Here is a 57,671-nt window from a genome sequence, read left to right on the forward strand (position 1 = left end):
CGGTGCGCGCGAACGCGTACAGCGCGTGCACCGCGGGCCGCTGCGCCGGCGCCAGCAGCCGGGTCGCCAGGAAGTAGGTACGCCCGTGCGCGGCAGCGATCGAACGGCAGTGCCGGTAGGCGGCCGCGAGTTCCGCGTCGGGATCGGCCGCCGTCCCGGCGACGACCTGCTCGACGGCGGTCACGGCCTGGCTTTGCCGGTGTCCGCGCGTAGTCGCAACGGGTCCACCGTGCGCAGCGACAGCGCCGCCACCACCGCGGCGAAGGTGGCCGCGGCGACGTGCCAGAAGTTGTACAGGCCGATCGCCCCGCCCGGCTCGAATACCAGCATGAGCCAGGTGCACAGGCCCACCAGCAGCATCAAAGTCGGTGTGGAGAGCGCGAATCCGGCGGCCAGCGCCAGCGGCCAGGAGTAGTACCAGGGCAGCGCGGCGGGGGAGAGGATCACGATCGCCACGAACGCGATGAGGATGCCCAGCACCGCCTCGCGCTCGGTGCGCTTGAACCGCCACCAGGTCCACACCAGGATCACCCCGAGCGCGAGCGCGCAGATGGCGCGGGTCGCGATCAGCACCGACGATCCGGCCCCGTCGACCCGTAGCGGCGTCACCCAGCTCACCATGTACGCCAGGATGGTCGGCAGCGACAACCAGTTGATGATCAACTTCGAACCCGACAGCGCGGTGAGCCAGCCGATGCCGACCCCGGCCGCCGCCGACGCCAGCGCGAACACCGCCGCGAACACCGACAGCCCCAGGCCGCCGATCTTGGCGAAGGTCCAGATCGGGTGCGGCAGCGGCCCCTTGTGCTCGGCCGCCCGGCGTTCTCGTTCGTGAATCATCCAGATCCACACCAGGAACGGCAGCGCCACGCCCGCGGTCGCCTTGATCGCCACGCCGATGGCGACGACCACGATCCCGGCCACGTGATGATGCTCGAGCACCAGCGCGATGCCCGCGGCCATCAGGCCGACCATCAGCATCTCGTTGTGCACGCCGCCGATCAGGTGGATCAGCACCAGCGGGTTCAGCACCGCCAGCCACAGCGCGACGGTCGGCTTGCCGCCCAGGTGCTTGGTCAGATGCGGGACCGCCCACATCATCAGCGCCAGGCCGGGCAGCATGACCAGCCGCATGGCGATCGTGCCCGCCACCACGTTGTCGCCGGTGACCGTCGTGATCGCGCGGCCCAGCAGCAGGAAGATCGGGCCGTAGGGGGCGGTGGTGGTGAGCCACACCGGGCTCACATTGTCCAGCAGCACACCGGGATTGCCCTGCAGCGGGCCGATCCGGTAGGGGTCGAAGCCGTCGCGCAGCAGCGCGCCCTGCGCCAGATACGAGTACACGTCCTGGCTGAACATCGGCACCGCGAACAGCAGCGGGAAGATCCAGATGCCGACGATCGCGCGCAGCTCGTTGAGCGTCACCCCGGAACCGTGCTCGCCGGTGCCGATGGTCGCGCGCCCCAGCCGCACCCAGGCCACGATCATCGCCAGCACACCCACCCAGACCACGATGGTGGCCAGCGTGTACCCGTGCCCGAAGCGCAGCCACGACAGGTGCGCGTGCTCGAGCAGCGGGTCGCGGCGGCGGACCGCGCCCGCGCCCAGGCCGCCGACGGTGATCAGCAGCGCCCCCCAGAACCCGAGCAGCGCGGCATGGCCCTCGGGGCTACGGAGGAAGTCGGCGGAGACACGCATCCACCAGCGGAGGTTGTGCGATACCGGCAGCGGGGCAGGGCGGGGGGACTCGGGGGTCTCCATCGTCTCCACGGTGGCGGTATCCGGCTCGGGGGTCGGCATAGTTCGTCGGTTCCCCCCGAACAGTCGGTGCGGTTGCGATACCGCGGTCAATAGGTCGCGCACAGTTTAGTTGGTTGCCGGGAACACTACTCCGGCGGTCGGCCCGGATCCGGGCACGGCATGCCGGGGATCACCGGTGATGCGCCGGGCGGCGAGCTTGCCGGACAGCAGCGTGGTCGGCACCCCGACACCGGGGGTGGTTCCGCAACCGGCCAGCACCACATTCGTGGCGGTGCGGGGCAGATTGCGCGGCCGGAACGGGCCGGTCTGGCGGAACACGTGCGCCGCCGAGAACGGGGTGCCCGCGAGCATGCCCTGTGCCCGCCAGGTTTCCGGCGTGTCCAGGTGGTCGACGGTGAAGTGCCCGGCGATGCCGCGGTAGCCGCGATTCTCCAGCGTGCACAGCAGTTCGCGCAGGTAGGCGGGCGCGAGCCGGTCCCAGTTCAGCGGCGCCGCAACCAGATTCGGGCACGGCGCGAGCAGCGTCAGCGGTTCGTGGCGGCCGGTGGGTCGGTCGACGAACAGGCCCGGATCGGTCAGCGCCGGGCGGGTCAGCAGCAGCGACGGATCGCTCATCAACCGGCCGCGGCCGGGGCGCGCGGCGATCTCGGCGAACGTGTCCGCCCAGGCCGCGCCGAAATCGATGGTGTGGTGCGCCGGTATCGGCCACCGGGCGGCAACCTCGGCGGGGACGGTGCCGTGCGCGACGAACGCCGACGGCGAGGCGCGCAGGGGTAATCGGCGGTGAATGCCGAACCGGTCCAGCGCACCCAGATCCGCGGTGAGCACCACGGCGTCGCAGTCGAACGCGCGGCCGTCGGCGGTGCGCACCCGCCGCGCCCGCCCGGCGGCGTAGTCGATGCCGGTGGCCTCGGTGTTCAGCTCCAGCCGCCCACCGGCCGCGGTGAAGGCGGCCGCGAGGGCGGCGGTGACGGACCGCATCCCGCCCTCGGGGAAGTACACGCCCAGCGAGGTGTCCATGTGCGGGATCGCGCCGTACACGGCCAGCGCCTGCGCGGGCGCGGTGCCCGCGTAGAGCGCCTGGAAGGTGAACAGCCGGGCCAGCCGGTCGTCGTGCAGGATGCGGCCGACCTTCGCGCCGAGGCGGCCGAACGCGCCGAGCCGGACGAGTTCGATCAGCGCCGCCCGCTTCTCCGGGATCGCGACCATGTCCAGCGGCGAGTCGAAGTTGGTGTCCATGAACTGGTCGTAGGCCGCGTCGTAGACGCGGCCCAGCCACTCCCGCAGCCGCCGGTACCGGCGCGCCTCGGCGGGCCCGCACGCGCGCTCCACCTCGGCGGCCATGGCGTCGGGATCGGAGTGCACCGCGATGGTCGACCCGTCCGCGAACCGGGCGCGATAGGCGGGCGTGAGCCGGTGGATGCGCAGGCCGTGCGCCCCCGCCTCGGCGCCCACCGCGGCCAGCGTGTCGTGAATCACCCCCGGCAGGGTGAGAACCGAAGCGCCGGAGTCGATCTCGTAATCGGGCCCGCGATACACCCCGACCCGCCCGCCCGGATGATCGGCGCGCTCGAGCAGCGTCACCGCCCGCCCCGCGCCGGTCAGATGCAGCGCCGCCGACAACCCGGACAGCCCCGCGCCCACCACCACGATCCGGTCGGTGGGCCCGCCGACGGTTCTCACGCGACGCGGGTGGTCGCCGCGACCGCCATGGCGCGCAACCGTTCTCGTGCCTGCGGCGTCGCCGAGCAGGAGTCCAGCGCCGCCAGGCCGCGCTCGGTGAGCTCGCCGATGCGCCGCTCCACCTCCTCGACCGCGCCGAGGCCGGTGATCGTCTCGCGCAGCCGGGTCACCTGCGCGGCCGACAGGTCCGTGCCCAGCGAGCGGCGCAGCAGCCCCGCGGCCTCCGGGTCGGTGGCGTCGGCGCGGCGCAGCGCCTCGGCGACCAGCACCGTGCGCTTGCCCTCGCGCAGGTCGTCGCCGGAGGGCTTGCCGGTCACCTCGGGATCGCCGAATACGCCGAGCAGATCGTCGCGCAGCTGGAAGGCGATGCCGATATCGGTGCCGAATTCGCGATACGCCGCGATCAGATCCGGGTCGGCGTCGGCCAGCGCCGCGCCCAGGTGCAGCGGGCGCTCGATGGTGTAGGCGGCGGTCTTGTAGCGGTTGATCCGCAGCGCCGCCTCCACCGAGTCGTCGGCCCCGGCCTCGCCGTGGACGTCGAGCAGCTGCCCGCCCATCACCTCGGTGCGCATGGCCGCCCACACCGGGGCGAAGCGGGCGTAGGCCGCCGGTTTCAGGCCCGCGGCGGCCACCATGTCGTCGGCCCAGGCCAGCGCGAGATCGCCGATCAGGATGCCGACGCTGATGCCGAAATGCGCCGGGTCCCCGCCCCATTCGCGCTCGCGGTGGCGGCGCTCGAAATCGGTGTGCACGGTCGGGAAGCCGCGCCGGGTGCGGGAGGAGTCGATGATGTCGTCGTGGATCAGCGCGCACGCCTGCACCAGCTCGAGCGCCGAGCACGCGCGCAGCACCGCGGCCGCGTGCGGGTCCGCGGGATCGCCGCCCGCGCCCAGCCAGCCGGTCCAGGCGAAGGCCGGACGGGTGCGCTTGCCGCCGCGCAGCACGAAGTCGGCCAGCGCGTCGGCGGAGGACACGAACACCGGGCCCAACTCGTCGACGAGTTCCCGGCGACCGGCGAAGAACAGCCGCAGATTCTCTTCGACGGCCGTCACGAGAGATGCCGCATCGGTCGGCGCCGGACGGGTCGGGGTGCTCGGTCCGACGGGCAACGCAACCTCCCAGAAATTCGACGCGGCGAGCAGCCGATCGTCCATGGTGACGGTGATTCGGGGCGCGCGCGGCACCTCCGCAGGGAACGATACTGCGTCCGCCGTGCCGCCCCGACACGCCTACCGGGCAGTAGCAAATCGTCGGAGTCGCGGATAAGGGCCGCGACCGGGCACTTACACTGGACCGGTGAGTTTCGACAACGCACGGGGACGTTCGACCCCAGGCCGACTTTCCCGGACGCCGCAGGTCTCCGGAACTCCCTCCGTCGTGGGTCGGCTCGGGCCGCGGCCCGACGGGACGATTCCGTTCTCGGTGGAATTCAATCCGCCGCGCGACGCCGCCAACGAGGCCCGATTGTGGCGCGCGGCCCGCGAATTCGAGCGCATGCATCCGGCGTTCGTCTCGATGACCTACGGCGCGGGTGGCTCCACCCGCGACCGTACCGCCCGCGTCACCGGTCAGCTGGCGCGCGAGACCACGTTGCTGACCGTCGCCCATCTCACCGCGGTCGGGCACAGCGTGGCCGAACTGCGGTCCATCATGGGCACCTACGCCGACTCGGGCATCCGCAACCTGCTGGTGCTGCGCGGGGATCCGCCCGGCGACCCGCTCGGCGAGTGGCAGCGGCACCCCGAGGGCCTGGAGTACGCCGAGGAACTGGTCCGCCTGGTGCGCGGGCTCGGCGACTTCCACGTCGGGGTGGCGTCGTTCCCGCAGGGGCATCACCGCTCCCCGGACCTCGACCACGACACCGCCCACCTGTGCGCGAAACTGCGTGCGGGCGCGGAGTATTCGATTACCCAGATGTTCTTCGACGTGGACGACTATCTGCGGCTGCGGGACCGGGTCATCGCGTGCGATCCGATCGAGGGCGCCAAGCCGATCATCCCGGAACTCATGCCCATCACCTCGCTGCGCACCGTGCAGCGCGCCGAGGAACTGTCCGGCCGCCCGCTGCCCACCCGGCTGCGCGAGCGCCTGGAACGCGCGGGCGGTGCCGACCCCGACGCCAACCGCGCCGCGGTCCGCGAGGTCGGCATCGAAATCGCCACCGAAATCGCCCAGCGCCTCATCGCCGAAGGCGCCCCCTGCCTCCACTTCATCACCCTGAACTTCGCCAAGGCCACCAGCGAGGTCCTCACCAACCTCGGCTACACGGTCACGGCCGCCCCGGTCGGAGCCTGACTGCCCCGCCCTCCCCGCCACTACGATTCCGGCATGCTTTTGGCCGGAATCACCCGGCGTTTCGCAGCGGTCCGCTCACTCGGGCGCGGTACGGTCGCCCCGACCGTGCCGACCGCGTTCGACCGTGACGATCAGGAGCGCCCCCGATGGCCGTGCTGTGCAGTCTCGTTCGTGGTGATTCCGTTCCGGAGCGTCGTGTGCCGGATTCCTTGCGGCGCGGGCTCGTTCGGCTCGCCGGTGCGTTGAGCGCCGCCGCGGTCTCGGCGGTCGTCGCCGCAGGCCCCGCTTCCGCCGCGCCACCCGATCCGGCCGCCGCCATCGCAAGCACCGACCGGGCCGCGGGCGCGGGCGATCTGGGTGCCGCCTATCAGACCGCCATCGAGGGCTTGCAGCGGCTGGGCATTCAGCCGTTCCTGTATCCGACCGGTGCGGCGTTCTGCCATGAGGCCACCACCCTCGGTATGGTGCCCGCGCTGGCCGGTGCCGTGCCGGGCCCGTGGCCGAAGACCACCGTCGCGGTGCCGGGCCTGGATGTCTCCGCGGTGAAGGCGGGGCAGACCATGTTCGCCTTCGTGCCCTACGGCCTGGGACCCGACGGCCCCGACACCTCCGGCATGCGGGTGGCCTGGCTCAACACCACCACCGGCCGCGGCGGACTCGCCAGCATGGGCCCCCTGTCCGAGGTCGTCAAGGCCATGGTCCCGCCCGAGGTCCCCGCCTCCGCCCGCCCCCTCGCCGAACAGGTCGTCCAGACCTTCTTCGCCACCGCCCTGCCCATGGGCGGCGTCCGCGCCGTCCCGGTGACCACCGGTTCCGGCACCGTTCTCGCCGCCGTCTTCGGCTCCGTCCGCAACGGCGCCCGCACCTGCTACTTCCTCCCGACCGTCGGAATCACCACGGTCGCTTGAGTTTCCGGCGGGCTAGACCGCGCGGGCGGTGAGGGTGCGGCCCTTCCAGGACAGGGCCCCGCTGCGGTGGAGGCGGTGGGAGCGCGCCGAGAGGCGGAGGTAGGCGGCGATGGAGGCCGGATGCGCCAGGGACGCAACGATATCCACGGGAGCGGGGAATCCCCCCGATTCGAGGGATCGGGCCAGCAGGCGGGCGGTGACCGCGGCCGTGTAGCCGACCAAGCCCGCGCGGCGGGTCGCGCCCCGGCCGAGCAGCGCGGCGAGCGGTGGCGCCCAGTAGGCCAGCGCGGCGGCGGCGCCCACGGCCATGCTGCCCAGCGGCGAACCGTAGGCCGACCACAGCCAGCGGCTGTATCCGGCGTCGAGATCCGTTGCGCCCCGGTACATCCGGGTGTTGGCGACGCGGCCCGCGGCGACCAGCACGGTGGTGTGCCCGGCGCGGCGCAGCGCGCGGGCCAGCGCCAGATCCTCGGTGACATCGGCGGCCACCGCGGCATGCCCGCCGACGGCCCGGTACACCTTCGCGTCGAAGGCCAGGAACTGCCCGCACGACACCGCGGTCGAGGGGCGCAGGGTGTGATTGGCCGCCGACACCGGCAGCGTCGACGCCCACGACCAGCACAGCAGCGGCTGCACCAAGGCCTCGGCCACCGACTCGGCACGCTGGTACGGCCACGGCGACACCAAACCCGCTCCCACGCGGCGTAATTCGCCGACCGCCGCCGCGATCGCCCACGGGCCGAGCCGCACGTCCGCGTCCAGGAAGACCAGCACGCCCGGCGGTGTCTCCGCGGAATCCGCTGTCACCCCGGCGATTTCGGCCAGCCGGGCACAGGCGGCGTTCTTTCCGGTCCAGCCCGGCTCGGGATCGGTGTCGGTCGCGATCACGGTGAACCGCTCGTCGCGCTCGACCGCGGCCACCGCGGCGGCGTAGGTGCCGTCCCGGGAGCCGTCGTCGAGAATCAGCACCCGCAGGCGCGAAACGCCGCGCTGGGCCCGCAGATCCGCGATCAGCCCCGGCAGCCGCGCGGCCTCGTCGCGCGCGGGCACGCACACCGTCACCGGCTCGATGACCGAGGCGCGCACCGGCCCGAGCTGGCGCACCGTCACCCGATTCACCAGGGCCAGCGCCGCACCGGCCCCGGCCACCGCGGCGCCCGCACCGACCAGAAGCGCAGTGCCGCAACCGATCCGACGGTCACGCGACCACCGTGCGAGGGCCGGTATACCGGCCCGCGACAGCGGTCGTGCGGGTCGTGCGTTGCGCGGCTGCAGGGTGTCCTCCGGGTCGCTCGAGAGTTCGGTTTCGCCGGCGCTTGGATCGGCGGGCGCTCGCGTGCGCGCCCATGGCTCGCAGGATAGTCCCGCCCGGGTGGCTCGCACAGTCACTCGCCCCGCCGGGATCGCGACACACGTCGGCGCGCCGTCGTCCCGCCGCGGGATCGCGCCCGGTCAGGCCCCGCGCCGCGGGCCGACCGGGTACTTCGGGGCGGGGTTGCGGGTCATGTAGGCCAGGACCGCGACGACGGCGGCGACCGCGAGGGTGATGCCGCCGACGATCCCGGCCCAGCCCGCGAACGAGCGCGTGTTGGGGTCGGCGTAGCTCACCTCGGCGCGCAGCGTGCTGACGTCACCGGGCGGCAGCTTCCACGACACGATGGAATCGCCCTCGCGGGTGCCGTTGGTGGTGGCGACCCGGGCCGGGAAGGCGACGGTGAACTGCACATCCGAGCCCTGCGCCGGGACGGTCTTCAGATCCGCCCGCCCGGACAGCGTGACCAGGTCGCCGGAGCGGGTGAACTGCAGGTTGAACATGCCCTGTGTCTGATCCGACAGCGCGCCCAGCTGCTGCACCTCGCCGAAGGTCAGATCGTCGAAATAGACCTGGCTGCCCACGTACCCGTCCTGCGTGTACGGCTCCACCCGCACCTTGGCGGCCAGCGTGTCGGGCACCTTCAGCTGCGGCCCCTTGTCCTTGTCGTTGGCGGGCACCACGGCGGCCACGATCCGCCCCGACACCCGATCGTTCGACGACACGCCCATCGACACCTGCACCCGCAGGCAGCCGGCCAGCAGCGGCATCACAAACGCCGCCAAGAACAGGACGGACCAGGCACGATAACGGCGCCGCCGCGGCTGGGACGCGCTCGCGGCGGCGGGGAGGGGAGTTGTCGGACTCGGCTGCACGGCTCACATCGTGCCATGACACGCCGACCGGAGCGCCTACGACGGGCCGCACCCCAACGGCGCGTCGTACCTCCGACGCGCCGACCATTGTGATCCCGGTGTGACCCTCTCCTGTTCCTGGTGTGCTCGCTCTCCCGTTCCTGGTGTGCCCACTCTCCCGTTCCCGGCGTGCCCACTCTCATGTCCTGGCGTGCTCACTCTCCTGTTCCCGGCGTGCCCACTCTCCTGTTACCGGCGTGCTTTTGGCCGGGAACTCACGGTGGATTCCGGCCGAAAGCACGCCGAAATCGCGGGGAGGAATCACGAAATATGGCCCACACCAAGGGAATCCCCAGTAATCCCAGACCCGCGAACCCGTACCCCGCGGACACCGGCAACCCCAGGAACACCGCATGCGCCAGCGCGGACCCCAGCCAGGTCCACAGAAACACCACCACCGGAACGAGAATCGTGGACGCCCGGCGTGGGCTCCCGCGATCGAGCGCCTCCAACAGCACCGCCATCAGCAGCGCCACACCCAGCCACCCCAGATAGTTGGTCCACGGAATCTGCGGCAGCCCCGGCAGCCCCGGCCACGCCGAGCACCACCGCCACCGCCCATCGGCCACCATCTGCGGATCCAGAAACAGATCCCACCCCACCGCCCCCACCGCCGTCAGCGGAACCCGCAGCCGCGCACGAACACTCAACCGCCCCGCCACCACCCACACCGGATACAGCCCCCCGACCCACGCCAGCGGAACCACCACCGGCACCCCCGCCACCTCCACCCCCAGCCCACCGCGCGCATATTCGTAACACCCGAACGGAAAACCCGTTGCAACACCCACAATCTCGGCAACCAGCCCAACCCCCGACACAATCACCAACACCCCCACCGCAAACCGCACCCCCCGGCCAACCACCGCATGCGCGAGACCCGTTGCAGCGGACAGCATCACAACCACCACTGTGACCCGATCCCGCCCCACCCCCACCGTCAGTGGATAAGCAATCTGCGCAAGAACAAACAAGACCGCAACAACACCGGGCACCACCGCCGCCCGGAGGGAGGGTGGGGTGGTCATCGGCGGCCGGGGAGGGGGAGGCGGCGGCGTAGGTTGCGTAGGGCCAGGGTGGCGGCGGTGCGGCCGCTGGCTCCGGACACGCCGCCGCCGGGGTGGGTGGATGCGCCGGTCAGGTAGAGGCCGGGTGCGCCGGGGACGCGGTGGCCGGACAGTTCCGGGAGGGGACGCCAGAAGAACATCTGGTCCAGGGACATGTCGACGTGCATGACATTGCCGCCGCGCAAGCCCAATTCGCGTTCCAGGTCGGCGGGTGTCTGGACGAAGCGGTCGCGGATCGAGTTCGCGAAACCCGGTGCGGCGGTGTCGACCTCGCGGATGATGCGGTCGGCCTCCTGGTCGGCACGTGCGGTCCAGTCGGTGCCGTCGGCCAGGCGGTACGGATGCCACTGCGCCCACAGCGACAGCTGATGTTCGCCGGGCGGCGCGATGGAGGGATCCAGGGCGCTGAAGCTCATGGCCAGGACCACCGGGCGCGGCGGCAGCTCGCCCGCCAGCGCCGCGCCGTGGGCCAGCCGCAGCTGTCGCCGATCGCTGACCAGAAGTTGCAGTCCGCGTGCGGATTCCGCGGGCCCGGCGCCGGGATAGCGCGGCAGCGCGTCGGTCGCCGCGCGCACCACCATGCCGATCCCGGGCCCCACCCGGATGCGCCGCCGCCAGTCGGCGAGCGCGCCCGCGGCGAATCCGCCGCGCTCCAACAGGTCCAGGGTGGTGAGGATGTGGGTGCCCGCGATCACGGTGCGCGCGGCCAGGTTTCGCCCGGACTCGGTGCGCACCCGCCAGCCGTCGCCGTCGCGGCGCAGCTCGGTGACCGCGTCCCCGGCCGACACCACCCCGCCGTCGGACCGCAGCCGCGCCACCAGGGCCGTGGTCAGCGCGCCGCTGCCGCCGACCGCGCGTCCCGGCGGCAGCGTGTGCATGAGCGCCGCGAAACCGACCATCGGCGCGGTGCCCGGCTCCGACATCGGCGGCCCCGACTGCGCGCCGAACCAGGCCAGCGCCGCCTTCAGCGGTTCGTCGTCGAACAGGCTGTCCAGCAACGCATCACCGGATTGCAGGAATTCCCGCGACAGCGCGCTCCCGCCGCCCCGCGCGTCCAGCCCCCAGAACGAGCGCAGCAACCGGCCCGGACCCGGCGGCCCGGCGAACGCCCGCATCACCCGCCCGCTGCGCGGACCCCACACCCGCACGAAACGCCGATAAGCCTCCGCCTCCCGTGCCCCGCAGGCCGCCGCTATCGAGGCGCAGGTGCGGTCCAGATCGCGATGGAACACCAGGGGCGGCCGCTCGGTTCCGGCCGGGGCGGGCGCGAAACCCCAGGGATCGCAATCGATGTAGCGCAGCCCGAACCGATCCAGTTCCAGCTCCTCGACGATCCCGGTGTGCCGGATCATGATGTGCGCCGACGAGCCGCGGTCCACCAGATGCCCGGGGAACCGCGGCACCGTCGACACCGCCCCGCCCAGCACCTCGTCGCGCTCGAGCACCTCCACCGCCTGCCCGGCCCGCGCCAGATAGCAGGCGGCCACCAGCGCGTTGTGGCCGGAGCCGACGATCAGCACCGTCACCGCGACGGCGCTTCCAGCGGCAGCCGCCGCCCCAGGACCGCGAACCGGCGGGTGTCGCCGGAGAACACGAAATGCCGCACCACATCGGTGAATCCCTGGCGCCGATACAGCCGCCAGGCCCGGTTGTTCTCCCGGTCCACCTCCGGCGTGGACAGCAGCGCCGCCCGCTCGGTCCGGTTGCGCAGCAGCCGCATCAGCAGCGTCTCGCCGATGCCGCGACCCTGCGCGGTGGGATGCACGTGCAGCTCGGTGAGCTCGAAGTAGTCCGAAAGCAGGTCGCGCGCCGCGTATTCCGGCCAGCCCGACCGGCGCATGCCGCTGTGCACCTGCTGATGCCACCACTGGTGCGGCGCACCGTGATAGCCGTAGGCGATCGCCACCAGCGGCGCGGTGCGCAGATCGAATTCCCCGCTGTCGTCCGGTAGCACCGCGCCCACCGCCTGCCAGCCGGGGCGCGTGGTGTGCTCGGTCCACATCGGCGCGCGGTGATGCTCGGTGCCGCGCGGATAGTCCATGGCGGCCACGTACACCGACAGCGCGTCGTGCAGCCGGGCGCGCAGGGTGGCGGCCGACAGATCGACGACGACGGGTGCGGGGGAGTGGTGGGGGTGGTGGGGTCTGAGGGCGGTCATAGCTTCGGCGGCGCGGCTCTCGTTCGACGCGGGCGCTCCGCTCGAGGATCGGGACTACGAGCGCGGGCGCGGAAGTTTGTCGGTGGTCGTCTCTATATTCACACTCATTGAAACGTTCGAATACCTGTTCGGTCGGCGTGGTCGGCGATGTACCCGCCGAATCGGGGTGTGCGAAGGGTGTGGAGGTACCGCGATGGCTGGTCGGATGCAACATCCGGGGCGTTCCGGACGGGCGGGCGGTTTGCTGGATCGTGCCGATGCGCTGCTGCTGCAGGCGGGCGCCGAGGCCGACCCGCGCGAACGGTTCCGCACGGCGTACCTGGCGGCGCTGCGGGGTGCGGGAGCGGTGCTCGCACTCTCGGGCGCCGACCGGGCGCCCCGTGCCCGCTCCCGCAACGCCTGGGTGCTGATGCAGCAGGCAGCGCCCGAATTCGTGATGTGGACCGACTACTTCAGTTCCTACTCCGAGACCCGCGCGGCGCTGGAAGCGGGGCTCGACCGCCCGGTCGACGCGCGCCGCGCCGACGAGTTCGCTTCCCGCGTAGGGGCGTTCCTACACGACGTGGAAGATCTCCTGGCCACCGAGGCGCGCCTGCGCCCGATCACCGGGTGGCTCGCCGACGGCACGGCCTGAACATCGGCGGAGGAGGTGGTACCGCACTGATCGAACTCGTATCATTGGTGGCAGGTAGCCGCCAAGGTCGGCTACTTGTCGTCTACCCGGAGGCGACCACCACGACCTAGTGCCGGGGGAGGTACCGTGCCACTCTCCGAGCACGAGCAGCGCATGCTCGAACAGATCGAGAGCGCTCTCTATGCTGAGGACCCCAAATTCGCCTCGTCCGTCCGCGGCGGCCGGCTACGTTCGGCCACCGGAAGACGCAGACTTCAGGCGGCCGCTCTGTTCGTCCTCGGCCTCGTTCTTCTCATCGCGGGCATCGCCCTACCGGTGAAGCCGGGCGGCTTCCCGGTCATCAGCCTGCTGGGTTTCATCGTGATGTTCGCCGCGGGCGTGCTGTTGTTGCTGGGCGGCCGCGGCGCGCTCGGCTCCGGGCATCGCGGTGGTGAGTCGCCGTCGGGTCCGGCCGGGCCCGTGGGCGGCGGCAAGAGCAAGCCGCGCAAGTCCGGCGGCGGTTTCTCCGCCCGCATGGAGGACCGCTTCCGCCGCAGGTTCGAAGAGGGTGGCTGACCGTTCCGGGTCCGGTCGCCCGGATCCGGAATTCCGAGGCGTTCGCGCGCCCACCCCGTGAACAACCGAAAACAGACACGACACGCCGTGCATCGCGCGGCGTGTCAATTTTTGTCGGTGGGTGTTCGGACCCGTCCACCCCCTTCCTCCAGGACTCCCCACACCTCCCCACGCGCGGCCCCCACCACGCCCCACCGCACCCGGTGACCCGATGCGATCAGCGGGTTTGCTGATGGTTGTCGGGTCACCCATGTTGTCGGGGTCGCGTGTCGGGGAACTCGAAGAAATCTCCCCACCTCGGTGATAGCTGGTGTGACCTGGGCAATCGGCTGCGCAGGGATCGAGATCACCGCGGCTTTCGATTGAAAGTGGGGGAAAGTGGGGTAATGTGGAGCGCGCACTGAGGAGGCCGACCAGACGGGGTGATCGAACGGGAGGTGTCGAGACGTGTTTCTCGGTACCTACACACCGCGGCTGGACGACAAAGGGCGACTGACGTTGCCGGCGAAGTTTCGAGACGAACTGGCGGGAGGGTTGATGGTCACGAAAGGGCAGGACCACAGCCTTGCCGTGTATCCCAAGGAGGAGTTCGCCGCGCTCGCGCGGCGCGCCGCCGCGGCGTCCCGAAGCAACCCGCAGGCAAGGGCTTTCGTCCGCGCCCTGGCCGCCTCCACCGATGAGCAACGTCCGGACGCACAGGGCCGGATCACGTTGTCGATCGAGCACCGGCGCTACGCGAGCCTGTCCAAGGACTGCGTGGTCATCGGTTCGGTCGACTTCCTCGAGATTTGGGACAAGCAGGCGTGGGAGTCCTACCTCGCCGAACACGAGGAGGATTACTCGCTGGCCAGAGACGAGTCGCTGGGCGGAATCTTCTAGTCCGAGCGAGGGTGAATGCCCTGTGGCCTCTGCCCGACGCGGACCCTGACGTACTTCCCCAACGCCAGGTGCCGTGCTTCGGTCAGAGACCACGGGGCATTCACCACCGACGAGTGAGTCCGAATCGTCAGCGACCGTGGTCGTTCGACACCGTCAGCAAGGTCCGGGAGGTCGAGGTGAACCATGAGAACCACACCCCCCGCCATGTTCCGGTCCTGCTCCGTCGAGCCGACGAAATCCTCGGTCCCGCACTGACTTCCGGCGGTGTCATGATCGACGCCACCCTCGGCCTCGGCGGCCACTCCGAGTACTTCCTGCGCACCTACCCCGATATCCACCTGGTCGGCCTGGACCGCGATACCGACGCCCTGCGGCTCGCGGGCGAGCGATTACGGCCGTTCGCGGACCGGATCACCCTGGTGCACACCCGCTACGACGGCATCGCCGACGCGCTGCGGCAGGCCGGGCTCGCCCCCACCGCCTCGGTGCGCGCGATCCTCATGGACCTGGGCGTGTCCTCCATGCAGCTTGACGAGGCCGACCGCGGCTTCGCCTACTCCGTCGACGCGCCGCTGGACATGCGCATGGACCCGACGGCCGAGCTCACCGCCGCCGACGTGCTCAACACCTACGACCACGGCGACCTGGCCCGCATCCTGAAAAACTATGGGGACGAACGATTCGCGGGCCGCATCGCCTCCGAGATCGTGAAGCGCCGTGCGCAGCGGCCGTTCACCACCAGTGCCCAGCTGGTGGAGCTGCTCTACGACGCCATTCCGGCCGCGACGCGCCGCACCGGGGGGCATCCCGCCAAGCGCACCTTCCAGGCGCTGCGCATCGAGGTCAACCGAGAGCTGGAATCGCTGGAACTGGCTCTGCCCGCCGCCCTGGACGCGCTCGAGGTGGGCGGCCGCATCGTCGTCATGTCCTATCAGTCGCTGGAGGACAAGCTGGTCAAGCAGGTGCTCGCGCGGCGATCGGCCTCGCGCACCCCGCTCGACCTGCCGGTCGAACTGCCCGGCATGGGACCGGAATTCAGGGTGCTGACCCGCGGCGCGGAGAAGGCCACCGACCGCGAGATCGAGGAGAACCCGCGTGCGGCCCCGGTGCGGATGCGCGCCGCGGAACGGATAACAGCAGGGGAGGCGGGAACATGACCGTGCGGACACGGGTGGACGCACCGAAGCGGACACGACGGTCCGCGGAACCATCGCCGCGGCGCGCGCAGGACGCCGACCGCGTCAAATCCGGTGCGGCCCAGCGGGCCTACGCCAAGCGCCGCAGTCGCGCCCGCACCCGCGACGACCTACCCCCGCTGCCCGGCCGCGCGGCCACGGCCATGTCGGGCCGGATTCCGTTCGTGGCGGGCATCATCGCGCTGCTCGGCTGCGGCCTGGCCCTCACGCTGCTGCTGACCACCCGCGCGGCCGAGGACAGCTACCAACTCGGCGACGCCCGCAAGATCAACCGCCAGCTGCTCGACGAGCGCGCGGCGCTGCAGCGCGAGGTCGCCACCGCCGACTCGGCCCCCGAACTGGCCACCCGCGCCCGCGACCTGGGCATGATCCCCGCCAAGGACCCCGCCCGCCTGATGATCGCCCCCGACGGCACGGTCACCGTCATCGGCAAGGAAACCCCCCAGGACGGCCCCCCCGCCCCACCCCTGAACATCACCCCCGCCCCCGCCGCCGCCCCGCCCCCGAAACTCGTTCAGGCCCAAGGCGAACGAGTAGTCCCGGCCCCCACCACCGCCCCCAAACCCCCACCCAACCCAGCCCTCCAAGCAGCCCCCGGCACCCCCGCCCAAGCGGGCCAACCCCCGGCGTCCCCGGGCACCCCCGCGCAAGCCCAGGCCGCCCCGGCTCAAGGCCCGCCCGCGCAAGCCCAGGGCGTCCCGGCTCAGAGCCCGCCTGCGCAAACACAAGGCGGCCCCGCACAGGCCCCCGCCTCCGGGGCAGCCCAGGGCGCTCCCGCGCAAGGTGCTCCGCCCCCGGCCCCGGGTGCGTCCGGACAACCCCAGCCCGCGCAGGCCCAAGGCGCACCCGCACAGGCCCCTGCCCCCGGGCAGGCCCAGGTCACCCCCGCCCGAGCCCAGGCCGCCCCGGCTCAGAGCCCGCCCACACAGGCGCAAGGTGCCCCCGCGCAGGCTCCTGCCGCTGGGCAAGCCCAGGGCGCTCCCGCGCAAGATGCTCCGCCCCCGCCCGGACAAGTCCAGCCTGCACAGGCGCAAGGCGTACCCGCGCAAGGTATTTCGGCACAGAGTGCCCCCGTACAACCGCAGGATGCTGCTGCGCAGGGGCCGGTCGCTGCCGCGCAGGCACAAGGTGTGCAGGCTCAGGGGATATCGGCGCAGGGTGCCCCCGCACAGCCGCAGGATGCGCCTGTGCAGGCCCCGCAACCCGGTGGTCAGCCCGCTGTCGTTCCGCAAGCCGTCGACGCTCCGGCCCCCGACGGTGCGTCCGCACCCGACGGGGTCGCCCGATGAGCCCGGGGCGGACTCGGACGTCGAGTGGGCGGCGGGCGCCGGCGCGGCCGCGGGCGCGCAAGCCCGTCAGGCCGCCGACGGGGGGCACCGCGACCATGTCGCATCGGCTTCGGTTCGGGATGAGCCGGATCGTGATGCTTACCGCACTGCTCGTGGTGGCCGCTCAATTGCTCTGGCTGCAAACGGTTTCCGCGCCGCGGCTGTCGGCGGAGGCGGCCAGTCAGCGGACGGTGCATCAGACCGATCCCGCGCTGCGGGGGGCGATCACCGATCGGTACGGCAGGTCGCTGGCGTTCACCATTCCCACCAAGAACCTCGGCTTCCAGCCGATCCAGGTGCGTAAGAATCTCGCCGAGGAGCGGGCCAAGAGCGACAAGGCGCCCGATCCGGATCAGCGGCTGCAGGAGATCGCCAAGGCCGTGCACGAGAAGCTCCGCCGGGACGCGCCCGCGGAACAGGATCTGCTGAACCAGCTGCGCAGCGACAACACCTTCGTCTACCTGGCCCGCGACGTCGATCCCCGGGTCGCGTCCGAACTCGTCGCGCAGTTCCCGACCGAGATCAGCATGGAGGATTCGGCCGAGCGGCTGCATCCGGGCGGCGCGCTGGCCGCCAACGTGCTCGGCGTCACCGGCTGGGACGGCCACGGCCAGGTCGGCCTGGAGTCGTCGATGGATTCGGTCCTCGCGGGCACCCCCGGCTCACACACCTACGACCAGGGCTCCGACCGCGCGGTGATCCCGGGCAGCGAACGCGACCGGCAACCGGCCGTCAACGGCTCGCAGGTCGAGCTCACCCTGGACTCCGATCTGCAGTACTACGTGCAGCAGCAGGTGCAGCAGGCCAAGGACATGTCCGGCGCGCAGAGCGTGTCGGCCGTGGTGCTGGACGCGCACACCGCGCAGGTGCTGGCCATGGCCAACGACAACACCTTCAATCCCCAACTGTCGGCGCAGTACTGGGATCCCAACGGGATGGGCAACCCGACGGTCAGCGACGTCTTCGAGCCGGGCTCGGTGAACAAGATCGTAACCGCCTCCGCGGCCATCGAATACGGGCTCACCAACCCGCAGGAGGTGCTGCAGGTGCCGGGCAGCATCCACATGGGCGGCGTCGACGTCAGCGACGCCTGGGTGCACGGCGTCGAACCCTACACCACCACCGGCATATTCGGTCACTCCTCCAACGTGGGCACCCTGATGCTGGCCCAGCGCGTCGGCGAGGACCGCTACGCCGACATGCTCAAGCGCTTCGGCCTCGGCCAGCGCACCGGCGTCGGACTGCCCGGCGAGAGCGCGGGCGTGGTGCCGCCGCGGGACCAGTGGTCGGGCTCCACCTTCGCGAATCTCCCCATCGGCCAGGGTCTTTCGATGACCCTGCTGCAGATGACGGGAATGTACCAGGCGATCGCCAACGACGGTGTGCGGGTACCGCCGCGCATCATCAAGGACACCGTGGCCCCCGACGGCGCCCGCACCACCGAACCGCAACCGGACGGCGTGCGGGTGGTGAGCCCGCAGACCGCGCGCACGCTGCGCGGCATGTTCCAGGCCGTGGTGCAGAAGGATCCGACCAGTTCCGCGCAGACCGGCACCGGCACCCCGGCGGCCATCGAGGGCTATCAGATCGCGGGCAAGACCGGCACCGCGCAGCAGATCGATCAGAAGTGCCGCTGCTACTCCAACGATCGGTACTGGATCACGTTCGCGGGCATCGCGCCCGCCGACAACCCCCGTTACGTCGTCGGCATCATGATGGACGCGCCGGTGCGCAGCTCCGACGGCAGCGGCGGGCAGTCGGCGGCACCCCTGTTCCACAGCATCGCCTCGTGGGCCCTGCAGCGCGACCGGATTCCGCCCTCGCCGCCCGCGAAGCGGCTGGTCCTGCAGGCCGACTGAGATGCGGCGGCCGCGGGGCGGATCGGCGCGGGCGGCGGCAATATCGAGCCGCGTTGCCGGGCCGTGATCGATCGTCGGTAACCTGACTCGTCGATCCGCATCCGTTCCAGCCGGATTGCCCAGCAGGACCGTTCCCAAACCCGAGAGGAGCTTCGTGCCCGTGCCGCCCAGCCCGCAGGTGCTGCGTCCGGCCACGCCGCCGTCGACAGCACTGCGTACGGTCGTCGAGCTGACGGGCGCGCGCCCGAACGGCGGCGACCTCGACGATGTCGTACTCACCGGGATCGAACAGCGTTCCGACGCCGTGCAGCCGGGCGATCTGTTCGCCGGTCTCGCCGGCGCCCGAGCCCACGGCGCCCGGTTCGCCCGCGACGCGATCGCGCGTGGCGCGGTCGCGGTGCTCACCGATCCGGCCGGCGCCGAACTGATCGGCGCGGTGTCCGTTCCGGTACTCGTGCACGACGATCCGCGCGCGGTGCTCGGCGAGGTGTCGGCCGCGGTGTACGGCAACCCCTCCCAGCGACTCCAGGTCATCGGGATCACCGGCACCTCCGGCAAGACCACCACCGCCTACCTCGTCGAGGCGGGTCTGGTGGCGGCCGGGCTGTCGACCGCGCTGGTCGGCACCATCGAGACCCGGATCGGCGGGCAGCGGGTGCCGAGCGCGCTCACCACGCCGGAGGCCCCGCAGCTGCACGCGATGTTCGCGCTCATGGTCGAGCGGGGCGTCGAGGCGGTCGTGATGGAGGTGTCCAGCCACGCGCTGGCGCTGGGCCGGGTCGACGGGGTGCGGTTCGCGGTCGGCGCGTTCACCAATCTGTCCCAGGACCACCTCGATTTCCATGCCGATTTCGAGGACTACTTCGCCGCCAAGCGTCGGCTGTTCGAGCCGGAATCGCCGGTGGCGGCGCGGCGCAGCATCGTCTGCGTCGACGACGCCTGGGGGCGGCGCCTGGCCCGCGAGGTGGGCGGCCGCACGAATATCGTGACGGTGGCGACGAATCCGAGCCCGACCGGCGAGGCCGCCGCGGACTGGACCGTCGACGGGCTGACCGCGGTGCGCGGCGGCGAGCAGGAGTTCACCGCCACCGGTCCGGGGGTGAAAACCGATGTGCGGCTGCGTCTTCCGGGTCGCTACAACGTCGCCAACGGCCTGCTCGCGATCGCGGTGTGCGCGGCCGCGGGCGTGGACGCCACCGTGGCGGCCGCCGCGCTCGCGCACGTGGACGTGCCGGGCCGGATGCAGCGGGTGGACCGCGGCCAGGACTTCCTGGCGGTGGTGGACTACGCGCACAAGCCCGCCGCGATCGAATCGGTGATCGCGACGCTGCGCGAATACCTGAAGACCTCGGGCGGGCGGCTGGCCGTGGTGGTCGGCGCGGGCGGCGACCGCGACCCCGGCAAGCGGCCGCTGATGGGCGCGACCGCGGCCCGCGGCGCCGACCTGCTCGTCATCACCGACGACAATCCGCGCAGCGAGGATCCGGCCGCCATCCGGGCGGCCGTGCACGCCGGCGCGCTGGGCATCGCGGAGACCGAGCGCGGCGAGGTCGTCGAGATCGGTGACCGCGCCGCCGCCGTCGCCGCCGCCGTCGACTGGGCGCGCCCCGGCGACGCGGTGCTCGTCGCGGGCAAGGGACACGAGACCGGGCAGGAGATTGCGGGTGTGAAGTATCCGTTCGACGACCGCGAGGTGCTGGCGGAGGCCCTCTCTCGAAAAACGAAGGACCTGACGCTTTCATGATCGAGATGACCCTGCGGGAGATCGCGGACGTCGTCGGCGGAACGCTGCACGACGTACCCGACCCCGCGGTGACGGTGACCGGCGCGGTCGAATTCGATTCGCGCCGAATCAATCCCGGCGACCTGTTCCTGGCCCTCCCCGGCGAACACGTCGACGGCCACGACTACGCCCCCGCCGCAATAGCCGCCGGAGCCGTAGCAGCCCTATCCGCCCGCCCCATAGGCGTCCCCGCAATCGTGGTGGCCCCCGGCGAAAAGCACGCCGGGGGAAAGGGAGACGCGCTTGCCGGGTGTAGTGGAGATGCGCTTGCCGGGGGGAGTGGTGAGGCTCCGGCTGCTGGTACGGCGTATGCGCTGGCGCATGACAAGGATGGGTCGGGGGCGGCTGTTTTGGGGGCGTTGGCGAGATTGGCTCGGGCCGTGGTGGATCGGCTGGTGGGCGAGCATGGGCTGACTGTTATCGGGGTTACCGGGTCGTCGGGGAAGACTTCTACGAAGGATTTGCTGGCGGGGGTGTTGGCTCCGTTGGGGGCGGTGGTTGCGCCGCCGGGGTCGTTCAACAATGAGGTCGGGCATCCGTGGACGGCGTTGCGGGCGAATGCCGAGACGCGGTTTCTGGTGTTGGAGCTGTCGGCGCGGGGGCCGGGGCATATTCGGGCGCTTACCGAGATCGCGCCGCCGAGTATCGGTGTGGTGTTGAATGTGGGCACCGCGCATCTCGGGGAGTTCGGTGGTCGGGATGCCATTGCGCGGGCCAAAGGTGAACTGGTGGAGGCGCTTCCGCCGACGGGGCTGGCCGTGCTCAATGCCGACGACGATCGGGTGGCCGCCATGGCGGACCGGACCCGCGCCCGCGTGGTGACCGTCGGCCTGTCGGAGGGAGCGGACCTGCGCGCCACCGACATTCGGCTCGACGAGACCGCGCGCGCCCGATTCACCCTGCACGCCAACGGTTCCCGGGCGGACGTGCGGCTCGCGGTGCACGGCGAGCACCAGGTCGGCAACGCCCTGTCCGCCGCCGCGGTTGCGCTGGAGTGCGGCGCGGACCTCGAGACCGTGGCCGCCGCCCTGTCCGACGCCCGGGTGGCGTCGGCGCACCGCATGGATGTGCGCACCCGCGCCGACGGCGTCACCGTCGTCAACGACTCCTACAACGCCAATCCCGACTCGGTGCGGGCGGCGCTCAAGGCGTTGGTGACGATGTCGCGAGCCGGCGACGAGCCCCGCCGCAGCTGGGCGGTGCTCGGCGAAATGGCCGAGCTGGGTGCGGAATCGGTGCTCGAACACGATCGGATCGGCCGCCTCGCGGTCCGGCTGGACGTCGATCGGCTGATCGTCGTCGGCACCGGCCGCCCGGCCCGCGCGATGCACCAGGGCGCGGTGATGGAAGGCTCGTGGGGCGAGGAGTCCCTGCTGGTGCCCGATATGGAGTCCGCGATCGCGGTGCTGGACGCGGAACTCGGCGCGGGTGACGTGGTGCTGGTCAAGGCGTCGAACTCGATCGGCCTGTGGGCGGTCGCCCAGCACCTGACGCAAGCCCGGGAGGCGGCGAGATGAGACAGATACTGTTCGCGGCGGGGATCGCGCTGGCGGTGTCGATCCTGTTGACCCCGCTGCTGATCCGAATGTTCGCCAAACGCGGCTTCGGCCAGGAGATCCGGATCGACGGCCCGGAGAGCCACAAGGCCAAGCGCGGCACGCCCACCATGGGCGGCGTCGCGATCCTGATCGGCATGTGGGCCGGATACTGGGGCTCGCACCTGATCGGTATCGGCTACCGGGCCGAGGGACCGTCGGCGTCGGCGCTGCTGGTGCTGGCCCTGGCCACCGCGCTCGGCGCGGTCGGCTTCACCGACGACTTCATCAAGATCCGCAAGCAGCGCAACCTGGGCCTGACCGCCGCCGGGAAGTACATCGGACAGCTCACCGCCGCAATCGTGTTCGGCGTGCTCGCGCTCCGCTTCCCCGGCGCGGGCCAGCGCACCCCCGCCAGCCGCCACCTGTCCTACGTGCGCGACATCAACACGGTGTCGATGAGCGTGATCATCTTCCTGGCGTTCGTCTGCCTGCTGGTGGTCGCCTGGTCGAACGCGGTCAACCTGACCGACGGCCTGGACGGCCTGGCCGCCGGCTCGATGAGCCTGGTGCTGGGCGCCTACGTGATCATCACCTTCTGGCAGTACTACCACGCCTGCGAGGTCAAGGCCGAGGCCGGCTGCTACAACGTGCGCGACCCGCTGGACCTGGCGCTGGTGTGCGCCGCCGGGGCCGCCGCCTGCGTCGGATTCCTGTGGTGGAACGCGGCTCCCGCGAAGATCTTCATGGGCGACACCGGCTCGCTGGCCCTGGGCGGCCTGCTGGCCGGGCTGTCCATCACCACCCGCACCGAACTGCTGATGGTCGTGATCGGCGCGCTGTTCGTCGCCGAGGCGGCGTCGGTGGTGTTGCAGGTCGCGGTCTTCCGCACCACCCGCAACCGGTTGTTCAAGATGGCGCCCTTCCATCATCATTTCGAACTCAGCAAATGGGCCGAAACCACGGTGATCATCCGGTTCTGGCTGCTGGCGGGCATCGCCTCGGCGGTCGGACTGGGCCTGTTCTACAGCGAATACCTCTCTCAGGTCGGATAAGCAGCAATGGTCGAACACACTCCGCGGGCCCTGCGTTCACCGGGGCCCATGCTCGAATTTCTGCGTGGCCGCGACGTTCTCGTCGCCGGATGGGGCGTATCGGGGCGCTCGTTGATCGAGCCGCTGCGCGACATCGGCGCCCGCCCGGTGGTGACCGACGGGGGGGAGAAGGCGCTCGCCGAGGCCGCCGAACTCGGACTGGCCACCGCCGCCGGGGACGAACTGCTCGCGCCCGGCGCGCTGGACCGCTTCGCGCTGGTGATCACCAGCCCGGGCTGGCGGCCGGATTCGCCGGTGCTGGTCTCGGCGGTCACCGAGGGCATCCCGGTCTGGGGCGACGTCGAATTCGCCTGGTGGGTGGATCAGGCCCGGCTGTACGGGCCGGTGCGCAAGTGGCTGGTGATCACCGGTACCAACGGCAAGACCACCACCACCCAGATGACGCACGCCATCCTGCGGGCGGCCGGCATCGCCAGCGTCGCGTGCGGCAATATCGGTTTACCGATCCTGGATGCGTTGCGGCGCAACCCGGGTCCGCAGATCCTGGCCGTCGAGCTGTCGTCGTTCCAGCTGCACTGGGCGCCGTCGGTGCGCCCGGAGGCCGGGGTGGTGCTGAATGTGGCCGAGGATCACCTGGATTGGCACGGCGGCCTGGACGCCTACGCCGCGGCCAAGGCGCGCGCGCTGACGGGCCGGGTCGGGGTCGTCGGCCTGGACGATCCGGTGGCCGCCGCGCTGGCGCGAAAGTCCAAGGCGCGCCGCACCGTCGGCTTCCGCGTCGGCGTGCCCGCCGACGGCGAGCTCGGCGTGGTGGACGGCAAACTGCTCGACCGCGCGTTCACCAAGGCCGCCATCCTCGCCGAGGTGGGCGATATCAGCCCGCCCGGCCCGGCCGGGGTGGCCGACGCGCTGGCCGCCGCCGCGCTGACCCGATCCATCGACGTGGCACCGCAATTCGTCAAGGAGGGCCTGCAGGAGCACAAGGTCGGCCCGCACCGGGCGGCCTTCGTGCGCGAGCTGGCGGGCGTGGAGTTCGTCGACGACTCCAAGGCCACCAATCCGCACGCGGCCCGCTCCTCGATCCTGGCCCGCCAGCAGGTGGTCTGGATCGCCGGTGGTCAGCTCAAGGGCGCGCACATCGAGGACCTCATCGAGGAGGTCGCGGACCGGTTCGTCGCGGCCGTGCTGCTCGGGGAGGACGCCGCCGTGTTCGCCGCCGTGTTGGCGCGACACGCACCCGATATCCCCGTCGTCGAGCTCGGTTCGGGTGACGATGCTGGGATGGGTGCGGAACTGACGTCCGAAATCGACAGTGCGGACGCGGTGATGGCCCGCGCGGTCCGCATCGCCGCCGGGTACGCCCGGCGCGGCGACACGGTGCTGCTGGCGCCGTCCGCCGCCTCCCTGGACATGTTCGCCGACTACACCCACCGCGGCCGCAGCTTCGTCGCGGCGGTGCAGGCGCTCGACGAGGAAGACATCGGGAGCCAGCAGTGACCGAGCGGCGGGCGCGCAGATTCTCCGGGACCTGGTTCGGTGCCTGGCTGGCACGCCCGCTGGCCTCCTTCCATCTGATCGTCACCATCGCCACCCTGCTCACCGTGCTCGGCCTGGTGATGGTGCTGTCAGCCTCCAGCGTCGAGGCGTACACGGCCGACGGCTCGGCGTATTCGCTGTTCGCGCAGCAGGCGCTGTTCGCCGCGCTGGGGGCGGTGCTGTTCTATGTGGCGCTGCGGATTCCGCTGCGGGTGATGCGGCGGCTGTCGTTCCCGGTGTTCGCGGTGTCGGTGCTGCTGCTGGTGCTGGTGCTGATCCCGGGCATCGGCTCGATGGTGCAGGGGTCGCGGCGCTGGTTCAACCTGGGCTTCGTGTCGGTGCAGCCGTCGGAGATGGTCAAGGTGACGCTGATCGTGTGGGGCGCACACCTGCTCGCCGCGCGCCGCGCCGAAAAGGCCGGCTACAAAGACATTCTGCTGCCGCTGGTGCCCGCGGGCCTGCTGGTGTGTCTGCTCATCGTGCTGGAGCCGAACCTGTCCACCACGATCGCGGTCGGCATCATCCTGGCCGCGCTGCTCTGGTTCGGCGGGCTCCCGGCGCGGCTGTTCATCACCATCGGCGTCTCGGGCGCGATGGCGGCCCTCGTGCTGGCGCTGACGAAGGGCTACCGCACCGACCGCATGCGCGCGTTCTTCAACCCGGACCAGGACCCGCAGGGCATCGGATACCAGGCGCGGCAGGCGATGTTCTCGCTCGCCGACGGCGGCATCTGGGGCCGCGGGCTGGGGCAGAGCCGCGCCAAGTGGAGCTATCTGCCCAACGCGCACAACGACTTCATCTTCGCCATCATCGGCGAGGAACTGGGCTTTCTGGGCTGCGCGCTGGTGCTCGGCCTGTTCGCGCTGTTCGTCTACACCGGCCTGCGGATCGCCAGCCGCTCGGTGGATCCGTTCCTGCGGCTGCTCACCGCGACCGCGACCACCTGGATCACCGGGCAGGCGCTGATCAATATCGGCTACGTGGTGAACCTGCTGCCGGTGACCGGCCTGCAGCTGCCGCTGGTGTCGGCGGGCGGGTCGTCGCTGGCCATCACGCTGCTGATGTTCGGCATCATCGCCAACGCGGCCCGGCACGAACCCGAGGCCGTCGCGGCGCTGCACGCGGGCCAGGACGGACGCCTGAGCCGGTTGCTGCGGCTGCCCAAGCCGGAGGCGCACGCCCCGGCCCGCGCCCGCGGCGGATTACGCGCCGCGCCGTCGCGCCGGGAGTTGCCGCCGAGCGGTCGGCGGGGTGGTGGCGACAGCGCACCGCGCCGCTCGATAGATTCGGATTCCGCACGGCGGGCCGCGAATACCGTGGAGCGCCGGGGCGCACGAGGATCCGACGACTACGGTCGCGGTGAGAGCCGCAGCACCAAGTCGTGGCGGACCACGCGGGCATGGGAGCCCAGCTATCCGATGACACATGCGAGAGAACGAGGTAAACCGAGGTGACAACCGGCGGGAGCGTCAGGCCCGGGGCCGCGCTGGAACGGGCTGAGGGACGGACGCTTTCGGTCCTCGTCGCGGGCGGCGGGACCGCCGGCCACATCGAACCCGCCATGGCGGTCGCCGACGCGCTACGCCGACTGGACCCCTCGATCCGGATCACCGCGCTGGGCACCCAGCGGGGCCTGGAGACCACGCTGGTGCCCGATCGCGGCTACCCGCTGGAGCTGATCCCGCCGGTCCCGTTGCCGCGCAAGCCGACCGCCGACCTGCTGCGGCTGCCCGGCCGGGTCTGGGCCGCGGTCTCCCGCACCCGCGCGGTGATCGAGGCGGTCGAGGCCGATGTGATCGTGGGCTTCGGCGGTTACGTGGCGCTGCCCGCGTATCTGGCGGCGGGCGGCCCGCGGCGTCGGCGGGTGCCGGTGGTGGTGCACGAGGCGAATGTGAAGGCGGGCATCGCGAACAAGGTCGGCGCGCGCCGCGCCGCGCGGGTGCTGGCGGCGGTGCCGGGCTCCGGTGTGCACGCCGCCGGGCACGCCGAGGCCGAGATCGTCGGCATCCCGGTCCGCGAGTCCATCTCCACCCTGGACCGGGCGGGGCTGCGGGCGCAGGCCCGTGCGCACTTCGGGCTGCCCGCGCAGGGCCCGGTGCTGCTGGTGTTCGGCGGGTCGCAGGGCGCGCGTCGGCTCAACGAGGCGGTATCGGCCGCCGCGGCGCAGCTGACGGCGGCCGGGATCTCGGTGCTGCACGCGCACGGGCCCAAGAACACCCTCGACATCACCGGCGTCGACCCCAACGGCGACGCGAAATACGTTGCCGTGCCGTATCTGTCGCGCATGGATCTGGCCTACGCGGCCGCCGACGCGGCGGTGTGCCGGTCCGGCGCCATGACCGTGGCCGAGGTGTCGGCGGTCGGCCTGCCCGCGTTCTATGTGCCGCTGCCGCACGGCAACGGCGAGCAGGAGCTCAACGCCCGCCCGATCGTCGCCCGCGGCGGTGGCAGAATCGTGCCCGACGCGGAGCTCACGGGAAAATATGTGATCGATGAGGTGATCGCGCTGCTCACCGATCCGGCGCGGCTGTCGGCCATGGCGTCGGCGGCCGCCGGGGCCGGGCATCGCGATGCCGCCGACGCGGTGGCGCGGATCGTGGTGGAGGTGGCCGGCCGGTGACCGAGAACAAGGAAACGGCGGAGGTCGCACCCGCCGATCTGCCCCCGCTGCTGCAGCGGGTGCACATGGTCGGCATCGGCGGGGCCGGGATGTCCGGTATCGCGCGCATCCTGCTCTCGCGCGGCGGCGCGGTGTCCGGTTCGGACGCCAAGGAGAGCCGCAGCGTGCGGGCGCTGCGGGCGCGCGGCGCGCAGGTGCGGATCGGGCACGACGCGGGCGCTCTGGACCTGCTGCCCGGCGGCCCGACCGCGGTGGTCACCACCTACGCCGCCATCCCGAAGACCAATCCCGAACTGGTGGAGGCGAAGCGGCGCGGTGTGCCGGTGCTGCTGCGCCCGGCCGTGCTCGCCGAGCTCATGCACGGCCACCGCACGCTGCTGGTGTCGGGCACGCACGGCAAGACCTCCACCACCTCGATGCTGGTGGTGTCGCTGCAGCACTGCGGATTCGACCCGTCGTTCGCGGTCGGCGGCGAGCTCAACGAGGCGGGCACCAACGCCCACCACGGCACCGGCGGCTTCTTCGTCGCCGAGGCCGACGAGTCGGACGGCTCACTGCTGCAATACGATCCGGACGTCGCGGTGGTCACCAACATCGAATCCGATCACCTGGACTTCTTCGGCACCGACGAGGCGTACGTGCAGGTGTTCGACGATTTCGTGGCGCGGCTGACCCCCGGCGGCCTGCTGGTGGTGTGCCTGGACGACCCCGGATCGCACGCGCTGGCGCGGCGGGTGGCCGCCCGGATCGCCGCGGGCGAGCTCGACATCCGGGTATCGGGTTACGGCTGCGGCGATCTCGCCGACGCGCCGGTGCCGGTCGGGGTGCGGCTGCTGGCGTGGGAGCCGCGCGATGTCGGTGGCGTGGCGACGTTCCGGCTCGCCGACGAGCCCGCCCCGCGCACGCTGCGGCTGGCCGTGCCCGGCCAGCACATGGCCCTCAATGCGCTGGGCGCGCTGCTGGCCGCCCGCGCCGCCGGGGCCGACACCAACGAAATCCTGCAGGGCCTGGAGGGTTTCGGCGGGGTGCACCGGCGCTTCCAGTTCGTCGGCCGGGAGAACGGCGTGCGGGTCTTCGACGACTACGCCCACCACCCGACCGAGGTGCGCGCGGTGCTCGGCGCGGCGGCGCAGCTGGTCCGGCAGGAGGCCGCCGACGGCGCGCGCTCGCGACAGGGCCGGGTGATCGTCGTGTTCCAGCCCCACTTGTACAGCCGCACAGCCACTTTCGCCGCCGACTTCGGCGCGGCGCTGGACCTGGCCGACGAGGTGGTGGTGCTCGACGTGTACGGCGCGCGGGAGAAGCCGCTGCCGGGCGTGAACGGCGCGCTGGTGGCGCAGTCGGTCACCCGGCCCGTGCACTACCAGCCGGACATGTCGCGGGTGGGTCGCCAGGTGGCCGGGCTGGCCCGGCCCGGCGACGTCGTGATCACCATGGGCGCGGGCGATGTCACCATGCTCGGCGGCCAGATTCTCGACGGACTGCGGGTGCGGCCACCGGCGGGACGGTGAGCCCGCGATGACCGGCACGCGCGGCACTCGCACCCGGCGCACCCGCCCGGCCGCCGAGGCGCGGACCCGCCGGGTGCGCCGCCTCGGGGTGCGGTGGGTGCCGCCGCGCCGATGGCTGCTGTGGGGCGGCGCAGGGGTCGTCGCGCTGATCGTGCTCGCCGCCGTCGCCTGGTTCACCCCGGTGCTGTCGGTTCGCACGGTGCGCGTCGAGGGCCTGGGCGCGGTGCCCGAGCAGCAGGTGCGCCGGGTACTGGAGATCCCCGAGGGCGAATCCATCCTGCGCATCGACACCGACGCCATCGCGCGCCGGGTCGCGGCGCTGCCCAAGGTGCGCTCGGCCCGGGTGCAGCGGGTGTTCCCGTCCACCGTGCGGGTCACCGTGGACGAGCGCACCGCGGCCCTGTTCTTCGACAGCCCGGAGGGGCCGCACCTGCTCGACGCCGAGGGCGTGGAGTTCGCCATCGAGCCGCCGCCGCCCGGCACCCCGAAGCTCACCACCGATCATCCCGGCGGTAGCGACCCGGTCACTCGGGCCGCCGTGGCGGTGCTCGCGGCGGCGCCGCCCGCGCTGCGTGCCCAGGTGGGAGAGGTTGTGGCCCGGTCGGTTTCGGACATCGGGCTGAATCTGCGGGACGGGCGCACCGTGCTGTGGGGCGGTCCGGCCGACTCCGAACGCAAGGCGGCGGTGGTGCTGCCCGTACTCAGCCGTCCCGGAACGGTATTCGACATTTCGAGTCCTGAACTGGTGACGGTAAAGTAGGGGATACCGTTGTGCCTACGCGGTTTTCGGTGAGTGCCCCGAGCACGATCCGAAACCTCTCGGCCGCAGGGAACGATTCCCGGTATCGGGGGCAACCGTTCGCGATACGATGCGGGGCGGGCTCGGACGAGACGGATCACACAAGATTCTGACGCTCGTTTCGGCGCGCCTGCGCGCGTATTGAGGCGGGTGCGAATAGCGTTCCGCAACAGTCGGATACTTGACATAACGCTGACCCTATGGTTGAGGTTGAGGGTTTGCCCGGACGAAAGCCCGGCCCGGCCCGCACCGAATACCGGACGGCGTCCTGCCGAGAATCCGCAAACGACAGGCTTTGGATCGAAGGAAGGCGAGAGCCCATGACGCCCCCGCACAACTACCTTGCAGTGATCAAGGTCGTCGGTATCGGCGGCGGCGGCGTGAACGCCGTCAACCGGATGATCGAACAGGGACTCAAGGGAGTCGAGTTCATCGCGGTCAATACCGACGCGCAGGCGCTGCTGATGAGTGATGCGGACGTCAAGCTCGACGTCGGTCGTGAACTCACCCGTGGCCTGGGCGCCGGCGCCGATCCCGAGGTCGGCCGCCGCGCCGCCGAAGACCACAAGGACGAGATCGAGGAGGTGCTCAAGGGCGCCGACATGGTCTTCGTCACCGCGGGCGAGGGCGGTGGCACCGGCACCGGTGGCGCCCCGGTCGTGGCCGGTATCGCCCGCAAGCTCGGCGCGCTGACCATCGGCGTGGTGACGAGGCCGTTCTCGTTCGAGGGCAAGCGCCGCAGCAACCAGGCCGAGGCCGGGATCCAGGCGCTGCGCGAGTCCTGCGACACCCTGATCGTGATTCCCAACGACCGGCTGCTGCAGCTCGGCGACGCCGCCGTGAGCCTGATGGACGCCTTCCGCTCCGCGGACGAGGTGCTGCTCAACGGTGTTCAGGGCATTACCGACCTGATCACCACGCCCGGCCTGATCAACGTCGACTTCGCCGACGTCAAGAGCGTCATGTCCGGCGCGGGCTCGGCGCTGATGGGCATCGGCTCCTCCCGCGGCGAGGGCCGCTCGGTCAAGGCCGCCGAGGCGGCGATCAACTCGCCACTACTGGAAGCGTCCATGGACGGCGCCCACGGTGTGCTGCTATCCATCGCGGGCGGCTCGGATCTGGGACTGTTCGAGATCAACGAGGCCGCGTCGCTGGTGCAGGAGGCCGCGCACATCGAGGCGAACATCATCTTCGGCACGGTGATCGACGACTCGCTCGGCGACGAGGTGCGCGTCACGGTGATCGCGGCCGGTTTCGACGGCGGCACCCCGGCCCGGCGCATCGACACCACGGGCCGCGCCACCATCGGCACCGCGCGCGCCGGGGAGGTCGGCCAGGGCCAGGCCCGTTCCGGCACCGGCGATTTCGGTGGTTCCCGCGCCGCCCCGGACCCGGCCCCGGCGCCGTCCGCCCCGGTCTCGCGCGGCCCGGCCCCGTCCTACGAGCCCACCCGCCCGGCCTCCGAGCCCACCGTCAGCCAGAACAACCGCACCCACATCCAGCCCCCCGACGAGGACACCGACGACGACGTCGACGTCCCCTCGTTCATGCGGCGCTGAGTTTCACCCCGGCGTGGACACGCCCGTTCCCGGCGTGTCCACGCCCATGATCCCGGCGCGCTTTTGGCCGGGATCCGCTGGTGAGATCCCGGCCAAAAGCATGCCGGGATCATAGGGACAGGTCACGTGGCTATTAACCTCGTGAGTATGACAGCGACCGTAGTTCGGACCAGACGTGTGACGACGACACGGGCGGGCGGGTTCTCCCGCGCCCCCTACGACTCGTTCAACCTGGGCGATCACGTCGGTGACGACCCGGAGGCGGTGCGGCGCAACAGAATACGGCTGGCCGAGGGGATCGGCCTGGCGCCGGAGCGGCTGGTCTGGATGGAGCAGGTGCACGGCCGCGCCGTCGAGATCGTGGACGGGCCGCGCGCGGAACCGGTTCCGGTGACCGACGCGCTGGTCACCACCGTGCCGGGCCTGGCGCTGGTGGTGCTGACCGCCGACTGCGTGCCGATCCTGCTGTCCGACGACGAGGCCGGGGTGATCGCGGCCGTGCACGCCGGGCGGGTGGGCGCGCGCATCGGCATCGTGCCGCGCGTGCTGGAGGCCATGCTGTCGCTGGGCGCGCGACCCGAGCGCATCGGGGCCTTCCTCGGCCCGGCCGCGAGCGGCCGCCGGTACGAGGTGCCCGCCGCCATGCGCGCCGATGTGGAGGCCCACCTGCCCGGCAGCGCCACCACCACCGCCGCGGGCACCCCGGGCCTGGACCTGCGCGCCGGTATCCGCCGGCAGCTGGAGGCGGCGGGCGTCGGCGCGGTCGCCGTCGACCCACGCTGCACGATCGAGGACGCGACGCTGTTCAGCCACCGCCGCGGCGCGCCCACCGGCCGCCTCGCCGGTGTCATCTGGATGGAATCCGAGTCGGCCGCACAGTGATTCGTTTCGCAATGCAGGGAGATCGTTCATGACCGCCGAATCCGGCACCGCCGCCGCGCAGTCCACCCGCGCGGCCGACCTGTCCCGCGCCCTGGCCGACCTGTCGGCGCGCATCGACGCCGCCTGCCGCGCCGCGGGCCGCGATCCGGGCGGGGTCCGATTGCTTCCGGTCACGAAGTTCTTTCCGGCTTCGGACATCGAAATCCTCTACCGGCTGGGTCGGCGCGACTTCGGCGAATCGCGCGAGCAGGAGGCCGCGGCGAAGGTGGCCTCTTTGGGACACCTGTCCCAAATACGCTGGCACATGATCGGGCGGCTGCAGCGCAACAAGGCCAAATCGGTCGCGCGCTGGGCGCATACCGTCTACTCGGTCGACAGCGACCGCTTGGCAACCACCCTCGACGCCGCCGCCGGGCTGGCCCTGCAGGCCGGGCAGCGGGAGGCTCCGCTACGGGTGTTGCTCCAGGTCAGCCTGGACAGCGACCCGAGCCGCGGCGGTGTCGCGCCCGCCGATCTGCCCGCCCTCGCCGATCTGGTGGCGCGCGCGGAGAACCTGCAGCTGGCGGGCCTGATGGCGATCCCGCCGCTGGACCGCGACCCCGAGCCCGAGTTCGCGCGACTGGCCGATCTGCACGCCGACCTGCTCACCCGACACGCCGAGGCGACCGAGCTGTCGGCCGGCATGTCGGGAGATCTGGAGGCCGCGATCCGACACGGTTCCACCTGCGTGCGTGTCGGTACCGCCTTGATGGGCGCTCGACCGATAACCTCGGGATAGCAAACAAACCTCATCAGTCACATTCGAAACATATGCTTGTGGCGGACGAGGACTGAGCAGGACTTCAACACCCCAGGCCAGCCGGGTGCCGTAGGAAGGTCGACCAGGATGAGCGAGCGCAGCGAGCGGAAAAAAGGCGCAGCCACGAGCGTGCTCGTGCTGGAGCCGAGCGCCAGCGAGGTGGAGGCATGAGCACGCTGCATAGGTTCAAGGCGTACTTCGGCATGGTTCCGCTCGAGGACTACGAGGACGACTACGTCGACGACCGCGGTGCGCGGGGTGCCGAGGAACGTGGTCCGCGTCGCCCGCGCGACTATGCCGAACCCCGCTACGACGCTCCCGGTCGCGCCCGCTTCGCCGACGACCGGTACGCCGACGAGCCCGGCTACCCCGAGCCCGCGTACAAGGCCCCCTACCAGCCCGGTTACACCGTTGCCCGGCGCGACGACTACGCCGACGAGCCCTATGGCGAGGACCGTTACGAGGCGTCGCGCCGCCCCACCCGCATCGAGTCCGCGCCCTCGCGCGGCCGGTCGGGCGCGGACGCCCCGTTCGGCGGCGCCCCCATGGTGCGCGGCACCACCCACGGCGCGCTGGCGGTCGACCCCGAGGTCGAGCGGAGGATGGAAGAGCGACGGATGGAGGAGCGGGCCCGTTTCGAGCCGGCGCCGCGCCGCACGCCGGTCTTCGAGGACGGAGGCCCCTTGTCCAAGATCACCACGCTGCGCCCGCGCACCTACGCCGAGGCCGCCATCATCGGTGAGCGGTTCCGCGACGGCACGCCGGTGATCATGGACCTGGTCGAGATGAGCAACGCCGACGCCCGCCGCCTCGTCGACTTCGCCGCGGGACTCGCGTTCGCACTGCGTGGTTCGTTCGACAAGGTCGCGACCAAGGTGTTCCTGCTCTCACCGGCCGACGTCGACGTATCGGCCGAGGAGCGCCGCCGCATCGCCGAAACCGGCTTCTACAACCAGAAATAACGCATGCCCGGGGGTGTTGCGGTGTGCTGGTCGACCGGGTAGACACGCCGCCGTCGGGGGGAGTCACGCCGGACCGGACGGCGCGGGGAGTTTGCAGGACACCGATTCTGAGGCAAAGTGGTCAGGTGCCCTTGTTCCAGGTGCTGTATGTACTCCTGTTCCTCTTCTGGCTGTTGTTGATCAGCCGAGTGATCGTCGAGTTCATCCGAAGCTTCGCTCGCGACTGGCATCCCCGCGGTGTCGTCGTCGTCATCCTCGAGGTGATCTTCACGATCACCGATCCGCCCGTGAAACTTCTGAGGCGGTTGATACCTCCGGTGAACCTGGGTGGAATTCGCCTGGATCTGTCGATTATGGTGCTGCTTTTCATCGTGTTCATCCTGATGTCGATCGTGAGCAGGCTCGGGCAGCCGGTAGCCCCGGTGTGACAGAATGGGCCGTGAAGAATAGCTTGCAAGATCTACCGCTAGATCTCCGTACGAAGCGTGAAGGGATCCTTCCATGCCGCTGACCCCAGCCGATGTGCACAACGTCGCGTTCAGCAAACCGCCGATCGGGAAGCGCGGCTACAACGAGGACGAAGTCGACGCCTTCCTCGACCTCGTCGAACAGGAGCTCTCACGCCTCATCGAGGAGAACGCCGACCTTCGCCAGCGAGTTGCTGAGCTGGATGCCGAACTGGTCGACGCCAAGAAGGCCCGCCCCGCGCCGCAGGCCGTGAAACCGGCTCCGCCGCAACCGGAACCGCCGAAGCCAGCGCCGGTCGCACCCCCGGCCCCCATGCCGGTCGCACCCCCCGCCCCCCCGAAGGACGCGGGCGCCGCCGACGCGAACCTACAGGCCGCCAAGGTGCTCAGCCTGGCCCAGGAAATGGCCGACCGGCTCACCAGCGATGCCAAGACCGAGGCCGAGCAGCTGCTCGCCAATGCGCGAGCGAATTCCGAGCGACTGGTTTCCGACGCCCGCAACCGCTCCGAGAGCATGATCGCCGAGGCTCGCCAGAAGTCCGACGCCATGCTCACCGACGCCCAGACCCGTTCCGACAGCCAACTGCGCCAGGCCAAGGAGAAGGCCGACGGCCTGCAGGCCGACGCCGAGCGCAAGCACACCGAGATCATGGCCACCATCACCCAGCAGCGCAGCGTGCTGGAGAGCCGGATCGAGCAGCTCAAGACCTTCGAGCGCGAGTACCGGGTGCGGCTGAAGTCCTACCTGGAGTCGCAGCTCGAGGAGCTGGAGAATCGTGGTTCGGCCGTGCCGGTGGACGGCGGCGAGTCCTTCGACGCGATCGGTGGCGCGAACAACCACGCCCCGGCCTCGTTCGCCCAGGGCGGCAAGTAGATCCGACGCGGATCGCCGCTCCCGTGCCGCGGGAACGGTCGGCGCAGTTGTGTGGTCGGAAGTCTCGTCGAGCCACCAGGCCCGTAGGGGGTGACCATGCTCGTTCTGACGCTCGTCCTGGCCGCCATCGGTTTTGCCCTGCTGGTGACCGCCCTGACCACCGGATCGGTGATCTGGGCGTGGGGCTGCATCGTGGTGTGTGTCGTCGGTGCGGTGCTACTGCTGGTCAGTGCGCTGTCCATGCGCGACTCCGACGACGACTCCCAGTCGCGTCCGGGTCGGCACGCCAAGCGCTAGCGGGCACGAATATCATGTTGCCCGTATTGGCTACAATCAAACCTGTACATACGGCAGTGATCCGGCTATCACCGGGGAGCCTTCGGAAGAACGGCGCGCGGCGCTCAGTAGAACCGAACGGGTGAGCCCGACACAGCTCGCAACGAGAGGTCCTTCCCGGACGGAAGTCCCGTCGTACGGACGACGAGGCCGGGAGGACAAACGGGGTGGTACCGCGGTTTCGGCGCACCGGCGCCGAGGTCGTCCCCGTGCCACTGGTTACGCGCCTGCAACAGGTGCGCCGGCACGAGGAGACCGCAGCCGCCATGGCGGACGAGACATCCACCCGCAACGCCTATCCGCGAGCAGATCTCGGCGAGGGCGCGGAGTCGATTGCGCGGCCCGCCGCGGGGGCGTCGTTCCCCGACCTGGAGCGGCGCGTACTCGACTACTGGGCCGCCGACGACACCTTCCGGGCCAGCATCCGGAACCGGGCCGGCGCTGAGGAGTTCGTCTTCTACGATGGACCGCCCTTCGCCAACGGATTGCCGCATTACGGCCATCTGCTGACCGGTTACGTCAAGGATTTGATCCCACGTTTCCAGACCATGCGCGGCAAGAAGGTGGAGCGGCGATTCGGCTGGGACACGCACGGTCTGCCCGCGGAAATCGAAGCCGAGAAACAGCTCGGTATCACGGACAAATCACAGATCGACGCGATGGGCCTCGCGGAATTCAATGCCGCGTGCAAATCCTCGGTCCTTCGCTATACGAATGAGTGGCGCAACTATGTGACACGTCAGGCGCGCTGGGTCGACTTCGACAACGACTACAAGACCCTCGACCTCGACTTCATGGAGTCGGTCATGTGGGCGTTCAAGTCGCTGTACGACAAAGGGCTTGTCTACCAGGGGTTCCGGGTGCTGCCCTACAGCTGGTACGAACAGACGCCGCTGTCGTACCAGGAAGCGCGCATGGACGACTCCTACCGGATGCGGCAGGACCCGGCGGTCACCGTGGACATGGTGCTGCAGGTGCCCGAGGACCACCCCTTGCACGCGCTCGACGGCGCCAACGCGCTCATCTGGACCACCACGCCCTGGACGCTGCCGTCCAACCTGGCTGTCGCGGTGCACCCGGACCTCACCTACGTGCACGTCGAGGGCAAGGACGGCAAGCGCTATGTGCTGGCCGCCGAACGAGTCTCGCACTACGCGCGGGAAGTGGGCGAGGCGCCGACCGTGCTGTCCGAGCACTCGGGCGCGGCGCTGGCGGGCCTGCGCTACCTGCCCCCGTTCGACTTCTTCCTCGGCCACCCGAACGCGCACCGGGTGCTCAACGCCGACTACGTGACCACCGACTCCGGTACCGGCGTGGTGCATCTCGCTCCGGCGTTCGGTGAGGAGGACATGGATGTCGCCTCCGCCAACGGAATCGAGATCGTGCAGCCGCTGGATCAGGGCGGCCGGTTCACCTCGATGGTGCCGCCGTACGAGGGCCTGATGGTCTTCGACGCCAACCCGGTCATCATCAAGGACCTCAAGGCGGCCGGAAAGCTGTTGCGGCACGAGACGATCGAGCACTCCTACCCGCACAGCTGGCGCTCCGGGCAGCCGCTGATCTACATGGCGGTGCCGTCCTGGTTCGTGGCGGTCACCAGGTTCCGCGATCGCATGGTGGAGCTCAACCAGCAGATCAGCTGGGTTCCCGAGCACATCCGCGACGGTCAGTTCGGCAAGTGGCTGGAGAACGCGCGCGACTGGAACATCAGCCGAAACCGCTACTGGGGTGCGCCGATCCCGGTGTGGATCTCCGACGACCCGGCCTATCCGCGGGTCGACGTCTACGGCTCTCTCGACCAGCTGGAGCGTGATTTCGGTGTGCGCCCGGCCGATCTGCACCGGCCCGGCATCGATGAGCTGGTGCGCCCGAATCCCGATGACCCGACCGGGAAGTCGATGATGCGGCGAACCCCGGAGGTGCTGGACTGCTGGTTCGAGTCCGGGTCGATGCCCTATGCGCAGGTGCACTACCCGTTCGAGAACAAGGAGTGGTTCGAGGGCTCCGGCGATTCTCCCGCCCACAACCCGGGCGATTTCATCGTCGAGTACAACGGCCAGACCAGGGCCTGGTTCTACCACCTGCACGTGTTGTCGACCGCGCTGTTCGATCGCCCGGCCTTCAAATCGGCTGTGGCGCACGGCATCGTGCTCGGCGACGACGGCCTGAAGATGTCCAAGTCCAAGGGCAACTACCCGGACGTCAACGAGGTCTTCGACCGCGACGGCTCCGACGCCATGCGCTGGTTCCTCATGGCCTCGCCCGTACTTCGCGGCGGTAACCTCATCGTCACCGAACGCGGTATCCGCGAGGGCGTGAGCCATGCGCTGCGGCCGCTGTGGAACGCGTGGACCTTCCTGCAGCTGTACGCGTCGAAACCCGGTGAGTGGCGCACGGATTCGCAGCACGTGCTGGACCGCTACATCCTGAGCAAGCTGGCGGCCACCCGCGACGTGATGACCGACGCGCTCGAGACCTACGACGTCACCGCCGCCTGCGACGAATTGCGCTCGTTCGCCGATGCGCTCACCAATTGGTATGTGCGCCGGTCGCGTTCGCGGTTCTGGGAGGAGGATCGCGATGCGATCGACACCCTGCACACCGTGCTCGAGGTGACCACCCGGCTTGCGGCCCCGCTGCTGCCGCTGATCACCGAGGTGATCTGGCGCGGGCTCACCGGCGGGCGGTCGGTGCATCTGACCGACTGGCCGACCGAGACCGAACTGCCCAGGGACCCGGAGCTGGTGTCGGCCATGGACGAGGTGCGGGAGGTGTGCTCGACGGTGCTGAGCCTGCGCAAGGCCCAGAACCTGCGGGTGCGGCTGCCGCTGTCCGAGGTGACCATCGCCGCCCCGGATGCCGAACGGCTGCACCCGTTCACGGATCTGATCGCCGACGAGGTCAATGTCAAGAAGGTCGACCTGACCACCGATGTCGCCGTGCACGGCCGCTTCGAACTGGTGGTCAATGCCCGCGCCGCCGGGCCGCGCCTGGGTAAGGACGTGCAGACGGTGATCAAGGCGGTCAAGGCCGGGGAGTGGAGCGAGAGCCCGCAGGGTGTGGTCAGCGCCGCCGGAATCGAGCTGCTGCCCGAGGAGTACACCCAGCGCCTGGTCGCCGCCGAACCGGAGTCCACGGCCCCGCTGCCCGGCAATGCCGGTCTGGTGGTGCTGAATTCGGAGGTCACCGAGGAACTGGAGGCCGAGGGCTGGGCCCGCGACCTCATCCGCGACCTCCAGGAGACCCGCAAGTCCCTGGGCCTGGACGTCTCCGACCGCATCACCGTGGTGCTCGAGGTTCCCGCCGACCGCGCGCGCTGGGCCGAAACCCACCGCGACCTGATCGCCGGTGAAATCCTCGCCACCACGCTCACTTTCGGCGCCGCGGGCGCCGACGCGGCCGATCTCGTCGGTGGTGTCCGGGCCGCGGTCACCAAGGCGTCATGACCGAGCGCTACCTCAACGTCATCGATGTGGAGGCCACCTGCTGGGAGGGGAAGACGCCGCCCGGGCAGGCGAGCGAGATCATCGAGATCGGGCTGTGTGTGCTGGATTCGGTGACGCTGGAGCGGGTGGACAAGCACAGCATTCTGGTGCGGCCGGAGCGGTCGACGGTGAGCGAGTTCTGTACCCGGCTCACCACGCTCACTCCGGAGCAGGTCGCGGGCGGTATCGACTTCGCTGCCGCCTGCGAGTTGCTGCGCACGGTGCACCACGCGGCCGAGCGGCCCTGGGTGAGCTGGGGCGACTACGATCGCCGTCAGTTCGAACGCCAGTGCGCCGCAACGGGTGTGGCGTATCCGTTCGGTGACCGGCACACCAATGCCAAGCGCCGGTTCTCCGAATCCCGGGGCACCACACAGCGTTTCGGCATGGCCGAGGCGCTCGAGGTGACCGGGCTGCCGCTGGAGGGTACCCACCACCGCGGCGGCGACGATGCCTGGAACATCGCGAATCTCGTCCTCGACATGATGCGCCGCGGAACCTGGTGAGCAGTCAGCCCGCCGCCTCGCCGCCGTGCTGGCGGTGGGTGGCGAGCTGGATCTCCAGCAGCAGCCGGTCCGGGGCGGAGTCCAGCTCGATGCCCATCAGCTGGGTGGCGCGCCGGATCCGGTAGCGCAGGGTGTTCGGGTGGATGCGCAGCTCGGTGGCGGCCCTGCGGACGTCGCCGCGGTGCGCCAGATACGCCTCGATGCTCAGCCGCAGCTCGGCCGAGTACTTCTCGTCGTAGCGGACGAGCGTGTCCAGGCGCGGATCGCGCAGCTCCGGATGGTCGCCGATGAAGGTCAGGATCTCGGCCAGCAGCACCGTGGTGCGCGAGCGCGCCAGCGTCGTCACCGCCTCGGCCGTGGGCAGATTCGCGGTGCGGTCGAGCACCCGGTCGGCCTCGGCGCGGGCGCGCGCCACATCGGCCAGCCCGGCCACCGGCGCGGCGATGGCCGCGCGCAGGCTCAGCCCGGAGCGGTCGGCGAGCTGGCCGATCACCTGCCGGGTCCACGAGCTCACCCGATCCACCGAATGATGCTCGGGGAACAGCACATACAGCCGCTCGCCGATCATCGTGGTCACACAGTCCTGGCGAAAGGCGCTGGCGTGCAGGCGAAGTGTGGTCATGCCCCGCCGCATCGCCTCCTCGTGCGGCGCCCGCGACGCGTGCCGGGCGAAGCCGATCACCGCCGCCCGCCCGTCGGCCGCCATGCCGAATGTCTCGGCGAAGGCCGGGATGTCGACATCGCCGCCGTGCGCGCCGAACAGGCGCTGGATCAGCAGGGCGTCGGTGGTCGGGGCCTGCATGGTCCGCCAGATGGCCCGGGCCGCAATGGATGCCGCGCCGCGCAGCACCTGGGAGCTGTCGGCGTCGAGCGGCTCGGTGGCCTCCTGCACCCAGATCGTGCCCAGTACCGTGCGTGAGCGCCGCCCGCCGGGGCGGCCGGGCTCGCGGATGCCGATCGCGATGCGCCGCCGCGTCTCCCACTCCGCCCGAGCCGGAACCTCCACCACGTCACCGGTATTGCGCAATCGGTCGAACACGCCCTCGCGCTGCAGCCAGTGCATGTATCCGGTCGGCCCCTGCCTGCCCAGCACCGACGACCGCCGCACCGCATCGGCGGCGGTGGTGCTGTCGGCCGAATAGGCCAGCACGCGCCACTGTTCGTCCTCGATGGACACCAGCCCGCGCGTCGACTCGGCCACCGAATGCGCCAGGCCGAACAGATCCGAATCCAGGGCGGGGACCGATTCGACGGTCGCCCGCGGACCGGTGCCGTGCCCGGTAATCCGCCCGATCAGCGCGTGCACCATCTCCCAGCGGGCGTGCGGATGCACCGCGACCAGCGCGATACCGGCGTCGTGCGCGGCCGCGCGCAGCGCCGGTCCGGCGCTCTTGGAGAACACCACGCGCGGCCGGTGTTCGGTCGGACAGCGCCGCCCGAGATCGCGCAGCCAGCGGGTGGCGTGCTCGTCGTCGACGCCGACCTGCAGGTACACCTCCGGCAGCGCCCGTCCGGGCGGCATCTCCATGGTCAGGTCGTCGACATCCATGAACGCCACCGACTCGGCCACGACGTCCTCGCCCGCGGGCGCATCGATCAGGGTGACAACGGAGCTGGTCAGCGCCGATAGCAGTTCGGACAGCGGTATGAGCCGGTTCACACTCTTCATTCAATCGGACGAAAAAGCATGTGGCAATTCGTCCCGTAGGACAACGGTGCGCTGTCCGAAATGGGGTTTATTGCTCGGTATGGACGCGATCACCACGGTTCCGACACCGTCCAACGAACCCGTCAACTCCTACGCGCCGGGCAGCCCCGAACGGGCCCGCCTGCGGGCCGCGCTCGGAGAACTGGCGGACAACCCGACCGAGATCTGCCATGTGATCGACGGCGAGCATCGCGCCGGGACCGGCGCCCGCGTCGACGTCGTGCAGCCGCACAAGCACGCGGCCGTGCTGGGCGCCTTCACCGTCGCGGAGACCTCCGACGTGCAGGACGCGGTGAACACCGCCGTCCGGGCGGGCGCCGCGTGGCGGGCGCTGCCCTTCGACGAGCGCGCCGCGGTCTTCCTGCGCGCGGCCGATCTGCTGGCCGGGCCCTGGCGCGAAACCATCGCCGCCGCAACGATGCTGGGCCAGTCCAAGACGGCCTACCAGGCCGAGATCGACGCCCCGTGCGAGCTGGTCGACTTCTGGCGCTTCAATGTGCACTTCGCCCGCACCATCCTGGCCGAGCAGCCGATCTCCTCGCCCGGCGTCTGGAACCGCACCGACTACCGCCCGCTCGAGGGCTTCGTCTACGCCATCACCCCGTTCAACTTCACCGCCATCGCCGGGAACCTGCCCACCGCACCGGCTCTCATGGGCAACACCGTGGTGTGGAAGCCGTCGCCGACGCAGGCGGTCGCCGCGTACCACACCATGCGGCTGCTGGAGGCGGCCGGACTGCCGCCGGGCGTCATCAACCTCGTCCACGGCCACGGGCCGGAGGTGTCGGACGTGCTGCTGGCCGATCCGCGCCTGGCGGGCATCCACTTCACCGGCTCCACCCGCACCTTCCAGCACCTGTGGCGCGAGGTCGGCACGAATATCGACCGCTACCACACCTATCCGCGGCTGGTCGGCGAGACCGGCGGCAAGGACTTCGTGCTGGCGCACCCGTCGGCCGATCCGAAGGTGCTGAGCACCGCGCTGATTCGCGGCGCCTTCGAGTTCCAGGGCCAGAAGTGCTCGGCCGCGTCGCGGGCGTTCGTGCCGAGGTCGGTGTGGTCGCGCATCGGCGACGAGCTCATCGACACCGTCGGCGCGCTGCGCTACGGCGACGTCACCGATTTCACCAATTTCGGTGGGGCCGTAATCGATCGGCGCGCGTTCGACCGCAATGTCGCCGCCATCGAGCGCGCCAAGGCCACCCCGGGCCTGACCGTCGCCGCCGGCGGCGGCTACGACGACAGCGTCGGCTACTTCGTCGAGCCCACCCTGCTGCTCGGCGACGACCCGTCCGACGAGGCGTTCCGCACCGAGTACTTCGGCCCGATCCTGTCGGTGCACGTCTACGACGACTCGCGCCCGCACGCCTTCGACGAGGCACTGCGCCTGATGGACGGCGGCTCCGCCTACGGGCTCACCGGCGCGGTCATCGCGCAGGACCGCGCGGCGATCGACAAGGCCGGTGCGGCACTGCGTTTCGCCGCGGGCAACTTCTACGTCAACGACAAGCCGACCGGCGCGGTGGTGGGGCAGCAGCCGTTCGGCGGCTCGCGCGCCTCGGGCACCAACGACAAGGCGGGCTCCCCGCTGAACCTGCTGCGCTGGACCTCGCCGCGGTCGGTCAAGGAGACCTTCGTCGCGGCCACCAGCCACGAATATCCGCATCAGGCACCGGAATCCGAGGTCCAGTGATGAGTACCCCCGTGCTGACCAACCCGCTGCGGCCCGCGCTGCTGGCAGCCGCCCGCTCGCCACGCGCCGAACGCGGCATCACCCGGATGCCGGTGACCCGCCGCATCGTGGACCGGTTCGTCGCGGGGGAGTCCCGCGAGGCCGCCCTGCACGCGGTGCGGGACCTGGTGCGGGACAACCGCTTCGTCACCATCGACTACCTCGGCGAGGACACCGTCGACCCGGCCCAGGCCGACGCCACGGTGCGGGAGTACTCGGCAATGATCCAGGCGCTGGCCCAGTTGCCCACTCCCGCTGATGATCCCGGCGTGCCGTCCACCCATGGTCCCGGCATGCTTTTGGCCGGGACCTCCCCCCGCCCCCTCGAAGTCTCGGTAAAACTCTCGGCTTTCGGCCAAGCGCTGCCGAACGACGGGCACGCGGTGGCGCTGCGCAATGCCAGCACCGTGGTCGAGGCCGCCGCGGCGGCCGGGGTGTGGGTCACCTTCGACATGGAGGACCACACCACCACCGATTCGACGCTGTCGATCGTGCGGGAGCTGCGCCGCGACCATCCCGAGACGGTCGGCACCGTGCTGCAGGCGTACCTGCGGCGCACCGAGGACGACTGCCGGGCCTTCGCCGACGAGGGCGCGCGCATCCGGCTGTGCAAGGGCGCCTACAACGAGCCCGAGGCGGTGGCCTTCCGGCGCAAGCGCGACGTGGACGCCTCCTACCTGCGCTGCCTGCGGATTCTCATGCAGGGCAAGGGATATCCGATGGTCGCCACGCACGATCCGGCGATGATCGAGGCGGCGGCGTTGCTGGCGACCTCGGTGCACCGCGGCCGCGACGACTTCGAGTTCCAGATGCTCTACGGCATCCGCCCCGCCGAACAGCAGCGGCTCACCGCTCTGGGCCAGCACCTGCGGGTGTACGTGCCGTTCGGCGATCAGTGGTACGGCTACTTCGTGCGTCGGCTGGCCGAACGGCCCGCCAACCTCATGTTCTTCCTCCGGTCTGCCGCACCGGGGAAGTAGGCCGCTGCCCAACCAAAATTGGACCGTTACAGAACGTGCCGCTGTTCAACGGTAAATAGTGCTATGGTTACAGCAGTCACCGCAGTGTGATCTGCACAACCGGTGATCTTCCCGCCGCGCGAGAGCGTCGCGAGAAGCGCAAGCCGCCGCTCGGCGGGCGTGGCACCCCAGTGACGCCACCTGGCTACGCCCGCCGAGCGCGGTGGGTCGCTTTCCCTCATCTGGCCCCGGGCATGCGCTTTCCAGTCATCTGGCCCCGGGCATGCGCTTTCCAGTCATCTGGCCCCGGCATGCTTTTGGCCGGGGCCGTACGATGACCGCGATTCGACCCTTGCACCGAGGACCTTCGTGAACCACACCGCGCCGACCCTGTCCGGCCCCGTTTCGGCCGCCGACGGGCGGACCATCGCCACCGCCGCCTTCGTCGGCACCGCGATCGAGTGCTACGACTTCTACATCTACAGCACCGCCGCGGCCCTGGTCCTGAACGAGAAATTCTTCCCGACGCTGTCGCCCGCCGCGGGCACCCTGGCGGCCCTGGCCACCTTCGCGATCGGATTCGTCGCGCGACCGCTGGGCGCGATCGTGTTCGGGCACTTCGGCGATCGCGTCGGCCGCAAGACCACGCTGGTGGCGACGCTGCTGCTGATGGGGCTGTCCACCGCGGTCATCGGCCTGCTGCCCGGGTATGCGACGCTCGGCGTGGCCGCGCCGGTGCTGCTGGTGCTGTTGCGTGTGTTGCAGGGCCTGGGCCTGGGCGGCGAATGGGGCGGGGCGGTCCTGCTGTCCACCGAGCACGCACCGGCGGGCAGGCGCGGGTTGTTCGCGGCCGCGCCGCAAATGGGTTCGCCCGTGGGTAATTTCGTGGCGATCGCGGTGTTCTGGGGGTTGTCGGAGCTGCTGCCCAAGCAGTCGTTCGACACGTGGGGCTGGCGGGTGCCGTTCCTGCTGTCGTTCGTGCTGGTGGTGTTCGGGCTGCGAATGCGGTTGCGGGTCACCGAGACTCCGGCGTTCGCGGCGCTGTCGGCCGCGCGGCGCACCACCCGGGTGCCGGTCGCCGCGGTGGTGCGGCGCTACCCGAAGCAGCTGCTGCTCGGCGCGGGCAGCATCGTGCTGCTCAACGTGATGTTCTTCACCGCCTCCACCTACGGCCTGACCTACACCACGAAAACCGTTGGCGTGCCCCGCAGTACGATGCTGGGCCTGACGCTGCTGGCGATCACCCTGTCCGGGGTGGCGACGCTGGTCGCCTCGCACTGGTCCGACACGATCGGCCGCCGCCGATTGCTGCTGGGTGGCGTCGCCCTCGGGATGGTGTGGGGCCTGCTGCTGTTCCCGCTGCTGAACACCGGCAACACGGTGCTGATCGCGCTCGCCGTCTGCGGCCCGCTGGTGTGCATGGGCGCGGTGTGGGGCCCGGTGGGCGCATTCCTGCCGGAACTGTTCGGCACCGACGTGCGCTACTCCGGCGCGGGCATCGCCTACAACCTCGGCGGCGTCCTGGGCGGCGGCTTCGGCCCCCTCCTCGTCGCCCGCCTCGCCCAAACCCACGGCACCACCGCAATCGGCCCGTTCCTGGCAGCCATGGGCCTGCTCTCCCTCCTCTCCATCCTCGCCCTCCCCGAAACCCGCGACCACGACCTCACCGAGGTGTGATCCGAGCGCGCCCATCCCGCCATCCCGGCGCGCCTCCTCCTGTCATCCCGGCGTGCCCTGTCTCGTCATCCCGGCGTGCCCTATCCCGTCATCCCGGCGCGCTCTTGGCCGGGATCAGAAGAACCGGCGGATCGCGTAGATCTGGAATTCGGAGAGTGGGGTGAGGCCCACCGGGACGCCCTGGGAATGGGCGTTGAATAGTTGGCCCGCGCCGGTGTAGATGCCCTCGTGGGAGCCGTCGCGGTTCACTATGACCACGTCGCCGGGCATCATCGCGCCGAACGGGACCGGGCTGCCGGCTTGGGCCTGCTGCCAGGTGGTGCGGGGCAGCAGGATGCCGACCTGGCGGAATGCCCACTGCACCAGGCCGGAACAGTCGAAGGAGTTCGGGCCGGTGGCGCCCCACTCGTAGGGTTTGCCGGTCTGGGTGGTGGCGATGCTGAGGGCCGCCATGGCGCGCGGGCTGGCCACCGGTAGCGTCGCCGACCCGCTGGCGCTGCCCGAGGCGAACCCGGTGCCGGACCCGGAACTGCTCCCGGCATCGGCCGATCCGGTCTCCGCCGACGCGATGCCCGGCCCCGCGACCAGCAGCGCCGCCGCGGCCGCCACCATCACCCGGCCCATCCTGCGCATAGTCCTCGCCATGTACTCGCCTCCGGTCAGCTCTCGCTGGGACAGTCGGTACCGCTCAGAACTTCAACCGTCAACTATAGAGTCAACGTTTGCCGACGCGTTGCCAATTCGGGCCACAAGATCATCTCGGTCAGACGCCGACCGCCTCTTCCATCTCCTCCTCTGCGGCGTGGCGGGCCTGCGGGGGGATCGTGGGCTGGCGGCGTTCGTGGGCTCCGGCGACGGCGATCAGGATCAGGCCAGTCGCGAACCACAGGACGAGGCTGGTGATTCGGCCGTCGAAGCCGCCGCGGCCGTCGAAGTAGAGCAGGCTGCGCGCGCCCTCGACGAAGCCCGCGCCGTTCCAGAAGGCATGCAGCGCACCGAAGAAACCGCCCTGCAGCTCGGGGCGGTAGATGCCGCCGGAGGTGGTGAAGTTCAGCATGACGAACAGCACCATGAGCGCCAGCGTGGTCCACCGCTTCGCGAAGGTGTGCAGGCCGATGCCGATCATCAGGATGCCCGCCGAATACAGCCAGCCCATCGCCCAGATCTGCGCGTAATCGTGGTCGATGATGTGGAACACCGGACCGGCCACCACGATGCCGATCACGCTCACCAGCAGCGAGGTCACCAGCCCGATCAGCGCGCGCACGCCCATGCGCATGCCCGCACCCGCCGCGCCGATCGCGGCCACGCTGCCGTAGGACCCGATGCTCAGCGCCACCAGCAGGAAGAACAGCCCCTGCCCGGTCGGATCGCCGCCCGCCAGCGCGGTGATGTCGGTGGTTGTCAGCGGCACGTTCTGCTGCGCCGCGACCTGACCGAACACCGCCTGCACCGCCATCGCGGTGGTATCGGATCCGGCCTTGGCCACCAGCAGTTCCGGGCGCTGCGCGTCGGGCACGTAGGCCCCGGCCAGCTCGCGGTCGCGCAGCTGGCGCACCGCGTCGTCGCGGCTGGGCAGCGTGACCACCTCGAGCGCGTCGCCCGCCCGGTCCTTCAGCGTCTGGGCCAGCACCTTCACCTGGGCGCTGTCGCCGACGATCGCCACCTGCAGGTGATGGGGCTCGGGCTGATGGAAGGCGCCGAGGTAGGCCAGCGCCATGCCCACGCACATGAGCAGCGGTGTCAGCAGATGGGCCGCGACGTGCCGAAGCTGGGGTAAGGCCATGGGATTCGCTCCAAAGGTTGGTAAATACAACTATCAATCGTTGTACTATACAACTATGAAGCCGGAGCCCGCATTCCCGAGCCGCGAGGCGGCGATCCAGGTCATTCAGCGCGAGCTCACCGCGTTCGCGCGGCGGGCGCGGGGCCGGGCCGCGGAACTGCACCCGGGGCTGTCGCTGGTGGCGGCGAGCATTCTCGATCTGATCATCGACCGCGACGGCTGCCTGGCCGCGGAACTGGCCGAGCACTTCCTGCTCGACAAGTCGACGGTCAGCCGCCAGGTGGCGAGCCTGGAGCAGCAGGGCTATCTCGCCAAGGAGGTGGACCCGGCCAACCGCCGCAACCACATTCTGCGCGCCACCGCGGCGGGCAAACGCGTCGCCCGCGAGGCCGAGCGGTCGCGCCGCGGCGCCTTCACCGAGCGGCTACACGACTGGGACGACCACGACATCGCCCAACTGGCCCGATACCTGATGCGCTACAACGCGCCCGACAACTACTGAGGCGCCTACTGCCCGTTCACCAATCCGCGCAGCAGCGGACCGTAGTCGGAATGGGCCAGGGCCGAGGCGAATTGGGCGATCAGGTAGTCGGCCGGGTTGCCGGTGTCGTACCAGCTGCCGCGAATCACCTGGCCGTACACCGGATTCGAGGCGGCGAAGGCATTGATGGCGTCGGTCAGGTACACCTCGCCGGTGCGGTGGGTGTACCACTGCTGCACCTGCCGGTGCAGCTCGTCGACGATGCCCGGGGTGACCACGTACCCGCCGATCGCGGCGTACGCCGAGGGCGCGTCCTCGGGCTTGGGCTTCTCCCGCAGCCCGCTGATGCGCAGCAGGCCCGACTCGTGTTCCTGCTCGACCACCGGCACGCCGTAGCGCTGCGAGTCGGCGATATCCATCGGCATCAGCGCCAGCACCGGGGCCTCGGTCCTGGTGTAGGCGTCGATGAGCTGCTGGGCGCGCGGCACCTCGGCGACGAACACGTCGTCGGGCCACAGCACCAGCATCGGCTCGTCGCCCAGGTTGCGGGCGGCGTTGAGCACCGGCGTGCCGTTACCGTACGGACCGTGCTGATCCAGATAGGTGATGTGGCCGAGGCGGCCGAGCTCGCCGACCTCCTCCACGGCGTCGGCGTAGGCGGTCTTGCCGTCGGAGCGCAGCTGCGCCACCAGTGCCGGATTCGGCCGGAAATGGTCCTGGATCAGCGACTTTCCGGCGCTCACCACGATGGTGATGTCGGTGATACCCGAGGCCACCAGCTCGCGCACCGTGTGCTCGATGACCGGTTTGTCGCCGACCGGCAGCATCTCCTTGGGGATGGCCTTGGTCAGCGGCAGCAGGCGAGAACCGATGCCGGCGGCGGGGATCACGGCCTTGCGGATAGTCATGGTCCGATCATCACATACGGCGGCGGTCGGATATGTCGGTAGCCGAGCGTAGATTTCGCGTTGTGACGATCTCCCCCGACCCGGCTAAGGCCAGGCTTTTACCTGGTCGGAGCGTGTCCGCAGGGGTCGGGCAGACGGCGGCGGGGGAGGGGGCGCCGGGCTCGGATCCCCAGGAATCCGACAGCAATTCCGCAGCCGGAGCGGCGAGTCCGGGAATCGGGCGAGCGGATCTCGAGGTCACCGCCCGGCGCTGGGTGCTGCACATCGATATGGATGCCTTCTTCGCGTCCTGCGAGCAGCTCACCCGGCCCACGCTGCGCGGCCGCCCGGTGCTGGTCGGGGGCACCGGGGGCCGGGGCGTGGTGGCGGGCGCCAGTTACGAGGCGCGGGTGTTCGGGGCCCGCTCGGCCATGCCGATGCATATGGCGCGGCGGCTGGTGGGGGTCACCGCGGTGGTGGTGCCGCCGCGCGGCGTGATCTACGGCGAGGTGAGCGGGCAGGTGTTCGACGCGCTGCGCTCGCGCATTCCGGTGCTGGAGACGCTGTCGTTCGACGAGGCGTTCGCCGAGCCCGCCGAGCTGGTCGGCGCCAGCGTGCGCGAGGTGCTGGAATTCTGCGAGCAGTTGCGCGCCCTGGTGCGCGATCGGACCGGCCTGGTCGCGTCGGTCGGCGCGGGCACCGGTAAGCAGCTGGCCAAGATCGCCTCCGGCATGGCCAAACCCGATGGGGTGCGGGTGATCTCGCCCGCCGAGCAGCAGGCGCTGCTGGGCGGGCTGCCGGTGCGCAAGCTGTGGGGCATCGGCCCGGTGGCCGAGAACCGGTTGCGCTCGGTGGGTATCGAGACGGTCGGCGCGTTCGCGGCCCTCCCGGAACAGGAGGCGATGTCGCTGCTGGGCGGCGCGGTCGGGGCGGCCCTGCACCGGCTGGCCCGCGGCATCGACGACCGCCCGGTCGCCGAGCGCACCGAGGCCAAGCAGATCAGCGCCGAAACCACCTACGAGAGCGACATTCTCACCCTCGCCCAGCTGCGCGCGGCGATCGAGAAGATGGCCGCGGCCGCCTACCGCCGCCTGACCGAGGACGGCCGCGCCGCCCGCACGGTGGTGCTGAAGCTGAAGAAGGCCGACATGGGCATCGTCACCCGCTCCTTCACCCTGCCCTACGCCACCGAGGACCTGACCACGCTGACCGCCGCCGCAGTGCGCTCGGCCATCGACCCGGGCGAGCTCGGCCCGATTCGCCTGGTGGGCGTGGGTTTCGGCGGCCTGTCCGCGATCCGGCAGGAGTCGCTGTTTCCCGAATTGGACCAGACGCTGGAGCCGCGCCGCGCCCGCGCCGCCGCCGAACTCGACGAATTCGTCTCGCCCGAGCCCACATTGGCGCTCGCGGCCGACGCCCCCAACTCTGGTCCCGGCGCCACCACCAACTCTGGTCCCGGCACGCTTTTGGCCGGGACCCCCGCCATACCACCCGCGACGCGCTCCTACACCACCGCCTTCTGGTATCCGGGCCGCGACGTCGCCCATCGTGAGCACGGACACGGCTGGGTGCAGGGCAGTGGGCACGGACGCGTAACAATTCGCTTCGAGACACGCTCGACAGGGCCGGGTCCGGCGTATACGTTCGCAGCCGACGATGTCGATCTTTCCCCGGCCGATCCGCTCCTTAGTCTTCGTTGAATTTCGACGGGTAGCGTGAGGCCACTCGTATCGGACCCAATTCGAACGCAAAGGACGAGCATTGAAGCTTCAGATGACCGGACGCATCGCAGTCGCCAGCCTGGCCGTCGTCGCCGCGCTCGGCATGTCGGCGTGTGGCAGCGGCGACAAGAACTCCGGGAGCTCCAGCAAGCCGAAGACCACGACCAGTGCCCCGGCCACCACGCAGTCCGACGTGCCGCCGGTCCCGTCGGTCGCTGATCTGAACCAGCTCCTGGCGCAGACGCTCGACCCGAACACCCCCGACGATCAGAAGGTGCAGTACCTGGAGGACGGCCAGCAGGCGCTGCAGAAGGACCCCGACATGATCAAGAAGCTGGTCACCGCGTACCAGCAGAACAACGTCAAGATCCAGGTGACCAACGTCACCTCCCTGGGCGACCAGCTCACCGCCAAGGTCAACTTCTCGGTCAACGGCGCCCAGCCCACCGAGGCCGACGTCCCGTTCATCGCCCAGGACGGCAAGTGGAAGCTCCAGAAGAGCTGGGCCTGCGCGGGCCTGCAAAACCTCGGCCAGCAGTCCCCGGCCTGCAGCTAGTCCGACGGGTGGCCCCGGCCAAAAGCGCGCCGGGGCCATACGGATTTCCGGCTTTTTGCCGGGAACCCTCATGTGCAAACTAAACGTAGGCTGAGAAAGCTTGGACGACTTGGCCGGTTACCGGAGCGTCAAGCTAGCATCTGCCTCCGTGACGGACACGATGGTGAGGGCAGGCGAGGCGCCCGCGGCGGGCAGACGGGTTGGGACCGCGACAGCTCGGAGCGGGAACTGGGCCAAGCCGGTGGCCTTCGTCGCGGGACTGCTGGGTGCGCTGTTCGCCCTCGCCGTGCCGCTGCTGCCGGTGCGGGCGGACCACACCACACTGTCGTGGCCGCAGCAGGATTCGACGCGCTCCATCACCGCGCCGCTGGTCTCCTACGCGCCCTTGACCTTCGACGTCTCCGTCCCGGGACGCGCTGCGGCGCAACTGGCTTCGCACGGGGGCGTGCTCGTCTCCTCGATGCCGACGGGCGCGCCGGACCTGGAGCGCTACGGTTTCGTCGCGCGGGTGCGCGCGGCCGCCGGGGACAAACCCGCGCGGCTCGAGGTGATCCTGCGCAATCAGGCCCTGTTCGACGTGCCGATCGACGGCCTCGCCGACGACACCCTGACCGTGCACGCCGACATATCCTCGGTCACCGCCGAACTCGCCGGATCGGGCGCGAAACCGGTTGTGCTGCAGGGCGATTACCGCCCGCAGCTGGTGGGCGTGTTCAGCGACCTGAGCAGCGCCGACGGCGCGAAGGTGACCGCCCAGGTCGACAGCCGCTTCTCGGTGACGCCGACGGTGCTCAAACGCGCCGCGATGGTGCTGGCCATGGTGTTCACCGCGATCGCCCTGGTGGCGCTGTACCGGCTGGACCTGTTCGACGGCCGCCGGGCATGGCGCTGGATTCCGCAGCGCTGGCGGACCTTCCGATGGGTGGACGCCGCCGTGCTCGGCGCGCTCGTGGTCTGGCATTTCATCGGCTCCACCACCTCCGACGACGGCTATCAGTTCGGCATGGCCCGCACGTCGCTGGTCTCCGGCTATATGGCCAACTACTTCCGTTTCTTCGGCGTGCCCGAAAATCCGGTCGGCACACCGCCGTACGACGTGATCGCGCACCTGTCCGAGATCAGCACCGCCAGCCCGTGGATGCGGCTGCCCACGCTGCTGGCCGCCATCGTCACCTGGCTGGCGCTGAGCCGCGAGGTGATTCCGCGGCTCGGCGTGGCGGTGCGGCACGATCGGGTGGCGGTATGGACCGGCGCGCTCGGCTTCCTGGCGGTGTGGCTGCCCTATAACAATGGGCTGCGACCGGAGCCGGTGGTGGCGGTGTGCGTGCTGCTCACCTGGTGTTTCGTCGAGCGCTCGATCGCCACGCACCGGCTGCTGCCGTATGCGATCGCGATCCTGATCGCCGCCTTCAGTTTCACGGCCGCCCCGTCGGGGCTGATCTGTGTGGCACCGCTGCTGGCCGGGCTGCGATCGGCGGTGCGATTCGGCACCGAGCGCGCCCGCGATCTGATCGGCACCGCGAACTCCGGCGAGAAGATCTCGTTGCGCGCCTGGATCGGCGGATTCGGCCCGCTGGTCGCCCCGTTGGTCGCGGCCGGATTCCTGGTGCTGGCCTACGCTTTCGCCGTCCAGCCGCTGTCGGCGATGTTCGAGATGAGCCGCGTGCACAAGATCGTCGGCCCCTCCGACCCCTGGTACAACGAGTATCTGAGCTATCAGTGGCTGTTCATGCCCACCGCCGACGGCTCGATCGGCCGCCGGTTCGGCATGGTCGCGCTGTGGCTGGGGCTGCTGGCGTGCGCATTCGTGTTGCTGCGCAGGGGCGGTCGCATTCCGTTCGTCGCGGGCGGCCCGGCGCGGCGGCTGCTCGGCATCACCTTCGCGTCCATGCTGCTGATGGCGCTGACCCCGACCAAGTTCACCCACCACAACGGCGTGTACGCCGGGCTCGCGGGTGCGGTCGCCGTGCTGACCGCCGTGGCCGTCGGCCCGCGGGTGATGCGTTCGCCGCGCAACCGGGCGCTGTTCGCGGCGGTGATCGCGCTGGCCCTTGCGCAGATCTTCACCAGCGTGAACGAGTGGTGGTACGTCTCCAGTTACGGAATTCCGTGGCGGGACAAGGCGCCGTCGTTCCACGGCTTCGGCCTGTACCAGCTGTTCTTCGCCGCGGCCGTGCTGTGCCTGCTGCTGGCCGGGTGGTGGCACGTGCGGGCGCCGGAACCCGGTACGCCGCACCGGATCTCGCCGCGCGCCTGGCGGCTGGCCAAGATTCCGCCGCTGACGGTGGCGGCGGCGCTGGTCGTGCTGTTCGAGCTGGGCTCGTTCGCGAAGGGCGCGGTCAGCCAGTATCCGGCCTATTCGCTGGCCCGCGCGAATGTCGACGCGGTCTTCGGCAAGCCGTGCGGGCTGGCCGAGGACGTGCTGGTGGAGACCGATCCCAATGCCTCGCTGCTGCATCCGCTGACCGGCGACCCGTTCACCGCCTTCGCCGGGGAGTCGAAGAACTTCGTGCCCAACGGCGTCGGCGATCTGACCCCGGACGGCGAGCCGAGCAACGGCAGCAGTATCTCCAGCGCGTTCAACAACAAGGCCGGTGGGGACAGCGGCACCCAGACCGGCGGCGCCCCACTGCCGTTCGGCCTGGACTCGGCGACCACGCCCGAACTCGGCACCTCCGGCCAGGCTCCCGGCGAGCTGACCACCGGCTGGTACCGGCTGCCCGCCGACGGCGACCGCAGCGGCATCGTCTCGATCACCGCGGCCGGGCGGATCCGCTCGGTGGACAAGGACGGCGTGGCGACCCCGGGCCAGTCCGTCGAAATCGAGTACGGTACCGCCGATTCCGCGACCACCGCGCATCCGCTGGGCCGGGTCACCCCGATGGATATCGGGCCCGCGCCGTCGTGGCGCAACCTGCGGGTGCCGTTCACCCAGATTCCGGCGCAGGCGAATGTGGTTCGCATCGTGGCCAGTACGCGCAGCCTCGACCCGAACCAGTGGATCGCGCTCACCCCGCCCCGGGTGCCGCAGACCCGCACCCTGCAGGACGTGGTCGGCTCGCACGGCCCGGTGCTGCTGGATTGGGCGGTGGGCCTGCAGTTCCCGTGCCAGCGGCCGTTCGACCACAAGGACGGCATCGCCCAGATCCCGGGCTGGCGCATCCTGCCCGACCGCACCGGCGCCCACGACACCAACCTGTGGGAGAGCCACGACGGCGGCGGCCCCCTCGGCTGGAGCCAGCAGCTCCTGCGCTCCCACACCCTGGCCACCTACCTGAAGGACGACTGGCGCCAGGACTGGGGCGAACTCCAACAGCTCATCCCCATCGACCCTCGAGCCGTCCCCGCCACCCCGGCCGTCACCAAGGACACCCACGGCGGCCTGTGGAGCCCGGGGCATATCAATACGGCCTGGTAGTAGATTCCGGCCAAAAGCACGCCGGAATCACGAAGTCTGCCCCACGGAATGACGGGGTCGGACCTCGGGGAATGACGGGGCCGCCCCACTGAATGGCGAAGGGCCGCACCGGATGTCCGGTGCGGCCCTCGGGCCTGGCAGTGCCTCTTGATCCCGGCATGCTTTTGGCCGGGATCTCGCCGTCAGCCTCGGCGATAGTTGTTGTGCTTACGCGCCGGAATCATTGCCCGGCCGTTGTTGTTCACCTTCCCGCCGAACGGTTGCTGCTGGACGGCCGACTTCGCGCCGCGGCGTTCGCGGCGGGACGGCGGGGTGGCGGAATCGGCGGTGCCGGGCTGGGGTTGGGGAACGAAACGTGCAGGCATATGCCCTCCTGAGAATGTGGGCCGACGCACCGGGCGATGGCCGGCCGGGTCGGAAATGCCGCGTAGCGGCGGGGATTCATCGCCTCCGGCCGTGGGCACGGGGCGGGCGCGAGCGCGCGATCAGGAGAACAGTTCGATCCACATGCCGACGACGGTAACAACTCGTCGCCGCGGCGCGCATCCTATTTTTCGGGCCGGAGCTCAGGGACCGGCGACGCCCTGCAAGCGGCGCACCTGTTTGCCGGTCAGATCGCGGAGCGCGGTCGGATCGATGGGCTGCGGCGCGGTTTCGGCGATCTGCACCACGGTGCCGCCGACCACCGCCACCGTCGCCGCCGAATACAGCGACATGCCGTCGCTGGTGGTGCGCACCTGGAACGAGACCGAGGCGTCGGCCGCCTTCGGCTGATCCAGCCCGCCGAGCCGGTAGTCGACCGCGGTGCCGTCGGCATCGGTGCCGGAGTAGGCGCCGCACTGCCCCAGCAGCGCCTGGATCGCCGAGAATGCCGGTGCCGCACCACCGTTCGGATAGCTCGCGGCATCGATGTCGATGCTCGCGAAGTTCGGGTCCGAATAGTGCACCGCGCCACGGGCGCTCGCGCCCGCGAACTGATCACCCACCGGGGCAAGGACTTTCGCGCAGGCCGCCGGGGTGGTACGGGAACGGTCGGGCGGGGTGGGGCCGTTGCCCGGCGAGCCGTCGTCGAGCCGGGTGAAGCCCGGCGGCAGCTCCGCCGAGGTCAGCAGCATCGACCGCAGGTGCGCGGAATCGGTCACCGCGGGCGCGGACACCCGCGGCGGCGCCACGGTGGGCCCCAGGCCCGGCAGCGAATCACTGTGCGGGGAGCCGCATCCCGACGCGCCCACGGCGACGCCGAGCAGCAGCCAACCGGCGCGCCTCACTCGCCCCATTGCACCCGCGTGCGCTGGCTCTGGCGTAGCAGCACCCCGCTGTGCGGGTCCCGATACGACTTGTGGCCGCCGATGGTGACCGTCCCCGAAACCGGCAGCGGCAGGCCGAGATCCACGGTAATGGTGCCGGCGCCGTGCATGACGTAGTCGACGATGTCCAGCGCGTCCGCATTGCTGGGCATCTTCCAGACCTTCGACTTCGGCGTCTGGGTGACGTTCAGATCGATGGTGAGCAGGTTGCCGTCGCGGTTGGTCAGCGTGGCGGTGGTCACCTGGTCGAGCGGCACGTCGTCGGAGACCTGCTGGCGCACCGTCCATACCGCGCCCTCGCCGAGCGCGTCGGCCGGAAACGCGATCGACTGATAGATGGCCTGATAGAACGCCTTCTCCAGCGCGGCCCAGGCCCCGTCGGGCGTGGCCGGTTTCGGCTGCATCCGCAGCGCGGTGATGACGCCGCGATCGGTGATCTCGAAGCCCGCGTGCGAGCCGTCGGCCTTCAGCAACTCCTCGGCGAGCCCCGGATCGGAGGAGGTGGCCGGGCCGAGGGTCAGATCGACATTGGCCCGGTCGGTTTTCGCGGTGAGCGGGATCGACACCGCCGGGGGCGAGAAGTCGCGCACCGCCTGATTGTTGATCTGCTGTTCGACGTGGTGGTCCACACTCAGCGTGACCTGCTGCGCGCCGCCCTCGCGCAGGGCCGGGCGCAGCGGCGAGCGCGGCTCGTCGCCGGGCTGCACGAGCGATGTCGTCGCCTCCGCGATCGGCATGGTGACTTCCTTACCCAGACCGGAGGGTTCGACCTCGGCGTCGCCGGTGGACTCGGCGCGGTCGCTGCACCCGACGCCGAGCGCCGAGAACGCGACCGCGAGAACCATCAGCAACACGCCCGATCGGGTGGAACGGAGGCCCGCGCCGCGTGCTCCGGCGGTGTTCGCCGAGCGGGAGTGGGAAGACAACACCGTCACGCCGAACAGGTTACGACCGGATCCTGAAAAACAGCTGGGACGCGACCGGGCCGACCTCCCGCTGTGGCCGCCGAGCGACAGGGCCGCAATCGGCATAGGGGATGATGTCTGCTGTGAGTACCGAGCGGCCCCGCGAGCAGCACACCGACGATCACGACCCGTCACCCGGCGATACGCCCGCGGCGAGCCCCGAATCGGTTCCCGCCCGGCCGCGCCGGCTGCCCGCGTTGCTGCTGGTCGCCGCCGTCGCCTTCGCCCTGGACCTGGGCACGAAGGCCCTGGTGGTGGCGAATATGAAGCCCCATGAATCGATTTCGATCATCGATGACGTGGTGCGGCTCACGCTGATCCGCAACCCGGGCGCCGCGTTCAATATGGCCACCGGCATGACCTGGCTGCTGACGCTGATCGCGGCGGGCGTGGTGATCGGGGTGCTGCGCATCGGCCGGTCGCTGCGGAGCGTGGGCTGGGCCGTCGGCCTGGGCCTGGTGCTGGGCGGCGCGCTCGGCAATCTGACGGATCGGCTGTTCCGGTCGCCGGGCCCGCTGCAGGGGCATGTGGTCGACTTCATCTCGGTGACCAAGTGGTGGCCGGTATTCAATATGGCCGACTCCTCGATCGTGTGCGGCGCCATCCTGCTGGTGGCGCTGACCGTGTTCGGTTTCGAGCCCGACGGCACCCGTAACCGCGGCGAGCAGGAGCAGGGCGCATGAGGGAGACACGGTCCATGCCGGTTCCGGACGGCCTCGACGGCATGCGCGTCGACGCCGGGCTGTCCCGGCTGCTCGGGTTGTCGCGCACCGCGGTCGCCACCATGGCCGAGGAGGGCGCGGTCCAGATCGACGGCGCGGCGGCCGGTAAGTCCGACCGGCTGTCGGCGGGTGCCTGGCTGGAGGTCGAATTCCCGGAGCCCCGGCGCGAGCTGACCGTCGAGGCGACGCCGGTGGAGGGCATGAAGATCCTCTACGCCGACGACGACATCGTGGCGGTGGACAAACCGGTCGGGGTGGCCGCGCATACCGGTGTCGGCTGGTCCGGCCCCACGGTGGTGGGCGGGCTGGCCGCGATGGGCTACCGCATCTCCACCTCGGGCGCGCACGAGCGGCAGGGCATCGTGCACCGGCTCGACGTCGGCACCTCCGGGGTGATGGTGGTCGCGCAGTCCGAGCACGCGTACACCGTGCTGAAGCGGGCGTTCAAGCAGCGCACCGTCGACAAGCGCTATCACGCACTGGTGCAGGGGCAT

General features: G+C 70.6%; 50 protein-coding genes (2 of these 50 cut by a window edge). 34 read left to right on the top strand and 16 right to left on the bottom strand.

The window, feature by feature from the left end; genetic code table 11:
- From HPY32_RS08180 to HPY32_RS08195, 4 genes are all read right to left on the bottom strand, one after another.
- Positions 1-184: the start of a phytoene/squalene synthase family protein gene (locus HPY32_RS08180; RefSeq protein ID WP_067591778.1), read on the bottom strand. It extends 794 nt beyond the left edge of the window; the window shows 184 of its 978 coding nt (coding positions 1-184); the start codon lies at positions 182-184; the stop codon falls past the left edge of the window.
- The gene (locus HPY32_RS08185; protein ID WP_067596103.1) at positions 181-1,761 is read right to left on the bottom strand and encodes an alpha-(1->6)-mannopyranosyltransferase A; all 1,581 of its coding nucleotides are present in this window, start codon (positions 1,759-1,761) and stop codon (positions 181-183) included. Before HPY32_RS08185 ends, HPY32_RS08180 begins: the two co-directional genes overlap by 4 nt.
- A gap of 105 nt (positions 1,762-1,866) precedes the next feature.
- Positions 1,867-3,444 (bottom strand): phytoene desaturase family protein, encoded by a 1,578-nt coding sequence (gene crtI, locus HPY32_RS08190; protein ID WP_067591775.1) that lies wholly within the window; start codon positions 3,442-3,444, stop codon positions 1,867-1,869.
- The gene (locus HPY32_RS08195) at positions 3,441-4,598 is read right to left on the bottom strand and encodes a polyprenyl synthetase family protein (RefSeq protein WP_082871904.1); all 1,158 of its coding nucleotides are present in this window, start codon (positions 4,596-4,598) and stop codon (positions 3,441-3,443) included. Before HPY32_RS08195 ends, crtI begins: the two co-directional genes overlap by 4 nt.
- A 142-nt stretch (positions 4,599-4,740) precedes the next feature.
- On the opposite strand from HPY32_RS08195, the gene HPY32_RS08200 reads away from it, so the two are divergent.
- Together HPY32_RS08200 and HPY32_RS08205 are read left to right on the top strand one after the other, a co-directional pair.
- Positions 4,741-5,739, top strand: coding sequence for a methylenetetrahydrofolate reductase (locus tag HPY32_RS08200; protein WP_082871624.1), 999 nt, complete (start codon positions 4,741-4,743; stop codon positions 5,737-5,739).
- Positions 5,740-5,936: 197 nt separating this feature from the next.
- On the top strand, positions 5,937-6,647 hold the full coding sequence (locus HPY32_RS08205; protein WP_231951780.1) for a hypothetical protein: 711 nt from the start codon (positions 5,937-5,939) through the stop codon (positions 6,645-6,647).
- Between the two features lie 12 nt (positions 6,648-6,659).
- Here HPY32_RS08205 and HPY32_RS08210 read toward each other — a convergent pair whose 3' ends face one another.
- From HPY32_RS08210 to HPY32_RS08230, 5 genes are all read right to left on the bottom strand, one after another.
- Positions 6,660-7,796: a glycosyltransferase family 2 protein gene (locus HPY32_RS08210; protein ID WP_231951778.1), complete on the bottom strand. Its 1,137-nt coding sequence runs from the start codon at positions 7,794-7,796 to the stop codon at positions 6,660-6,662.
- A 303-nt stretch (positions 7,797-8,099) separates the two neighbouring features.
- The gene (locus tag HPY32_RS08215; protein WP_156674605.1) at positions 8,100-8,729 is read right to left on the bottom strand and encodes an LppM family (lipo)protein; all 630 of its coding nucleotides are present in this window, start codon (positions 8,727-8,729) and stop codon (positions 8,100-8,102) included.
- A gap of 359 nt (positions 8,730-9,088) precedes the next feature.
- A complete protein-coding gene (locus HPY32_RS08220; protein WP_171982754.1) occupies positions 9,089-9,901 on the bottom strand; it encodes a carotenoid biosynthesis protein in 813 nt (270 codons plus the stop codon).
- Entirely contained in the window at positions 9,898-11,466 is a 1,569-nt protein-coding gene (locus tag HPY32_RS08225; protein ID WP_171982755.1) for a phytoene desaturase family protein, read from the bottom strand. The genes HPY32_RS08220 and HPY32_RS08225 overlap by 4 nt, the downstream gene beginning before the upstream one ends.
- On the bottom strand, positions 11,463-12,098 hold the full coding sequence (locus HPY32_RS08230; protein ID WP_067591765.1) for a GNAT family N-acetyltransferase: 636 nt from the start codon (positions 12,096-12,098) through the stop codon (positions 11,463-11,465). The genes HPY32_RS08225 and HPY32_RS08230 overlap by 4 nt, the downstream gene beginning before the upstream one ends.
- Positions 12,099-12,291: 193 nt before the next feature.
- Here HPY32_RS08230 and HPY32_RS08235 point away from each other — a divergent pair, with 193 nt between their 5' ends.
- The 23 genes from HPY32_RS08235 (at position 12,292) to HPY32_RS08350 (ending at position 39,258) form a co-directional block, all read left to right on the top strand.
- Entirely contained in the window at positions 12,292-12,732 is a 441-nt protein-coding gene (locus HPY32_RS08235; RefSeq protein WP_228786520.1) for an SAV_6107 family HEPN domain-containing protein, read from the top strand.
- Positions 12,733-12,858: 126 nt separating this feature from the next.
- Positions 12,859-13,287, top strand: a complete 429-nt coding sequence (locus tag HPY32_RS08240; RefSeq protein ID WP_067591759.1) for an SCO2097 family morphological protein — start codon at positions 12,859-12,861, stop codon at positions 13,285-13,287.
- 447 nt (positions 13,288-13,734) lie between these two features.
- Complete coding sequence (mraZ, locus tag HPY32_RS08245; RefSeq protein ID WP_067591756.1) at positions 13,735-14,166, top strand: division/cell wall cluster transcriptional repressor MraZ; 432 nt, start codon at positions 13,735-13,737, stop codon at positions 14,164-14,166.
- 176 nt (positions 14,167-14,342) lie between these two features.
- Complete coding sequence (gene rsmH, locus HPY32_RS08250; protein ID WP_067596099.1) at positions 14,343-15,323, top strand: 16S rRNA (cytosine(1402)-N(4))-methyltransferase RsmH; 981 nt, start codon at positions 14,343-14,345, stop codon at positions 15,321-15,323.
- Positions 15,320-16,651 (top strand): cell division protein FtsL, encoded by a 1,332-nt coding sequence (gene ftsL, locus HPY32_RS43830; RefSeq protein WP_216675893.1) that lies wholly within the window; start codon positions 15,320-15,322, stop codon positions 16,649-16,651. Before rsmH ends, ftsL begins: the two co-directional genes overlap by 4 nt.
- 95 nt (positions 16,652-16,746) lie before the next feature.
- Positions 16,747-18,549, top strand: coding sequence for a peptidoglycan D,D-transpeptidase FtsI family protein (locus HPY32_RS08265; protein ID WP_231951776.1), 1,803 nt, complete (start codon positions 16,747-16,749; stop codon positions 18,547-18,549).
- A 154-nt stretch (positions 18,550-18,703) separates the two neighbouring features.
- Positions 18,704-20,293, top strand: a complete 1,590-nt coding sequence (locus HPY32_RS08270) for a UDP-N-acetylmuramoyl-L-alanyl-D-glutamate--2,6-diaminopimelate ligase (protein ID WP_067591750.1) — start codon at positions 18,704-18,706, stop codon at positions 20,291-20,293.
- Positions 20,290-21,849 carry a UDP-N-acetylmuramoyl-tripeptide--D-alanyl-D-alanine ligase gene (locus tag HPY32_RS08275; RefSeq protein WP_067591747.1) on the top strand — a complete coding sequence of 520 codons (1,560 nt, stop codon included), beginning with the start codon at positions 20,290-20,292 and terminating at the stop codon, positions 21,847-21,849. The genes HPY32_RS08270 and HPY32_RS08275 overlap by 4 nt, the downstream gene beginning before the upstream one ends.
- Entirely contained in the window at positions 21,846-22,922 is a 1,077-nt protein-coding gene (mraY, locus tag HPY32_RS08280) for a phospho-N-acetylmuramoyl-pentapeptide-transferase (protein WP_067591745.1), read from the top strand. The genes HPY32_RS08275 and mraY overlap by 4 nt, the downstream gene beginning before the upstream one ends.
- Positions 22,923-22,970: 48 nt before the next feature.
- Complete coding sequence (gene murD, locus HPY32_RS08285) at positions 22,971-24,419, top strand: UDP-N-acetylmuramoyl-L-alanine--D-glutamate ligase (RefSeq protein ID WP_067591742.1); 1,449 nt, start codon at positions 22,971-22,973, stop codon at positions 24,417-24,419.
- Entirely contained in the window at positions 24,416-25,912 is a 1,497-nt protein-coding gene (ftsW, locus tag HPY32_RS08290) for a putative lipid II flippase FtsW (protein WP_067591739.1), read from the top strand. The genes murD and ftsW overlap by 4 nt, the downstream gene beginning before the upstream one ends.
- On the top strand, positions 25,909-27,078 hold the full coding sequence (gene murG, locus HPY32_RS08295; protein WP_269456519.1) for an undecaprenyldiphospho-muramoylpentapeptide beta-N-acetylglucosaminyltransferase: 1,170 nt from the start codon (positions 25,909-25,911) through the stop codon (positions 27,076-27,078). Before ftsW ends, murG begins: the two co-directional genes overlap by 4 nt.
- A 65-nt stretch (positions 27,079-27,143) precedes the next feature.
- Positions 27,144-28,589, top strand: a complete 1,446-nt coding sequence (gene murC / locus HPY32_RS08300) for a UDP-N-acetylmuramate--L-alanine ligase (RefSeq protein ID WP_067596097.1) — start codon at positions 27,144-27,146, stop codon at positions 28,587-28,589.
- 7 nt (positions 28,590-28,596) lie between these two features.
- Positions 28,597-29,349: a cell division protein FtsQ/DivIB gene (locus tag HPY32_RS08305; protein WP_082871619.1), complete on the top strand. Its 753-nt coding sequence runs from the start codon at positions 28,597-28,599 to the stop codon at positions 29,347-29,349.
- 359 nt (positions 29,350-29,708) lie between these two features.
- Complete coding sequence (gene ftsZ / locus HPY32_RS08310) at positions 29,709-30,947, top strand: cell division protein FtsZ (protein ID WP_067591736.1); 1,239 nt, start codon at positions 29,709-29,711, stop codon at positions 30,945-30,947.
- A gap of 147 nt (positions 30,948-31,094) precedes the next feature.
- Positions 31,095-31,829 (top strand): peptidoglycan editing factor PgeF, encoded by a 735-nt coding sequence (gene pgeF, locus HPY32_RS08315; protein WP_067591733.1) that lies wholly within the window; start codon positions 31,095-31,097, stop codon positions 31,827-31,829.
- 28 nt (positions 31,830-31,857) lie between these two features.
- Positions 31,858-32,607 carry a YggS family pyridoxal phosphate-dependent enzyme gene (locus tag HPY32_RS08320; protein ID WP_067591730.1) on the top strand — a complete coding sequence of 250 codons (750 nt, stop codon included), beginning with the start codon at positions 31,858-31,860 and terminating at the stop codon, positions 32,605-32,607.
- Positions 32,608-32,795: 188 nt separating this feature from the next.
- Positions 32,796-33,590: a cell division protein SepF gene (locus HPY32_RS08325; RefSeq protein ID WP_067591727.1), complete on the top strand. Its 795-nt coding sequence runs from the start codon at positions 32,796-32,798 to the stop codon at positions 33,588-33,590.
- A 125-nt stretch (positions 33,591-33,715) separates the two neighbouring features.
- Complete coding sequence (locus HPY32_RS08330; RefSeq protein ID WP_067591723.1) at positions 33,716-34,018, top strand: YggT family protein; 303 nt, start codon at positions 33,716-33,718, stop codon at positions 34,016-34,018.
- A 73-nt stretch (positions 34,019-34,091) separates the two neighbouring features.
- Positions 34,092-34,931 carry a DivIVA-like cell division protein Wag31 gene (gene wag31, locus HPY32_RS08335; RefSeq protein ID WP_098694100.1) on the top strand — a complete coding sequence of 280 codons (840 nt, stop codon included), beginning with the start codon at positions 34,092-34,094 and terminating at the stop codon, positions 34,929-34,931.
- A gap of 96 nt (positions 34,932-35,027) precedes the next feature.
- Positions 35,028-35,228, top strand: coding sequence for a hypothetical protein (locus HPY32_RS08340; RefSeq protein ID WP_067596094.1), 201 nt, complete (start codon positions 35,028-35,030; stop codon positions 35,226-35,228).
- A gap of 305 nt (positions 35,229-35,533) precedes the next feature.
- Complete coding sequence (gene ileS, locus HPY32_RS08345; protein WP_067596093.1) at positions 35,534-38,713, top strand: isoleucine--tRNA ligase; 3,180 nt, start codon at positions 35,534-35,536, stop codon at positions 38,711-38,713.
- Positions 38,710-39,258 carry a 3'-5' exonuclease gene (locus HPY32_RS08350; protein WP_067591717.1) on the top strand — a complete coding sequence of 183 codons (549 nt, stop codon included), beginning with the start codon at positions 38,710-38,712 and terminating at the stop codon, positions 39,256-39,258. The genes ileS and HPY32_RS08350 overlap by 4 nt, the downstream gene beginning before the upstream one ends.
- Before the next feature lie 4 nt (positions 39,259-39,262).
- On the opposite strand, the gene HPY32_RS08355 is transcribed toward HPY32_RS08350, so the two are convergent.
- Positions 39,263-40,927 carry a PucR family transcriptional regulator gene (locus HPY32_RS08355; protein ID WP_067591713.1) on the bottom strand — a complete coding sequence of 555 codons (1,665 nt, stop codon included), beginning with the start codon at positions 40,925-40,927 and terminating at the stop codon, positions 39,263-39,265.
- A 79-nt stretch (positions 40,928-41,006) separates the two neighbouring features.
- On the opposite strand from HPY32_RS08355, the gene pruA reads away from it, so the two are divergent.
- The 3 genes from pruA (at position 41,007) to HPY32_RS08370 (ending at position 45,334) form a co-directional block, all read left to right on the top strand.
- Positions 41,007-42,659: an L-glutamate gamma-semialdehyde dehydrogenase gene (gene pruA, locus HPY32_RS08360; RefSeq protein WP_067591709.1), complete on the top strand. Its 1,653-nt coding sequence runs from the start codon at positions 41,007-41,009 to the stop codon at positions 42,657-42,659.
- The gene (locus tag HPY32_RS08365; protein ID WP_067591706.1) at positions 42,659-43,678 is read left to right on the top strand and encodes a proline dehydrogenase family protein; all 1,020 of its coding nucleotides are present in this window, start codon (positions 42,659-42,661) and stop codon (positions 43,676-43,678) included. The genes pruA and HPY32_RS08365 overlap by 1 nt, the downstream gene beginning before the upstream one ends.
- 348 nt (positions 43,679-44,026) lie before the next feature.
- Positions 44,027-45,334 carry an MFS transporter gene (locus tag HPY32_RS08370; protein ID WP_067591703.1) on the top strand — a complete coding sequence of 436 codons (1,308 nt, stop codon included), beginning with the start codon at positions 44,027-44,029 and terminating at the stop codon, positions 45,332-45,334.
- A 114-nt stretch (positions 45,335-45,448) separates the two neighbouring features.
- Here the strand turns inward: HPY32_RS08370 and HPY32_RS08375 are convergent, their stop codons facing one another.
- Both HPY32_RS08375 and HPY32_RS08380 read right to left on the bottom strand, forming a co-directional pair.
- Positions 45,449-45,979: an NlpC/P60 family protein gene (locus HPY32_RS08375; RefSeq protein ID WP_156674603.1), complete on the bottom strand. Its 531-nt coding sequence runs from the start codon at positions 45,977-45,979 to the stop codon at positions 45,449-45,451.
- A 118-nt stretch (positions 45,980-46,097) separates the two neighbouring features.
- Entirely contained in the window at positions 46,098-47,120 is a 1,023-nt protein-coding gene (locus HPY32_RS08380) for an ABC-2 transporter permease (RefSeq protein ID WP_067591697.1), read from the bottom strand.
- A gap of 55 nt (positions 47,121-47,175) precedes the next feature.
- Between HPY32_RS08380 and HPY32_RS08385 the strand changes: the two genes are divergently transcribed.
- Positions 47,176-47,622 (top strand): MarR family winged helix-turn-helix transcriptional regulator, encoded by a 447-nt coding sequence (locus tag HPY32_RS08385; RefSeq protein ID WP_067591694.1) that lies wholly within the window; start codon positions 47,176-47,178, stop codon positions 47,620-47,622.
- A gap of 5 nt (positions 47,623-47,627) precedes the next feature.
- Here HPY32_RS08385 and HPY32_RS08390 read toward each other — a convergent pair whose 3' ends face one another.
- Positions 47,628-48,509 carry a UTP--glucose-1-phosphate uridylyltransferase gene (locus HPY32_RS08390; RefSeq protein ID WP_067591691.1) on the bottom strand — a complete coding sequence of 294 codons (882 nt, stop codon included), beginning with the start codon at positions 48,507-48,509 and terminating at the stop codon, positions 47,628-47,630.
- A gap of 269 nt (positions 48,510-48,778) precedes the next feature.
- Between HPY32_RS08390 and HPY32_RS08395 the strand changes: the two genes are divergently transcribed.
- From HPY32_RS08395 to HPY32_RS08405, 3 genes are all read left to right on the top strand, one after another.
- Positions 48,779-50,188, top strand: coding sequence for a DNA polymerase IV (locus tag HPY32_RS08395; RefSeq protein ID WP_067596092.1), 1,410 nt, complete (start codon positions 48,779-48,781; stop codon positions 50,186-50,188).
- 73 nt (positions 50,189-50,261) lie between these two features.
- Complete coding sequence (locus HPY32_RS08400) at positions 50,262-50,765, top strand: WKL family lipoprotein (protein WP_082871617.1); 504 nt, start codon at positions 50,262-50,264, stop codon at positions 50,763-50,765.
- Positions 50,766-50,913: 148 nt separating this feature from the next.
- A complete protein-coding gene (locus HPY32_RS08405; protein ID WP_067591685.1) occupies positions 50,914-54,183 on the top strand; it encodes an arabinosyltransferase domain-containing protein in 3,270 nt (1,089 codons plus the stop codon).
- 182 nt (positions 54,184-54,365) lie between these two features.
- Here the strand turns inward: HPY32_RS08405 and HPY32_RS08410 are convergent, their stop codons facing one another.
- The 3 genes from HPY32_RS08410 to HPY32_RS08420 form a co-directional block, all read right to left on the bottom strand.
- Positions 54,366-54,548, bottom strand: coding sequence for a hypothetical protein (locus HPY32_RS08410; RefSeq protein ID WP_067591682.1), 183 nt, complete (start codon positions 54,546-54,548; stop codon positions 54,366-54,368).
- 201 nt (positions 54,549-54,749) lie between these two features.
- Positions 54,750-55,451: a hypothetical protein gene (locus HPY32_RS08415; RefSeq protein ID WP_156674602.1), complete on the bottom strand. Its 702-nt coding sequence runs from the start codon at positions 55,449-55,451 to the stop codon at positions 54,750-54,752.
- Positions 55,448-56,425: a hypothetical protein gene (locus HPY32_RS08420; protein WP_231951774.1), complete on the bottom strand. Its 978-nt coding sequence runs from the start codon at positions 56,423-56,425 to the stop codon at positions 55,448-55,450. Before HPY32_RS08420 ends, HPY32_RS08415 begins: the two co-directional genes overlap by 4 nt.
- Positions 56,426-56,529: 104 nt before the next feature.
- Here HPY32_RS08420 and lspA point away from each other — a divergent pair, with 104 nt between their 5' ends.
- Together lspA and HPY32_RS08430 are read left to right on the top strand one after the other, a co-directional pair.
- On the top strand, positions 56,530-57,138 hold the full coding sequence (lspA, locus tag HPY32_RS08425; RefSeq protein WP_228786524.1) for a signal peptidase II: 609 nt from the start codon (positions 56,530-56,532) through the stop codon (positions 57,136-57,138).
- A protein-coding gene (locus tag HPY32_RS08430; RefSeq protein WP_067591673.1) for an RluA family pseudouridine synthase crosses the window boundary here: on the top strand, positions 57,135-57,671 show its 5' portion. It continues 390 nt past the right edge of the window; 537 of the gene's 927 nt are visible here — the first part of the coding sequence; the start codon lies at positions 57,135-57,137; its stop codon lies beyond the right edge, outside the window. Before lspA ends, HPY32_RS08430 begins: the two co-directional genes overlap by 4 nt.

The organism is Nocardia terpenica (assembly GCF_013186535.1).
GTDB lineage: Bacteria > Actinomycetota > Actinomycetes > Mycobacteriales > Mycobacteriaceae > Nocardia > Nocardia terpenica.

Bases quoted from the DNA above. Each gene is read 5' to 3' on its own strand.
- HPY32_RS08185 (WP_067596103.1), bottom strand. From the start codon at position 1,761: ATGGAGACCCCCGAGTCCCCCCGCCCTGCCCCGCTGCCGGTATCGCAC.
- HPY32_RS08195 (WP_082871904.1), bottom strand. From the start codon at position 4,598: ATGGACGATCGGCTGCTCGCCGCGTCGAATTTCTGGGAGGTTGCGTTG.
- HPY32_RS08215 (WP_156674605.1), bottom strand. From the start codon at position 8,729: ATGCCGCTGCTGGCCGGCTGCCTGCGGGTGCAGGTGTCGATGGGCGTG.
- HPY32_RS08220 (WP_171982754.1), bottom strand. From the start codon at position 9,901: ATGACCACCCCACCCTCCCTCCGGGCGGCGGTGGTGCCCGGTGTTGTT.
- HPY32_RS08230 (WP_067591765.1), bottom strand. From the start codon at position 12,098: ATGACCGCCCTCAGACCCCACCACCCCCACCACTCCCCCGCACCCGTC.
- HPY32_RS08235 (WP_228786520.1), top strand. From the start codon at position 12,292: ATGGCTGGTCGGATGCAACATCCGGGGCGTTCCGGACGGGCGGGCGGT.
- ftsL (WP_216675893.1), top strand. From the start codon at position 15,320: ATGACCGTGCGGACACGGGTGGACGCACCGAAGCGGACACGACGGTCC.
- HPY32_RS08265 (WP_231951776.1), top strand. From the start codon at position 16,747: ATGTCGCATCGGCTTCGGTTCGGGATGAGCCGGATCGTGATGCTTACC.
- HPY32_RS08275 (WP_067591747.1), top strand. From the start codon at position 20,290: ATGATCGAGATGACCCTGCGGGAGATCGCGGACGTCGTCGGCGGAACG.
- mraY (WP_067591745.1), top strand. From the start codon at position 21,846: ATGAGACAGATACTGTTCGCGGCGGGGATCGCGCTGGCGGTGTCGATC.
- murD (WP_067591742.1), top strand. From the start codon at position 22,971: ATGCTCGAATTTCTGCGTGGCCGCGACGTTCTCGTCGCCGGATGGGGC.
- murC (WP_067596097.1), top strand. From the start codon at position 27,144: ATGGTCGGCATCGGCGGGGCCGGGATGTCCGGTATCGCGCGCATCCTG.
- HPY32_RS08305 (WP_082871619.1), top strand. From the start codon at position 28,597: ATGACCGGCACGCGCGGCACTCGCACCCGGCGCACCCGCCCGGCCGCC.
- ftsZ (WP_067591736.1), top strand. From the start codon at position 29,709: ATGACGCCCCCGCACAACTACCTTGCAGTGATCAAGGTCGTCGGTATC.
- pgeF (WP_067591733.1), top strand. From the start codon at position 31,095: ATGACAGCGACCGTAGTTCGGACCAGACGTGTGACGACGACACGGGCG.
- HPY32_RS08320 (WP_067591730.1), top strand. From the start codon at position 31,858: ATGACCGCCGAATCCGGCACCGCCGCCGCGCAGTCCACCCGCGCGGCC.
- HPY32_RS08325 (WP_067591727.1), top strand. From the start codon at position 32,796: ATGAGCACGCTGCATAGGTTCAAGGCGTACTTCGGCATGGTTCCGCTC.
- wag31 (WP_098694100.1), top strand. From the start codon at position 34,092: ATGCCGCTGACCCCAGCCGATGTGCACAACGTCGCGTTCAGCAAACCG.
- HPY32_RS08340 (WP_067596094.1), top strand. From the start codon at position 35,028: ATGCTCGTTCTGACGCTCGTCCTGGCCGCCATCGGTTTTGCCCTGCTG.
- ileS (WP_067596093.1), top strand. From the start codon at position 35,534: ATGGCGGACGAGACATCCACCCGCAACGCCTATCCGCGAGCAGATCTC.
- HPY32_RS08350 (WP_067591717.1), top strand. From the start codon at position 38,710: ATGACCGAGCGCTACCTCAACGTCATCGATGTGGAGGCCACCTGCTGG.
- HPY32_RS08355 (WP_067591713.1), bottom strand. From the start codon at position 40,927: ATGAAGAGTGTGAACCGGCTCATACCGCTGTCCGAACTGCTATCGGCG.
- pruA (WP_067591709.1), top strand. From the start codon at position 41,007: ATGGACGCGATCACCACGGTTCCGACACCGTCCAACGAACCCGTCAAC.
- HPY32_RS08365 (WP_067591706.1), top strand. From the start codon at position 42,659: ATGAGTACCCCCGTGCTGACCAACCCGCTGCGGCCCGCGCTGCTGGCA.
- HPY32_RS08375 (WP_156674603.1), bottom strand. From the start codon at position 45,979: ATGGCGAGGACTATGCGCAGGATGGGCCGGGTGATGGTGGCGGCCGCG.
- HPY32_RS08380 (WP_067591697.1), bottom strand. From the start codon at position 47,120: ATGGCCTTACCCCAGCTTCGGCACGTCGCGGCCCATCTGCTGACACCG.
- HPY32_RS08385 (WP_067591694.1), top strand. From the start codon at position 47,176: ATGAAGCCGGAGCCCGCATTCCCGAGCCGCGAGGCGGCGATCCAGGTC.
- HPY32_RS08390 (WP_067591691.1), bottom strand. From the start codon at position 48,509: ATGACTATCCGCAAGGCCGTGATCCCCGCCGCCGGCATCGGTTCTCGC.
- HPY32_RS08395 (WP_067596092.1), top strand. From the start codon at position 48,779: ATGGATGCCTTCTTCGCGTCCTGCGAGCAGCTCACCCGGCCCACGCTG.
- HPY32_RS08400 (WP_082871617.1), top strand. From the start codon at position 50,262: ATGACCGGACGCATCGCAGTCGCCAGCCTGGCCGTCGTCGCCGCGCTC.
- HPY32_RS08410 (WP_067591682.1), bottom strand. From the start codon at position 54,548: ATGCCTGCACGTTTCGTTCCCCAACCCCAGCCCGGCACCGCCGATTCC.
- lspA (WP_228786524.1), top strand. From the start codon at position 56,530: ATGTCTGCTGTGAGTACCGAGCGGCCCCGCGAGCAGCACACCGACGAT.